Raw genomic sequence first — 55272 nt, forward strand, 5'->3', positions numbered from 1 at the left:
CCGCCCCTGGAGGTTCTCAACGAGGCCCTTTCAACCCAAACGGCCGCATAGGCTGCGCTCATAACATGGCTGTCTGGAATCACCGTGGCCCCTCAAACCGCACCATCAGCACGGTATCCGCTCGGAAATACGGTTTCGTAATGTGAGCTGGACTTTGCTGCATGATCAGGGCAGCGAGTGCGACCATCGCGAGGTGTGCCGCTCGAATATCAAGTTTCGTGGGCTGAGCTGCGATTAAGCGGCGTGGTGGTCTTCGCTCATCACGCCTGCGACGACGAGCCTTCGGCGGATGGATCGCAGGCCATTGAGTTCGGTCACGTCGCGGGCGGACTGCGTTGCAGTGTCCGGCGGCCGTTGGCGCTGGGGACTGGTGCGGCCGGTGCCCGTTGTAGTGGTTCAGAGACTCGCGGAGCACGAGGGCCAGATGGCGTTCGCTGAGGATCAGCATCCGGTCCGGGAGTTCGCGGCGCAGGGCGCCGATGGCCCGGTCGCAAATGGCGTTCATCCTCGCCGTCTGCGGCAGTGTGGTGATGGTCCGCAGCCCATTGGCTGTGAAACCTCCCGAAGGGCGACGGTGAAGAGCGGGGCCCGATCGTGGATCAAGAATCGTAGCCTGGCGATGCGCTCCCCAGATCCATGACCAAGTTGCGGGCCTGCTGCACCGTCCACGCCCCAGTCGGATGCGCGGTCACCCTACCCTGAAGGGTGTCAATACTCCGTTCAGGAACCGTGAGCTGCGGGTTTGTCTCGGTTTCCAGGTCGGAGCAGTAGCCTGGGTCGGGCATGCGCTCGAGCTCGTGGCGCTCCGTCTCTTCTATCTGATCTTCTGCCGCATCGTGGGCCGGCCAACGCTGCTGACTCGTAGCGACGCGACCAAGAACACGGAGATCCTCGTGCTGCGGCACGAGGTCGCCGTGTTACGCCGTCAACTTGGCCGTCCGAGGCTGTTGTGGGCAGATCGAGCGGTGCTGTCCGCGCTGGCCCGCAGACTGCCGGAGATGATGCGGGCACAGCGGATCTCCTCATCGGTGAACACACGGGTTGCCAACGCGCCTCACGCGCCCAGGTCAGCCCCCGAAGCAACGCAGCGCGGGCTTACGCCGGGGATCTCGCCTCCTCCTCCCGTGGTCGACCAGTAGTGGGGCTGCAGACGGGCCGCCGATACGCAGGGCCGCCCTCGCCTAAGCGAACCGTCCCCAGGTCGTGACGAGCGGACGGTAGCCCTGGCGGGACCAGAAGGGGACGGACAGCGGATTCGGGGCCGCGTAGTGCACCAGCATGGTCTCGACGCCTGCCGCTGCGGCCTCGGCATGGGCGTGGGCGACCAGCGCGGCGCCGATGCCGCGGCCCCTGCTGACCGGCCGCGCGTACAAGGAGCCCACGTACGCCACGGGCGGAGGCTTCTGCACAGCGGGCGCGATCCAGCCCGAATGGTCGGGGTGATGGACTGCGAGCATGCCGGCGACTTCACCGTCCGATTCGGCCAGCCAGCACCAGCCGTCGTCACGGGCGAGCTTCTCCTCGAGCTCGGCCCGAGCGGCGGAGGGCGTCGAGGGCAGCACCGAGAACCAGCCGAACTGGGCCTCGTAATCGACCAGCTCCACGTACAGCCGGCACATGGCATCCAGATCGTCCGCCGTGGCCCGCCGTATACCTGGAGACGAGTGGCCGCCCGCTGAAGCGGGGCCGACGCGGACGCCGAGCACGGAGCGTGGCGCGAACCCCCGCCTGACCAGGGCCGCCACGGGCGCGGCATCCCGGCTCGGCCAGTTCACCACGAGCCCGGAACCCGGCTCGGCGTCGAGGGTCGAGATCCACCGGTCGAGGAGGCCGCCGAGGGCGTACGCGGGGTTGTCGTCGGCGACTCTGGCGTGGAGGGAGTAGGTGGTCAGCGGGCCCCAGCGCACTGACGGGGCGCCGGGGTCGGCTCTGGTCACCGAGGGGGCGCCGACAGCGTTCACGGTCTCGATCAGGTCTTCGCCGAGATCCGCAACGGCGACGAGAGGGTCGGCGGCGCGCACACGCTCACGGTGACAATCGATCACATCACTCACGGTTTGCACACTAATCCGCCGTGGCGACATTTCAGCTTCCGCAACGGCTGCGTGCTCGTTTCCGCCCCCACATAGCCATCGAGGCCCGAAGATCGTTGGGGGGGGTCCGAGACGCCCCGCCTGGGATCATGGTGGCGTTGAGGCGTGAGCAGGCATCCGATCGGCCGGTGGCTTTGGCGATCCAAGGCGGGCCGGGGGTTACCGCCATCCAGGGGCAGACCAAGTACGAAAGAAAGGGATGGTCATGTCGCTGACCAGGGCGATCACACGGCCCGCCTAGCGTGCCGCAGGGCCGCGATGGGTGTGCTCTGGAGCTGACGATGTTCACGCAGGTGCGGCGGAGGCGGCGGTTGTGGTGGCCCACCACTGGCGCAAGGGGGCGGCGCCACGTCCTTTGGCGAGGGAGCCGTCGGGGGGGCTCAGCCGTTGGCGGGTGATCGGGTCGATCGCGCCGACCGGACACCACAACCGGCCGGTGAGGGGAAGGGCCGCTGCTTCGTCGATGAGCAGCGACGGATCAGGGAGGGGCCTGGTGAGTGCCGGTCAGGTTGGTCCCGCCGCGAAGGGGTCGCGGGAACCACGGGTTCGGCGTGATCCGGTCCGTGCCCTGCGTGGAACCTTCGTCCGGGATCCGCCTTGGCCGCCCGGCAAACGACACTCTCCTCGACCGGCACCTCGGGGTCCGGGCGGTGCAGGTAGTACAGGTCGACATGGTCCACGCCCAGCCGCCGGAGCGAGGCGTCGACGGCCGCGCGCAGATGCTCGGGCCTTCCGTCCGGCGCAGGCAGGGCGGGGGCGCCGTTCTCGGTGGTCCGCGCGACGTTGCCGCCCTTGGTGGCGAGTACGACCTCCTCCCGCCGTCCGGCGATGGCCCTGCCGACGGTCTCCTCGTTGGTGAAGGGTCCGTACACGTCGGCGGTGTCGAGGAAGTTCACGCCCAGGTCCAGCGCTCGCCCGATGACGGTACGGGGGTCCTCGGCGTCCGGGGAGTCGCCGTACGCCCACGTCATCCCCATGCAGTCGAGCCCGACCGCGCCCACCTCCGCTCCGCCGGGCCACAACCGCCGGGTTTCTCCTCTTCATCGGATCAGACCATGCGGTCTGCCAAGGAGCGGAGTGAGGAATCGCCGGTCAGCGGAGGCGTCGGAGATGGATTCGGCGCCGTCGTGGGCGGTGTGCCCGCCGTCCATGGGGATCTCTCTCCGCGCCGCTGATGCAGGACGACTCGTCGGAGATCAGGAAGGCCGGTGAAGCGGCTCAGGCGCCGTCGCCAGGGTTCGCCGGGCCGTCGCGGAGTACGCCGCGTACCGTGTCGAGCCGTACACCCGGGTCGAACTCCGTCAGCCACCAGGTCGCGCCGGCGGCGGCGTACGGCAGCGGGTCGACGCCGGCGGGCAGGCTGACGGCGATGTCGTACGAAGCCATGTCGCCGTTTCGCAGCTCGGTGAGGGTGCCGGCGACCTCGGCGAGCTGGTCCGGGTGTTCCAGGTTGATCGGAAAGAAGCCGTCGAGCCGGGCGGCGCGGCGGATCGGCTTGACGTTGCCGGGGAATCCGGCGGCCCATACCGGCACGCCTGGCCACTGAACCGGCTGCGGCAGGAACGTGATGTCATCGACGGTGTAATGCTCGCCGCGGTGGCGCACCGGCTCCCCGGACCACGCGGCGGCCAGGATGGCCAAGGACTCGTCGAGCATCCGCCCCCGCTGCCGGTCGTCGAGCTGCTCGCCGGTCCTGGACAGCTCGCCGCCGAACCGATCACTGCCGAGTCCGACGCCCAGGGTGAGGCGGCCGTCGCTCAGCTGGTCCAGTGTCGCGGTTTCCCGCGCCACCTTGGCCGGACGCCGGCGGGCGAGCGTCGCCACCATCGGACCGAGCCGCAGCCGCTTGGTGGCGGTCGCGACCGCCGCGAGCGTGATCCACGAGTCGGCGACCTGCTGGACCGGCGCCCGCCAGGACAGGTGATCCCACACGAAGCAGCCGTCCCACCCGGCCTCCTCCGCGTCGGCGGCCAGGTTCGCCACCGCCCGCGGGTCGGCGAGCTCGTCGAAGAGCGGCAGCCAGAGTGCCGATCGCAGCCGGCTCACGGGCGCTCTCCGCTGGAGACCGAAAGGATCTCTGCGATCGCGATGTCCCAGAGCTCCGGTGGCGGCATCTGGTGCCCCATGCCCTCGAGCGGGACCAGCCGGGCTCCCGGGATCTCCCGTGCCAGCGCCTCGCCGTGCCCGTACGGGAGCAGCGGGTCCGCGGTGCCGTGCAACACCAGCGTGGGCGTCGCGATGGCACCAAGACGGGCGCGGACGGGCTCGCCGCCGTCGAGCTGCCAGTGGTTCTGCGCCGAGGCAGGGGACGGGCTGCGGTCCCAGACGCGGCCGGCGATGCGGCGCATCCGCTCCTCGTCGACGGGAATGGTGCCCGCGAAGGTGCGCTCGCCGTCGGTGTAGTACGCGATGACGGCCTCGCGGTCGGACCAGTCGGGCGTCTGGTCGCCGTCCTCGGCGAACCGCTTCGCCAGTTCGGGGCTCATCGGCGGCAGGTCATGGCGGTCGGGGCCGCCGGGTCCGCCCGGGCTGGTGGCGATGAGCGTCAGGGAGGCGACCCGGCCGGGGTGGCGCACGGCCAGGCGCTGGGCGATTCCGCCGCCCATGGAGACGCCGACGATGTGGGCGGCCGCGATGCCGAGTTCGTCGAGCAGGCCGACGGCGTCGTCGAACAGGGCGTCGTTTCCGTACGGCGGCGCGCCGGGCGGGAAGGTCGTGGAGCGGCCGGTGTCCCGGGTGTCGTACCGGATGACGTGCCGGCCGCCGGCGGCGAGGCGCTCGCAGAAGTCGTCGTCCCACCAGTCCATCGACGCCTCGGCGCCGCCGATGAGCAGCAGGGCGGGCGCGGCCGGGTCGCCGAACGTCTGGACGCAGAGCTTTATGCCGTTGATGTCGAGGAGCCGCTCGGGGTGATCTTGGTTGGCGTTCATGTCCGGCACGCTAAGCCTGGCCGCCCCATCGCGAAAAGCTATGATTTTCGATCGAGTCGATCGCCTACAGCGATATACCGTGTTCCATCTGGCCGGCCAGCTCAGCGGCGGCCGCGACGGCGAGATCGATGGCCAGGGCCGCCAGCGGCGACCGGATGCGCCCGGCCGGCCGACACAGGTACCACGTGCAGGTGGGCGGCGGTTCCAGCCGATGGATACGGAGCCGGTCGTCGGACCAGACGTCCGACCCCAGGAGGGCGAGCCAGGGCAACACCGCCGAGCCCAGGCCCACCCGCACCATCGAGACGACGGTTTCGTGGCCGGCCGTGCGGAACACGATCCGCGGCCGGGCACCCGCGCCGGCGAGCTCCCGTTCCAGCCATCTTTGGTGGACGGTGGGCGGCCAGGCGACCATGGGAGTGTCGTCGAGCAGCTCGACCGGTACCGGACCGTCGGGGAACGCGCCCGCGGCGGCCACCAGGAGGTGAGGCTCGTCCAGCAGCTCGACGTGTTCGACGTCGCCGTCGATGCGGTCGTAGTGGAACAACAGGTCGAGATCTCCGATGTTCGGGTTCTCCGGTTCCACCTCCGACAGCCTGACGTCGCAGCCGGGGTGCTCGCCCAGCAACCCGCGCACCACTGCGGGCAGGATCAACCGGGTCGCGCCCTGGAAGGTGCCGATGTCGATCCGGCCGTGCCCCGCCTTGAACCGATCGACGGCGTCGGTCAGCGCCTCCGACCTCGCGAGCAGATCACGCCCGTGGGCCAGGACCAGCTCGCCGAGAGGAGTGGCGCGTACCGGCCTTGGACCTCCCGGCCGGTCGAAGACGGCCCCGCCGACGGCCTTCTCCAGCGCGGCGATCTGCTGGCTCACCGACGACTGGGTGTAGCCGAGGCGAACCGCCGCCCGGCCGAACGTCCCCTCCTCGGCGATGGCGGCCATCGTCCTCAGGTGGCGCAGCTCCACGTCAGCCATGACAGCCAGAGTATCGCCAAGAGCGATTGATTCGAGCGAGGTAATCACATTTATCGATGAATGCGTGCTACTCCCCGTGCCCCTGCGCGACCGGCTGGGCCGCAGCCCTCATGCTCCCGCCGTCGGCTGCCTCCACACCACCCGGCCCCGGCGCGCTCAACCCTCTGAGAAGAGGGTGACCAGTTCCTTCCTCATGACGTCGTCCAGGGTGTGGCCGAAGGCCCGGGACAGTTTGTCGACGAGGGTGTGGCCACGCGTCTCGCGTTGCCGGAGCACGGCGCCGACGTCTGCGAGAGGCGGCCCTGGGACCTCCGTCGTCTCGTCCGCCGGGACGGTCTAGTAGGAGTTGGCGATTCCGAGGGGGAACCAGAACAGCTGGATGATCGAGCTGTCGCCGGCCGGTTCCTCGCCCTCGGAGCTGCCGAATGTGACGGCGGCGCCGTCGTACCACCAGTCGGTGTTGGCGGGAATGGGCACGGTCATCACGTTCGAGGTGGTGAGGGTGTTCCCGCCTCCCGGAGGGGCGACGATGACACCGCCCTCCACGACGAACCCTCGCGGCCCCCACCACGACGGCCACCCACGTGCGGCCGCCACCGACGGTCACGACGGGGCCGAGCATGGTGACCTGCCCGCCCACCGCGTCGAGACCGCCGGTCAGTGTGGCCACGCCGCTGACGGTGAGCGGCCCGCTGACGTTCGCCGCGCTCATGCCCGCCCCGGCCAGCACCGTCTGCCCACAGGACGCCGAGCGCGCAGGCGGAGGTGAGGCTGCTCGCCGTGACGTCGCCGGCGAGGAGCGTGCCGGTGGTCGTCGTACCGGCGAGGGCGGCCGCCCCGGTGATCTTCGCGCTCCCTGCCGTGAGGGACGTGGCGACGAGATCGGGATCCTGTACGGCGACCGTCGTCGACATCGCCGCCGTCAGGGGCGCCCCGGTCGGCCCGACCACGTCGACGACGACCGTGAAGACCGTGTCGCAGAACAGCCGGCGCGAGGTCCAACCGCTGTTCCGCAGCTCCACTACGCTCCCCTGGCCCGCCGCGCTGGAGTAGTAGACGGTGAACGCCTTCTCCGTGTCGACGACCGAACAGTTCCAGATGAGGGTCACCGAGTCGACGTAGCCGACCTGCGACACCGGCACCAGCGAGACTGGACCCGGATGATGCGGGCTGCCGGGCGCGCTCTCTGCTTCGAGACCGCCCAGACCGGGATGACCCGCCGTGCCTTCGCCGAACACGTCAAGGTGTCGTTCGCCGAGGTCGCCGAGTACCAGCGGCGCGGCCTGATCCACTTCCACGCCATCATGCCTCGACGGCCCCGCCGGACCGCACCAGCCGCCACCCGACTGGGCCGACCACCACCTGCTCACCCAGGCCATCCCACCCGCCGCGTAACAGGTCACCGTCACCACGCCACCCAGCGATCTCGGCCGATGGACCCTCACCTGGGGCGAACAGCTCGACCTCCGCCCCATCCTGTTCGACCCACGCGCCGACGGGCTCAGCGAACGCGCCGTCGCCTCCTACATCGCCAAGTACGCCACCAAAGGTGCCGAAGCCTCCGGCACCGTCGACCACCGCCTGTCCTGCCGGGCCTGCGCCGGACGCGGACGACTGACCGCGATGACTCCCTGCGGACACTGCCACGGCACCGGCCTCAAGCCCGGCCTCACCCTCGATGCTCTACCCGTCACCGACCACGCCCGCCGCATGATCCGCACCTGCTGGGAGCTGGGCGCACGCCCCGAATACCGGGCACTGCGGCTCCGCCCCTGGGCGCACATGCTCGGCTTCCGCGGCCACTTCTCCAGCAAGAGCCGCGCCTACTCACTCAACCTCACCGACCTGCGCAACGCCCGCGCCGCCCACCGCGCCGCCGAAGCCCGCGAACGCCACGGCCTGCCCGCCCTGGATGACGCCACCACCCTCGTCCTGGGCCACTGGCGCTTCGCCGGAATCGGCTACACCTCCGGCGAAGCCATCATGGCCGAACACATCCGCCAGCGCGTCCAGACCGCCCGCCACATCGCGGCCGCGCAGGCGGATGAATGACCCCACCCCTCCCCGCCCACGACCCGCGGCTCTACCGCGTCACCGACGCCATGCACCTGCTCAGCCTCAGCCGCAGCGTGATCTACGAACTCCTGCGCTCCGGCCGGCTCCGCTCCGTCACCCAGGGCGGACCCGGCTCAGCCCCGCCTCAGCCATAGAGGACTACATCTCCCTGCTCGAACAGGAGGCTCCATGACCGAACGACGCAGCCGAGGAGACGGCGGCCTGCACTGGGACGAGAACCGGCAACGCTGGATCGCCTCAGTCACGGTCGGCTACACCCCGGCGGGCAAGCGCACCGTCAAGAAGGCCAGCGGCAAGACCAAGACCGAAGCCAAGGCCAAGCTCAAAGAGATCATCCGCGACCACGACGACGGGCTTGCCAGCGGCCCGGCGAACTACACCGTCTCGGACGCCGTGACGAGCTGGCTCGTCTACGGCCTGCACGGCCGCAACCAGACCACGGTCACCAACTACCAGACCCTGTGCCCCAAGCACATCCTCCCCGACCTGGGCGCCCGGAAGCTGCGCGAGCTGAGCGCCGAGGACGTGGATCGGTGGCTCGTCGGCAAGGCCAAGGTCTTGGCCGCTCGCACGGTCCGACTGCTCCACTCCTGCCTGAACCGCGCCGTTAAGTTCGCTCAGGCCCGTGACAAGGGGAAGCGCAACGTCGTGGGCCTCTGCGAGATCCCCGAGGGCAGGGAAGGCCGCCCGTCCAAGTCCCTCACCCTCGACCAGGCCACCGCCCTCCTCGACGCGGCGGAAGGCACGCGCCTGTACGCCTACATCGTCCTGTCGCTGCTGATCGGTGCCCGCACGGAGGAACTGCGGGCGCTCACCTGGAAGGAGGACGATCTCCTCGGAGATCCGGACAAGGACGTTCCGCCGTGGATCGCCGTGTGGCGCTCGGTACGCGAAGGAGGCGACACCAAGACCAAGCGCTCACGGAGGTCACTGGCGCTGCCCAAGCGCTGCGTGGAAGCGCTCAAGACGCACCGCGAACAGCAACGGAAGGACAGGAAGGCGGCGGGCGAGAAATGGCAGGATCACGGACTCGTCTTCGCCTCGCTCGTCGGCACACCGCTCGACGCCCACAACGTCAGACGAGCATTCCGGAAGATCGTCAAGGATGCCGGAATGCCCGCGTACTACTGGACGCCCCGAGAGATGCGGCACAGTTTCGTCTCGCTGCTCTCCGACTCCGGGGTTCCTCTGGAGGACATCGCCCGGCTCGTCGGCCACAGCGGGACGGCGGTCACCGAAGCCGTCTATCGGAAGCAGATCCGGCCCGTACTCCTGCAAGGAGCTGCGGCGATGGACACGATCTTCGCTCGGTAGTCACTCACCAATGCGAAAGGGTGCCACCCTTCGAGTGACACCCTTACCGACCAGCTAAAACCTGGTCGGGACGACAGGATTTGAACCTGCGACCCCTTGACCCCCAGAACAGGGTGTCAAGTGTTTCCGCACGTCAAGCGCGCACAGCGCAGAACCGCGGCAGGACATTGCGTTCCCCGACTTGCGGTTCGTTCCACCGCGTGCGCTACGTGTGGTCCCCAGTGGGTCCCCAGACGATCTGGCTCGCTTCGTCAGGTGTCCGAGCTCGGTCAGAGCTTCGGCGAGATCACGACGGGAGCTGACCCCGATCTTGCCGAAGGCCTTGCGTAGATGCCACTCGACGGTCCTGGCGCTGAGGAAGAGCTGGGCTCCGATGGTCGCGTTGGTGTGACCCTCGGCGGCCAGCCGGACGATCAGGGCCTCCTGGTTGGTGAGGGCGGCCAGCGCCGTGGCGGGTTCGCCACGTCTGCGGACGCGGACGCCCAGCTCGGCGAGTTCGGTGCGGGCGCGTTCCGCGAAGGCGCGGACGTCCAGCCCCGACAGGGTCTCGTAGGCTGTCTGCGGCCGGTTACGGGCCTCGGTCTCCCGGCCCTCCCTGCGCAGCCACTCGCCGAACAGGAGATGCGCGCGGCCCAGCTCGGGACGGAGCGGGGTGCGCTCCAGCCGGTCGATTCCTTCGTGGTAGAGCCGCTCGGCCTCGTCGCCCTCGCACAACAGCGCGCGCCCGAGCCTGGATACCGAGCCCGAAGTCCGCGCCGCCCGCGTTCGTCGCCTCCGCCAGCAGTTCCATTGCCTCGTGCGCGAGTCCTGGCCTTCCCGCTCGCACGGCGGCCTCGACCCGCTCGGGAAGCGTCCACATGCCGACGAGCAGTCCGGGGGTCACCAGCCGGACCTGCTCGGCCGCCCGCAGCGCCTGCTCATGGCGGCCGAACCCGTTGTGGAGGATGGCTGCGCTCCAGTGGGCGTAGGCCGCGGCGATCGACTGCCCGCGTGCGGCGGCCGCCGCGATGCTGCCCTCGATCATCGGGAGAGCCGCGTCCTCGTCGCCGCGCAGGCAGAGCAGGTGGAGCTCGACGAACGGGGCCGCGGGGGCGCCGGTGGCTTCACAGACGGCGTTGTACTCGGTGATCAGCGCGTGCGCCGCGGCGAAGTCGCCCGCCCAGACCGCGACGGTGCCGAGGTTGCCCAGGACGTTCGAGAGCCGACCGAGCACTCCCGCCGCCCTGACCACTTCGAGATGGCGCTCCAGTACGGTGACCCACGCGTCGTGGTCCCAGAGCGCGCTGCACGCCCCCTGGGCGAAGAAGCCCCACGTCAGCTCGTCTTTCAGGGTCAGCCTCTCGCCGGTGATCAGCTTCCTGAGCTCTCTCAAAGCCGGCCCTGCGGCAGCCGGGCCGTCGGTCGCCAGCAGTGTCAGGGCGTCCAGGATCAGATCTCGGGTGCCCAGCGGGCGCTCGGCGGGCAGGACGGCACGCGCCGCCCGGCAGATCTCCGCGCTGGTGGCCCTGGCAGCCGGGCCGCCGGTGTGCATCGAGGAGATCCAGGCGTGCAGATACGTCTCGCGCGACAGGTCGGCGTCGAGTGGTTCCATCCGCCGGGCCGCGCTCAGCAGTTCGGCGGGGCTGTCGGCGCTGAGTCCCGTGAAGAAGGTCATCTGCGCGCGCATCAACTGCGCGCGGGCGCCACGCCACTCGTCCGGCGGGCCCGCGTCGACGGCTGCCAGCAGGCCGAGCGTCTTGCCCTGTGCCCCGGCGTACATGCTGGCCTGGGCCGCGGCCAGCTGCCGTTCGGCCCGGTGCGCGGGTTCCCCGGTGCGCGGGTTCCCCAGTGAGCGCGGCCGCCTTCTCCAGGAAGGCCGCGGCCGCGGTGAAGCCGCCGCGCGACTGGGCGCGTTCGGCCGAACGCTCCAGGTCGGCTGCGACCTCGTCGTCATGGCCGACCGTCGCCTGTGCCCGGTGCCACGCGCGCCGGTCGGGGTCCTTCTCCTGTTCGGTCGCCTCGGCGAGCGCCAGGCGATGGTCGGCACGCGCCTCCGGCGACGCCGACCAGTAGAACGCCGACCGGCCAGGGGATGGCGGAAGCGCACGCGCGCACCGAACTCCGCCAGCCCCGACGACCGCACGAACACGACCGCCTGGTGCGGGATGCCGAGCTGTCCAACGGCCCGCCACACCAGTGCCGCGTCGCCCGAGGGGTCGGCGGCGACGAGCTGGAGCAGCCTGCGCGAGTCGTCGGGCAGGTCGGCCAGGTCGCGCAGGAAGCTCTCCTCGATCCGGTTCGACAGCGGCACCAGGGCGGGCAGACCGAACCCGCCGGCCATCTGTTCGCTGGTCAGCCCCTTCGGCAGCTCCAGCAGCGCCAGGGGGTTCCCACGGGTCTCCGCGACGATCTGGTCCTTGATCCGGTCGTCGAGCGGGGTGGTGAGGACAGAGTTGAGCAGGGCGAGCGCGTCGGGCTCGGCAAGCCCGCCCACCTCCATCTCGGGAAGTCCGGCGAGCTCGTCCGTGGCGGTTCTCGTGCCGAACACCAGCGCGACGGGATCGGCCGCGAGCCGCCGCGCCACGAATCCGAGTGCCTGCGCCGACGCCTGGTCGAGCCAGTGGACGTCGTCGATGACGCACACCACCGGACGTTCCTCCGCCGCGTCGGCGAGCAGGCTCAGCAGCGCGAGCCCGACCAGGAACCGGTCGGGCGGAATTCCGTCGACAAGCCCGAAGGCGGTTTGTAGCGCCTTCCGCTGTGGCCCGGGCAGCCGCTCCAGCCCGGTCAGCATCGGGACGCAGAGCTGGTGGAGTCCGGCGAAGGCCAGCTCCATCTCCGACTGGACTCCGGCCACCCGCAGAATCCGGCACCCGGCGGCCACTCCGGCGAGGTGCTCGATCAGCGCGGTCTTACCCACGCCCGGATCGCCGCGCAGGACCAGGACCCGGCTCTCGCCCGTCTTGACCGCGTTGACGACCTGCACGAGGACGTCGCGCTCCTCGCGTCTGCCGTACAACTCGGTCATTCAACGCGTCCTGCGGGGCGGGTGGAGCGGCGCGTCGCGGAGTTCCCTGCGCGAGGTGATGCCGAGCTTGCCGAAGACCTTGCGTAGGTGCCATTCGACGGTGCGGGCGCTGATGTACAGCTCGGCACCGATCTCGGCATTGGTGCGCCCGTCTCTGGCCATCCGAGCGACCTGCTCCTCTTGCGGGGTGAGGTCGTCGGCGGTGTCGGCGGTACGCTTGCGCACTTTCTCGCCGGTGGCCAGCAGCTCGTGCCTGGCCCGTTCGGCGAAGCCGTCGGCGCCCATCGCGATGAACTCTTCGTAGGCCTGCTTGAGTTGCTGACGGGCGGCCACCCGGCTGCGCTCGCGGCGCAGCCACTCGCCGTACACCAGGCGGGTCCTGGCCAGCTCGAACCTCAGCCGGGTCCGGCTGAGCCGCTCAACGGCCTCGGCGTAGGACCGGTCGGCCTCGTCGCCGTGGCTGACGAGAGCGCGAGCGCGGGCCTGTAGGCCGAGCCCCCACTCCAGGTCCGAACCTGCGGTGTACGTCCCGAGCCGGACCAGGGCCCTCTCCGCGAGTGCGGTCGCGCCGCTGCGCACCGCGGCCTCGACCAGGTCGGGCAGCGCCTGTGCGGTGAACGGGCCGAGGTCGCCACTCGCGGCCCGTTCGGCGGCGGCCGTCGCCTCGGCGTAGTGCCCGAGGCCCAGGTGGAGCAGTGCGGTGGCTCGCTCGGTGAAGTACAGGCCGAGCCCTTCGCCGCGCGCGCTCGCCTCGGCGGCGGCTTCCGTGAGCAGCGGCAGCGCCTGCGCCGCGCGGCCTTGATAGGCGAGGAGGAAGAAGTCGCCGTATGAGGCCCGGCGAGTGCCTGTGGCCTCCTTGACCGTCGACTCCTCCAGACCCAGCTCATGGGCGTACATCACGTCGCCGCGCCACAGCGCGATGACCCGGCGGACGTTCAGCGCGTTGATGAGCGGCACGAGAGCGCCGCTGGCGCGAGCCAGGTCGGCGTGCCGGGCATTGGCGGCCTCCCAGCCCTCGTAGTCCCACAGCGACAGCGCGGCGTTCGCGACCAGCACGCCGTACCGCAGCCACAGGTCGGCCGGGACGCCGTCGGCGAGGAACTCGGTGACCGCCTCGCGCAGCGAGGGCCGTCCCGCCCCGGTGCCGGTGGTGATGAGGGCGGCCAGGCCGTCGAGCAGATGATCGGCGGCGGTCGGAGCGTCGTTCAAGGGTGGCGTCGCGGCGGAGACGGCGGACAGGTCGCCCCCGGGAACGGCGAGACGACCGGCGACGAGGGCCGCGCTCCAGGCGTCGAGCAGCGTGTGCCTGGCGAGCCTGCTGTCCAGGGGTTCGAGCCGCCGGGCTGCGCGCAGCAGCGCCGCCGGAGCCTCGCGCCCGGAGTGGGCGGCGCGGTCGGTGAGCCCCCGGATCAGGTAGATCCGGGCGCTCTGCAGATCGTCGACCGGGAGGGCTTCGGCGCGGGCGAGCATGGCGAGCACGGATGCGAAGTCGCCCGCGTCGAGCGCGGCACGGGACGCGGCGAGCGTGCGCTCGATCTTGAGCCCGGGGTCGATGGTGAGCTCGGAGGAGCGCCGCAGCAGCGCCGCGGCGGCCGCGAACCCGCCTCGGGACTCCACCCCTTCCGCGACGGCGGCGAGTTCGGCCGCGAGCCGCTCGTCAGGGCCTGTCGCCGCCGCGGCCAGGTGCCAGACCCGGCGCCGTCGATCGCCGCCGCCCTCCGACGCGCCGGCCAGCGCACGGTGTACGGCCCGCCGCGCCTCGGCGTCGCCGGCGGCGTAGGCGGCGGAACGCACCAGCGGATGCCGGAACCTGACGTTCCCGCCGATCTCGACGAGCTGCGCCTCCTGCGCCGGGACCGCCTGCTCGGCTTCGAGGCCGAGGGCCTGCGAGGCGCGCCAGAACAGGGCAGCGTCACCGGTGGGGTCGGCCGCCGCCAGCAGGAGCAGCAGCCGGGTGGGTTCCGGAAGCGCGCGGATGCGGTTCTCGTACCGCTCCTGGAGCGCGCCGGTCCCGATGGCAGGAAGCGCGAAGCCGCCGAGCAGTTCGGCCCGGCCGCTGTGTGACAGCTCCAGCAGGGCCAGGGGGTTGCCGCGGGTCTCGGCCACGATACGGTCGGCGACCTTGGCGTCGAGGAGGCCAGGAGTGGTCACGGTCAGGAGCGCCCTGGCGTCCTCCTCGGCCAGTCCGTCGACGGTCAGCTCGGGCAGTCCGGCCAGGAGGGTGTCCTGGCTGGGCTCCCTGACCGCGAAGACCAGCAGAACCGATTCGGCGTGCAGCCGCCTGGCGACGAAGCCGAGCACCTGTCGGGTGGCCACATCGAGCCACTGGGCGTCGTCCACGAGGCAGACGAGCGGCCGTTCCTCGGCCGCTTCCGCCAGGAGGCTCAGCACCGCCAGCCCGAGTACGAGCCTGCCGGGGGCCGGTCCTGTGGCGTTGCCGAACGCCACGTCGATCGCCTGCCGCTGCGGCTCGGGGAGCGTCGCGGCCGAGGCGAGCAGGGGGGCGCAGAGCTGGTGGAGCGCGGCGAACGGCAGGTCGAGCTCGGACTCGACGCCGGTGATCCTGGCGATCCGGCAACCGGAAGCCCGCTCCTCCAGATGGCGCAGGAGCGTGGTCTTGCCCGCGCCCGCCTCGCCGCGCAGGACGAGGACGGCGCTCTCGCCGTCCTCGACGCGAAGCAGCGCCTGATCCAGCCGCTCACGTTCGTGCCGGCGGCCTTGGAGGATCGGCGCTGCTGCCACGCGTCGATTCTAGTGATCACCCTCGGGCCGGGACCAGATCGTTGAGGAACTCCTCGACGAGCTCCGCGAACTGGCGCGGGTACTGGAACAGGAACCCGTGCCCGGCGTCGGAGAAGATCCGCAGCCTGGCGTTCGGCAGATGGTGGGCGAGCACCTGCGAGTTGATCGTCGGGATCATCGGGTCGTTGTCGCCCGCGGCGACCAGCGTGGGCTGGGTGATCCCGGCCAGGCGGGCGAGCCGGCTCGGATCCGGGATGCCCCACTCGACGATCGCGTCGTACTGGGCGCGGGCCACGTCGGGGCCGTTGGCCTTGTCGGGGTTCTCGGTCCTGCTGTAGACCCGCTGGGCGTACTGCACGCCGAGGGCGCGACTGCTCTCGGTGACGCCGAAGAAGATGTGCAACAGATCGTCGAGCTCAGCCTCGTTCTTGTTCGCGGCGCGCTCGATGTCGAGCGTCCAGCCGTGCATCTGGCGTCCGCCTCTGGGGCCGGTTCCCGCCAGCACGATCCGCCTGACGCCGCGCGGCCTGAGCAGGGCGATCTCCTGGGCGACCATGCCGCCGAGCGAGAAGCCGAGCAGGTCGACCCTGGCGAGGCCGAGCGCGTCGAGGAAGGCGATGGCGTCCCTGGCCATCTGCGTCACCGTGGCGGGCACCTCGCCGCTGGAGCTTCCGACCCCGGCGTTGTCGAGCAGGATGACCTCTCGTCCGGCGGCGAGGGTGTCGACGAGGATCGGATCCCAGTTGTCGAGGGTGCCGCGGAAGTGCTGGAGGAAGACCAGCGGCGGAGCGCCCGAGCCGATGAGGCCGAAGCGGCGGTAGGCGTACGTCACGCCGTTGGCGGCGGTGACGTCGAGGATGGGCGCGGTGAGCTGCGTAGGTGTGGTCATGATGAGTCCGTCCTTACCGGGGAAGTCCGTCGCCGTGCTGCTCCGCGACCATGTAGGTCGCGTACCATTCCGGCCAGTTCTCGTCGTGGGCGCCGCCGTTGCGCGTCTCGTGCTCGCCGTGTGCCGCCGCCGCCCGCTTGAGCGCCTCGACCAGGTCACCCCGCGAGAGGTACGAGGTGGCGGCGGTGTCGACGCGGCCGGGGAGGCGGACCGTCACTTCCTGGAGCAGGAAGGTGTTGCCGTCCGGGTCGCGGAAGGTCGCGAAGGATCCGTAGCTGGCGCGGTCGGCGGCGGGACCGTCGGCCTGGCCGTCCGCGATCTGGCTGAACTGGGCTCCGGGAGCCTGCGGGTGGAAGATCTCGCCGACCTCGGCGCCGAGGGCCACGAGCTGGTCGCGGGCGGCGGCGAGGTCAGAGACCACCAGGTAGACGCCTTCGGCGGTGCCGGGCTTCTGACCGGTGATCAGCTTGCCGAACTGGATGGACGCCGGCGAGCCGGGAGGCGTCACCTGGACGACCCGGAAGCCGTTGTCGAAGGCGAGATCGGCGTCGAGCCGCCAGCCGAGCGCCTGGTAGAACCGCTTCGAGCGGTCGACGTCGGCGACCGGGATGACGACGGCTTCGAGCTTGAGGTCCGGTGTGCTGTTCATGGTTGTCACCTTTCGGGGTGGGCGCGGTTGAGGTCCCACCACTCAAGGACCAGGGAGGCGTAGGTTTTCGGGGCTTCTTCCCAGATGAAGTGGCCCGCGTCGACGACGGCGAGGCTGCTGTGGGGCAGCCGGGCGGCGAGGAACTCGGCGTGCGCGGGCGGGACGACCTGGTCCCGCTCGGGGGCGATGATCCGCACCGCGGTCGGGATGGACGGCAGCAGCTGCTCCAGGGCTCTGAGCTCTTCGGGGTAGGCGCGGACGTACCGCATCGACTCGGCGAAGCGGCGCCCGCCGTAGGAGGTGAGGTAGTCCTCGCGTACGTGGTCGGGGAGAGGCGTCGCCGGGAAGATGTTGTCCAGGGTCGCGGCCATGACGGCGTCGGCGTTCTGCTCGTACCAGGTGAGGTCGGGGTCCTTCACCCAGCCCGCGAGCGGCTCACCGAGTTCGAGGTCGGCGGAGGCGCCGCCGCTGCCGATGACGACGCTGTGGAAACGGTCGGGCCGCAGGGCCGCCGCGAACAGCGAAGCGCTGGTGCCGATGTCGGGGCCGACGACGTGCACCTTGTCCAGTCCGAGCGCGTCCAGGATCCGGTGCACGAACGCGCCCGCCGCACGAGGAACGAGCACGTCGGGACGGCCCTGCGACTGCCCGAACCCGGGCAGGTCCACGGCCACCAGGTGCGTGTCGGCCGCCAGGTCCGTCCAGGTCGGCTCGAAGGCGTACACGCTCTCGGGCCAGGGGCTGAGCAGCAGCGCGTGCGTGTCGCGCGGCTCGCTCTCCGCGTACCGGACGGTGAGCCCGTCCACGGTGACGGTCTTGGTCTTGATCGGTTTCATGCCCGCTCCTTCTCGGTCGTGCTGCAGTGCTGTCAGCCTCGTCCGGCGGCGGTGGCGTCGCACCAGGGACGACCCCTGGTCCGGGCCCGTGGGTGCCACGGGTGCGAATGCCCGGGATATCCGAGATGGTCGGAGCAGACGGACGACACGAGCGGAAGGTGAGAGACCATGGAATGCGATGTCGTGGTGATCGGCCTGGGACCCGGCGGCGAACACGCGGCCACGAGCCTGGCCAAGGCCGGACTGTCAGTGGTCGGCGTGGACGAACGCCTCGTCGGCGGCGAATGCCCCTACTACGGGTGCATCCCCACCAAGATGATGATCGCCGCCGCCGACCGCATCCGAACGGCACGCCACGCCGGCACGGCAGACGTCCGCCCCGACTGGAAGCCCGTCGCCGACCGCATCCGCGACGAGGCCACCGACGACTGGAACGACCAGGTCGCCGTCGACCGGCTCGTCGCCGCGGGCGCCCACTTCGCCCGAGGCCGAGGCCGGATCACCGCTCCCGGCACGGTCACCGTCACCGCCCCCGACGGCACGGCCACGTCCTACACGGCCCGGCGCGGCATCGTGCTCAACACCGGTACCACCCCGTCCGCCCCGCCCATCGCCGGCCTGGCCGACACCCCGTACTGGACCAACCGGGATGTGGTCCGGCTGACCGAGCTCCCCGCTTCTCTGGCGGTCATTGGCGGTGGCGCGATCGGCAGCGAGATCGCCCAAGCCCTCGCCGCCTTCGGCGTGAAGGTGACCGTCATCGAGACCGCCGACCGGATCCTCGCCGTCGAGGAGCCCGAGGCGTCGGCGGCCGTGGCGCAGGCCTTCGCCGAGGACGGCATCACCGTGCTCACCTCCGCACGCGCCGAACGGGTCGAGCACGACGACGACGGCTTCCGCGTTCACCTGGCCGATCGGGTGGTCACCACAGACCGGCTGCTGGTCGCGGCGGGACGCCGCAACAACCTCACCGGTCTGGGCCTGGAACACGTCGGCCTGGACCCGCAGGCCCGCGTGCTGGAGCCCGACGAGCGGATGCGGGTCGCCGACGGTGTGTGGGCCATCGGCGACATCACCGGCAAGGGCGCCTTCACCCACATGTCGATGTACCAGGCCGACCTCGTCATCCGCGATCTCACCGGCGCGGACGGCCCCTGGGCGGACTACCGCGCCGTCGGCCGCGTCACCTTCACCGCCCCCGAAGTCGGCTCCGTCGGACTGACCGAGGCCGCCGCCCGCGCCTGTGGCCTCGACGTCAAGACAGCCACCGGCGACCTCGGCACCCGAGGCTGGATCGCCGGCGAGTCAGGTCCCGTCAAGCTGGTCGCCGCGCAGGGCGTGCTGGTCGGCGGCACCGTCGTCGGCAGCACGGGCGGTGAGGTGCTCTCCGCGCTGGTGACCGCGATCCATGCCCGGGTCCCGCTCACCACTCTGGCCGACATGCACTTCGCCTACCCCACCTTCCACCGCGCCCTCCAACCCGTCCTGCGCGCCCTGCTCTGAGCTACGGCCACAGGCCGTCCATGATGAGGTCCAAAAGCCGCCCGGCCGGGTCGCGCTGTTCCGGTTCGCCGGAGGCCGGCGCGATCCCGGTGAGTGCGGCGAGCATGCCGGCCGCGCTGATGTCCACCCGGATGCCCCGGATCGGGCCTGGTCACCGAGTACGGCTCCTGGCGTGGACCGAGTTGGTCAGGGTCCCGATCGCCGGCGGCCATCCTCCTTCTCGCCCGCTCCCGCGTCGGCGAGACCCTGCGCTGGCGCCGTTCGACGGTGCGGGCGCTGAGGTACGGCTCGGCGCCGATCTCCGCGTCGATGCGGCCGGCCTGTCCCTGCTCCTGGCTCATCCGACTCGGACGTGGGTACACCTGCCGTGGAATCACGGTACGCGAGTCAGTGACACCCATATGCCCGTGCGATCGCACCTTCGCGGAGATGGTCGCCTACCAGAAAGAGATCGACCGATGGCCGTCAGCAACCTTGTTCTCATCGCCGGGGCCGGCGATGTCGGCCGCACGGTCCTGGACCATCTGCGCACGCAGGACGTGCCGGTGCGCGCAATGGTTCACCGGGACAATGACCGTGCTGCGGACCTGCGTGCGCGGGGCGCGGAGGTGGTCGTCGGCGATCTGACCCGGCCGGAGAGCGTCGCCGCCGCGCTGGAAGGAGCCGGGCGGATGTACTTCGCGATGCCCGTCTCGCCGGACCACCTGCTGGCGGCGACCGTGGTGGCCACCGTGGCCAAGGAGTACGGCGAGCTGGTGGGCCTGGTCGACATGTCGCAGATGACGGTGTCGCAGATGACTGCCACCAGCACTGCCGAGTCGCACCAGCAGCGGCTGCACTGGCTGGCGGAACAGGTGTTCGACTGGTCCGGCCTGCCGGTGGTGCACATCCGGCCGACGTCGTTCCTGGACAATCCGCTGTTCACCACACTGGCGGCCCGATCGATCCGGGAGAACGGAACGATCGCGCTGCCGTTCGGCACCGGGCGCACGTCGCCGATCGCCGTGGACGACGTCGCCCGGGTGGTCGCCACCATACTGCGCGACCCCGTTCCGCACGTGGGGCGCGTCTACGAGCTGACCGGGCCGCGCACCGTCGACATGACGGAGATGGCCGAGGCGTTCTCGCGCGCCTTGGGACGTACCGTGTCCTACCTCGACGTGCCCCTGGACCGATGGCGGGCCGAGGTCCTTGCCAAGGCGGGCCTGCCGCCGCACACCGAGGAGCACATCGCCACCATGGCCCGGCTGCACCGCGAGAACCGCTACGACCGCGCCTCCGACGACGTCGAGCGGGTGACCGGCGCGAAGGCCGGGACGATCGAGGCGTTCGTGGCCGCTCGCCGGGACTTCTACCTGGGCTGAACCGCTCCGGCCGGCGGCCCGCCGACCCGGCCGCGGCGGCTGGCCGCCTCCAGGCCGTTCTTGGTCTTGCGGACGATGTCGCCTGGCGCAGCAGGTCCTCGTAAGTCGCCGCAGCCCAGTCCGGTGTCTCGTTCATGGCTCTCACATCGCCACCCACTGCTTCGCCACGCTGATCAAATCTTGTCGTCCTCGGCTGGCATCAGGCAGACGAGCGCGATCGGCAAGGCGCTGGCGCGCGGGGTCGGGCTGCGCCGCCAGCGCTGCGAGGACCTGGTCGGCCTGAAGGTGGTGCTCACCGTCGGCGAGCTGGAACTGCGGCATCCCTGCGCGCCCGCGCTACCGGCCGGGCCTTGGAGACCTCGGTGATGCGGCTGATGACGATCAGTAACGATCGCATGGCAGAGATACACCCGTTCTGCCTGGACACTTCTACGGTCCTGCACGCCCTACGCCCAAACGACGGACGTCTAGGCCTTCGAGAGGCTGAGGGCAGAAATTGGCGGTAGCGACCTGCTGCTTCTTCGCCTGTCAGTGATCCGCGATGGCCCGGACTCCACAGCTCCGGCCAGCCGCCACTCAGTTGGTCAATGGGTACGGCGGCGGGGTGCTAGGACCTCGGTGACCTTGGCGATGGCTTCGGCGCCGGGTTGGAGTTCCGTCGTACTGGTGGCACCCGTAGATGCGATCACCCTCTAGCTTACCTAGCGCTCGGTAAGTAAGCTCGCGGACATCTTTCCGAAGGGATGCCGATGTCTGATCAACTCCAGGGCCGTACGGCGGTCGTCACCGGCGGGGCCAGCGGCATCGGGGCCGCTCTCTGCGCGGAACTCGCATCACGCGGCATGGCGGTCGTCGTGGCCGACATCGACGGCACGGGCGCGAGACGCGTCGCCGCCGAACTGGGCGGGCCCGCGCTCGGCGTACGCGCCGACGTCACCGACCCCGAGTCGGCCGAAGCTCTCGCGCGGGCCGCCTACGCCGAGTTCGGCTCGGTCGAACTGCTGTGCAACAACGCGGGCGTGCTGTTGTTCGGCACGATCGCCGACTCCTCGGTCGGCGACTGGCGATGGCTGTCCTCGGTCAACGTCGAGGGCCTGCTCAACTGCCTGCACGCCTTCCTGCCGAGGATGCGGGGCCAGGGCGGGTGGCGGCACGTGATGAACACCGCCTCCACCCACGCCTTCCTGCCCGACCCGGGCTTCACCGGCCTCTACAGCGCCACCAAGCACGCCATCGTCGGGCTGTCCCACGGCCTGCGGGCCGAGCTGGAGCCCGACGGCATCGGCGTCACCGTCTTATGCCCCGGCCAGGTCGACACCCGCATCCTCGACTCCCAGCGCAACCGCCCGGATGCCTTCGGCCGGCGGGCGGCCGAGCCGTTCGGCACCGGTCCCGTTCCGATGGCCATCGAACCGACACAGGTCGCCCGCGAGGCTGTCGAGGGCGTCCTGCGCGGCGCCCCGCTGGTCTTCTCCCTCCCTCCGCACGGCCGCGACGCCTTCCACTCCCAGGTGGGAGAGCTGTGGCAGCTCACGGACGACGCGCTGCGGCACGATGCCCCGCGCTAGGGAAATACTGCCCTCCTCGCTGAGACGGCTCTTTCTCACCGTGCCCTTCGTCGCCGCCGCCGCGCCCCTGGCCTACGCCACCTCCGGTTACTTCCTGCCGATCCAGGTCCAAGCCATGGGCAATGAGGCCAAGGTCGGGAACCTGGCGCTCATCAACACCCTGAGCGCCTGCGCGGCGATGGTCGCCCAGCCCGTCATCGGTCTGCTGTCCGACCGGACCCGCACCCGCTTCGGCGCCCGGGCGCCGTGGATGGTCACAGGCGCGGCCCTCGGCTCCGCCGCGCTGCTGCTGGCGGGCCAGGCGAGAACCGTGGCCCTGCTGATCGCAGCGATGATGCTGGTCCAGTTCGGCTTCAACGCCTTTCAGGGCCCGCTGGCGGCGATCATGCCGGATCGGGTGCCCACCCGGCTGCGCGGCCGCTACTCCACGCTGATCGGGCTCGGCCAGGTTCTCGGGGCGACCCTCGGGCCGGTCCTCGCCTCCCTGTTCCTCAGTCGCATCCCTATCGGCTACGCCACCTTCGCAGTCGTCGTCCTGGTGGTCATCCTGCTGTTCGTCGTACTGAACCGCGACCCCGGCAACCGGGAGCAGGTCCGGCCGACCTTCTCCGCGACGGCCTTGCTCAAGGCGTTCTGGGTCGACCCCGTACGCCACCCCGACTTCTTCTGGGCGTTCCTGGGCCGCATCCTCATCTTCGGCGGCTACTACATGACCCTCACCTACAGCTTCTACATCGCCCAGGACTACCTCGGCCTCGATGCCGAGGAGGCCGCCAGGCTGACGCCTCTGCTCGGCCTGGCGGGCGTGCCCGGCTTCCTGGTCGCGATCGCCGTGTCCGGACCGCTGTCGGACCGCATGGGCAGGCGTAAGCCGCTCACCCTGGCCGGCGGGCTGGTCATCTCCCTGTCGGCGATCGTCCCGCTGCTGATGCCGACCGTGACCGGCATGCTCGTCTCGGCCGTCGTGGCGACCATCGGTTTCGGCGTCTTCGTCTCCGTCGACCAGGCCCTGGTCTCGGAGGTGCTGCCCAGCCGTGACGATTTCGCCAAGGACCTGGGTGTGCTCAACCTGGCCGCGACCCTGCCCAACACGGTGGCACCCGCCGCCGCCGGCGCCGTCGTGTCGGCGTTCGGCGGGTACGGCCCGCTGTACGGAGCGGTGGCGATCATCACGCTACTGGGCGCGCTGGCGGTCCTGGCGATCAAGGGGGTGAGTTAGGGTCGGCGAATGGCCAGGACACGTGGCGCCGAGCGCGCCGGGGCAGCCCGGCGCGTCAAGATTTTGAACGTCGCCCTCGAACTCTTCGCGGCCCGCGGCTACCGGGGCACCTCGATCGCGGCCGTCGCCGAGGCGGCCGGGATCACCCAGCCCGGCCTGCTGCACCACTTCCCCAGTAAGGAGGCGCTGCTCGCCGAGGTGCTGGCCGAGCGCGACCGGCAGGTCCTGCTGGCCGCCGGCAGCGACCGCGCGGCAGAGGGGCCCAACCTGGTGCGCGCCCTGGAGATCGTGCGCGACATGCTCGTCCAGGCCCGCCGTAGCCGCGGGCTCACCCGGCTGGGGCACCTCGGGGCGTCCGGCTCCGACGAGGTGCCCGAGCTGGCGTGGGAGTGGGCCAGGCGGCGTGTCCACACCTATCGCACGGACCTGGCCGCGGTGATCGCGCAGGACATCGCCGCCGGTCGGGTGCGCGCCGACGCCGACCCTCCGGCGATCGCGTCGCTCATCATCGCCGCGATCACCGGGCTGGAGGAGCAGTGGCTGCTGGATGAGTCCTTCGACATGCCTGCGGCGATGGACGCCTTCACCCGGATACTCTGCCGCGATCTCCTGCTCGACGGCTGATCGCGTGGGCGAGCGCGAGATCGGCCGGAGGCGCCGGCCCTCGTAGGAGGTCGGGCCGTACCGTCTGGACGTCTGCGAGGGCCGTGCGGTCGGCATGCCCGCCATCCAGCGGCCGCCCTACGCATGCGCCCACGCCAGCCGCCTCTGTGGCGACCGCCACAAAACTGTCCGATCGGTCAGCCCCTGACCGATCGGTCAGGTACGGTTGCACATATGGCACGCAACAGTTCCGGCTTCCGCAGGGAGATCCTCGAAACGGCCTCCCGGCTCTTCGCCGCGACCAGCTTCAAGGCCACCTCCCTGCAGGACATCGCCCGCGAGGTCGGCTGCTCCAAGGCGGCCTTGCTCTACCACTTCGACGGCAAGGACGCGATCCTCACCGAGATGCTGACCCCCGCGGTGGAGGCGCTCGCCGAGCTCGACACGCGGCTGGCCGGCCTGGCAGGCGACGACGCCGTTCTCCCGGCCGTCGAGGGGTTCGTGGACCTCATGCTCCGATTCCGATCCGCCGTCAAGATCATCTATGACGACATCCCGGAGATGCTCCGCCACCCGGCACTGGCCGGGGTGCCGGACAAGACGGACCGGCTGATCGACGCGTTCGCCGGACGCTCCGCCGATCCCGAGGCTCGGGTGGCCGCGCTGATGGTGCTCGGGTCCGTACCCGTGGTCGGCGCGAGCCCGGTCCCGCTGCCGGACGAGGAGCTGCGTGCCGTACTCGTCCGGTGCGCGCTGCGCACCCTTGACCGCGATCCCACCCGCTCCTGAGAAGGATTCCTCTCCCATGGCCACACTGCTCTACCGGCTCGGCCGCGCGTCCTTCCGCCACCGGCGGATCGTGCTCGCCCTGTGGATCGCCGTACTGGCGGCCCTCGGCGCGTCGGCCGCGGCGTTCAACGGGCCGACCACCGGTGACTTCACCATGCCGGGAACCGAGTCCCAGCGCGCCCTCGACGCGCTGGCCAAGCAGTTCCCGCAGGCCGTGGGCGCCACCGGCACGATCGTGGTCGCCGCCCCCGAGGGGCAGGCGCTCGCCTCGACCGGCAACCGGGCCACCGTGCAGGCACTCACCAAGGAGGCTGCCGCGCTGCCGGGCGTGGTGGCGGCCCTCGACCCCTTCCAGACCGGCGCCGTCTCCCAGGACGGCCGCTACGCCCTGGTGCAGGTGCAGTTCGCCGAGCCCCGTGACAAGCTGACCGACGCGCAGCGCACCGCGTACGAGAACAGCGGGAAGAGCGCGCGGGCGGCCGGGCTGCGGGTGGAACACGGCGGCGAGGTGACGGGACCGGGATCCGAGATCGGCGGAACCGAGGGCCTGGGCGTCGCCGTGGCAGCCGTGGTTCTCATCATCACCTTCGGCTCACTCGTGGCGGCCGGGATGACCCTGCTCACCGCGCTCATCGGCGTCGGCGCGGGAATGGCAGGGCTCTTCGCCCTGAGCAGCGCCGTCGAGTTGACCAGCACCGCCCCGGTCCTCGCCCTCATGCTCGGCCTGGCCGTCGGCATCGACTACTCACTGTTCATCACCTCACGTCACCGGCAGAACCTCCGCGACGGACTCGCCCCGCAGGACGCCGCCGCCCGAGCCGTCGGCACCGCCGGCTCCGCCGTCGTCTTCGCGGGAGCCACGGTGGTGATCGCCCTCGCCGGCCTGACCGTGGTCGGCATCCCGTTCCTCAGCGTGATGGGCCTGGCCGCGTCGGCCACCGTGGCCGTCGCCGTTCTCGTCGCCATCACCCTCCAGCCCGCCCTGCTCGGCTTCGCCGGCCTCCGGCTGCTGCCCCGCAAGCAACGCGGGACCGGGCACGACCCCGCCGCGACGCGCCCCGGTCTCGGGTTCCGCTGGGCGTACGTCGTGACACGCCGGCGGGTGCCCTTCATCGTGGCGGGGGTGCTTCTCCTGGGCGGCCTTGCCGTTCCGGCCGCGCAGATGCGCCTGGCCCTGCCCGACTCCGGCACAGCGGCGGAGGGCACGCCGGGCCGCCGGGCCTACGACCTCATCAGCGAGGGCTTCGGCCCCGGCTTCAACGGCCGCCTGGCCGCCGTCGTCACCGGCGACTCCACGGAGGACACGACGAGCGCCGCGAAGCGGGCCGCCACCGCGATCCAGGCCACCAAGGGTGTCCTCGCCGTCACCCCGCCGCAGCTCAACGCGTCGGGCACGACCGCCCTGCTGGCCGTCATCCCCGCCACGGGTCCCACCGACGAGGCCACCGAGACGCTCGTCCACGACATCCGCGCCAAGGTCGGGAAGATCGGCAACGTCGCACTGACCGGCCAGACCGCGATCGGCATCGACGTCTCCGCGAAGCTGGCCGACGCGCTGCCCGTCTACCTGCTGCTCGTCGTCGGCCTGTCGGTGTTGCTGCTGATGCTGGTCTTCCGTTCCGTCCTGGTCCCGGTCAAGGCCGCACTCGGATTCCTGCTCACCGTGGGCGCCACATTCGGCATCACCGTCGCGGTGTTCCAGCAGGGCCGACTGAGCGATCTCTTCGGCATCGACACTCCAGGACCCCTGGTCAGCTTCCTGCCCATTCTGCTGATCGGCATCCTGTTCGGCCTCGCCATGGACTATCAGGTGTTCCTGGTCTCCCGGATGCGCGAAGACTTCGTGCACGGCGACACCGCACGCCAGGCGACGATCTCCGGAATGGGACACGGGTCCCGCGTCGTCACCGCCGCCGCCCTGATCATGATCTCGGTCTTCGGCGGCTTCGTGTTCATGAATGACCCGATCATCAAATCGATCGGCTTCGCCCTGGCGCTCGGCGTGGCCGTCGACGCTTTCGTGGTCCGGATGACGATCGTCCCGGCCGTGATGTCGCTGCTGGACGCGTACGCCTGGTGGATGCCCCGCCGGCTGGCGCGTTTCCTGCCCAACGTCGACATCGAAGGCGAACGACTGCGCGAACACCTCGCCGACCACAGCGGATCCGCGCCAACCCTGCCCGCCCCGCACACGGCACCATGAAGCAAAGAGCGGAGAGCCGGCTTGCCGTAATTCATCTCGACGACGGATTGAAAACGAGGTCATGATTGTTTGAGTAAACCGAAATGTGGGTTCGTGGCTCCTCGGCGCGTTTTCGCTGCACGAAACACGGTCGATCTGCGGTGGTCGGCTGTTTCTCCCAGCACGGAAGGTGCGGCCGCTTGTCGGTCACGACGGTGCCGATGGAGGCGTCGATCCCAGCCGCGAGTAGATGCGTGGTGAACCGGAAAGACGTGTATCACGCTGATCCCGCTGGTCGCGTCCACGCCGCTTCGCGTGGACCCGCGCGACGACGGCCTCGGCGAGCCCCCATCCCCGGCCACCGTTCCGAACGCCAGGTGCCATCGGCGGCGACCCCCACGGGCTGACCGGCCACTCATCGGCAGCCCTGTCCACCGCCCACGGCGTGTCCCGCTCGAAAACACGGTTTCGTGCTGTGAGCTGGGGTTTTGCTGCGCAACCAGGGCCGTGGCTGTAACCATCGCAAGGTGTTGTTAACCCTTGTCTACCGGTTGGTGAGATGCCTGTTCGGCCTGCTGGCAGAGCTGGTCCGTTCTGATCTGTCCAAGGACGCTGAGCTGCTGGTGCTCCGTCACGAGAACCAGGTGCTCCGTCGTCAGCTCGGCGGCCGGTCGCAGTGGGGGGTCACGCCGACCGGCTCTGGCTGGCGGCGTTGTCGCGGCTGATCCCCCGCCGCCGGTGGGCGGAGGTGTTCCCGGTCACCCCGGCGACGATCCTGCGTTGGCACCGTAGCCTCGTGGCGCGTAAGTGGACCTTCACCGACAGGCGGCGCCCGGGACGGCCCGGCACCCGCCAGCCGGTCAAGGCACTGATTACTCGGATGGCGCGGGAGAACCCGACCTGGGGACATCGGAGAATTCAAGGCGAATTGGCTCGGCTGGGCTACCGGATCGCGGCCTCCACGGTGTGGGAGATCCTCCACGCCGCAGGTATCGATCCGGCGCCCCGCCGGGCCGGGCCGACCTGGCGGCAATTCCTGACCGCCCAAGCCCACGCGATCATCGCCTGCGACTTCCTGGTTGTCGAGACGATGCTGCTCAAGCGGCTGTATGTGCTGGTCTTCATCGAGCACGGCACCCGGAAAGTGCACCTGGCCGGAGTAACCGCGCACCCGACCGGAGCATGGACGATGCAGCAAGCCCGCAACCTGGCGATGGAGCTGGGCAATCGCATCGCTGAACTCCGGTTTTTGATCCACGATCGCGATCCGCTCTTCACCGCCGCCTTCAGCGCGGTCTTCACAGCTGAAGGACTGCAGGTCATCACCACGCTGCCCAGGACTCCTCGGATGAACGCCGTCTGCGACCGGGTCATCGGCACCCTGCGCCGCGAACTCCTGGACCGCATCTTGATCCTCGATGAACGCCCCCTGGCTCTCGTGCTCCAGGAGTATCTGATCCATTACAACGGGCACCGGCCGCACCAGTCACGGCAACAGCGTCCCCCGGACATCGCAACGCAGCCCTCCCCCAACGTGATTGACCTCAACGACCTTCGATCCATCCGCCGAAAACCCGTCGCCACAGGCACGATCAACGAATACCACCGCGCCGCGTAACCGCAGCTCAAGCCACGAAACTCAATATTCGAGCGGCACAGGATCAGGCGACGCGACAGCGCCTGTCCAAGTCCGAGGCGATCAGCACGCAAGAGGCTGCTGAGGGCTGGATCCAGTCCATTGAGCGGCTGGCCAAGAGCGGTATCGATCCCAAAGCGGCCACTTCCACCCTCCAGGAGTACGGCGAGGGGGTGATGCCCCTGGCGGTGCGCGGCCTGGAGCCCAAGACTCTCGCTCCGTACATGTCCGGATGGCGCAAGCGCGTGGTCCCCGCTCTCGGACACCTGGGCGTACGGATGATCACCAACGGCCTTGTCGACCGGGTCGTGCACGGATGGATCGCGGACGAATGCAGCCGATCCACGGTGAAGAACAGCCTGGCCATCCTGGTCCGCGTCATGGAGCAGGCCGTCCGGGACGGCATCATCGACCGCAACCCTGCTCGCGTGACGGGCTGGCAGCACGAGTACAAGCGGGCCGAGGACGAGCTGGACGACCCGCGAACGCTGGCGCTGCCCAACCGGGCGGCACTGGAACGGCTGGCACAGGGACTTGTGGAACGCTCCAGAGACAAGTACCAGGGCTGGGGAGACATCGTCATCTTCGCGGCATACACGGCCGCACGCATCGGCGAGGTCTCCGGTGTCCGGTGTCCGGTGTCCGGGTCGGCGACATCGACACCCGAACCTGGACCTGGACGGTGCGCCGGCAGACCACCCCGAGTCCGGGCGGGCTGGCCGACAAGGGAACCAAGGGCAAACGGGCCCGCAAAGTGCCGATCATCGCCGAGATTCGCGGCCTGGTCGCCAACCGGCTCGCAGCCGTCGACACTGACGATCCTGAGGCTCGGCTGTTCACCGGGCCACGGGGTGGTCGCATCAGCACCGCGGTCCTCCGCGACGCGACGCACTGGGACGAGGTCGTCACCCAGCTCGGCTACGAACACCTTCGCCGTCACGATCTCCGCCATACGGGACTGACGTGGATGGCCGACGCCGGGGTTCCCGTCCATGTCCTTCGGAAGATTGCCGGCCACGGATCTCTGACGACTACACAGCGCTATCTCCACCCAGATCTCAGCGCCATCGCCGAGGCCGGAAATGCGCTCAGCGCGCACATGGCGGGGACGTGGTCCCCAAGTGGTCCACAGCTGCGAGTTGCCTAGGAGATCACCGGTCAAGATCGAGACATGAGAAAAGGCCGATTGACCTGGGCTTATGCCCAAGTCGATCGGCCTTTCGCAACCGTCGGGACGACAGGATTTGAACCTGCGACCCCTTGACCCCCAGTCAAGTGCGCTACCAAGCTGCGCTACGTCCCGGTTGTGTCGGCCGCCCCCTGCGGGGCGGGACGTCATAACCTTAGCGCACATCGGAGGTAGGCGCGTACACGGAAAGCGGGAGCGGAGGGCGTGGTGGGGCGGAGGCCGAGCGTTGATCGGGCGGAGCTGGCGCGGCTGGTGGCCGGCGGGATGAGCGTGCAGGAGCTGGCCGCTCATTTCGGGGTGTCCGAGTCGGGGGTGCTCCAGGCCAAGCGGGCCGCCGGGCTGGCCAAGCCGATGCTCGACCACAGTGCCGCCGTACCGTGGAAGCTGGCGCGCGTGCACGCGCAGTCAGGGCCGGCCACCAATCTGCGGAACCTGTCGGCGGCGGCGCAGGGGAAGCCGCCGGCGGCGGAGCGGTTGAACACGGCGCTGCGGTGGGCGCAGCGGCTCGTGGACGCGGGGCTCGACGTCCGGTACGACGCGGCTGAGGGGTTCAGTGAGGTTCCGGCGTCACCTGCGGGCTCGCACGTCGCGACGGTGCTGGAGGCCGCCAGGAAAGGGCTTGCAGCTCACTGAGTACGCGAGTTTCGACGCCCTTGATCGTGGGCAGTCGCAGGTCTCATTACAGAGACCGGAGGCGAACATCAATGACCACCTTGATCTGGGTGGCCGTCGTCGTGGTCGCGGTGGTGGCGCTCGCCGCAGTGGGCTATGTCGTGCTACAGCAGCAACGCCGCAGCCGTCTCCGCGAACGTTTCGGCCCTGAGTACGAGCGTACGGTGGCCGAGAGTGACAACCGGCGTGAGGCCGAGCGGGAGCTCATCGCCCGCGAGCAGCGCCATTCCGAGCTCGACATCCGGCCGCTGCCGGAGGAGACGCGCGACGCGTACGCCAACCGGTGGACCGAGGTCCAGGAGCGATTCGTCGACGCCCCCGGGTTCGCGGTGACCGAGGCGGACCAGCTCGTCACCTCGGTGATGGCGGACCGCGGCTACCCCACGGACGACTTCGAGCAGCGGCTGTCCGATCTGTCGGTCGGGCACGCGGCAACTCTCGACCACTACAGGAAGGCCCACGAGATCAGCGGGCGGGCGGCCAGGAAGGAAGCCTCGACCGAGGAGCTCCGGCAGGCCATGGTTCATTACCGCGCGTTGTTCGAGGAACTGCTGCACGAGACCACGCGAGGGCGGTGAACGTAGATGAGCAGCAGCAGGAGAAGTGAGGACGAGCTCAAGGTGCCGTCGCAGCGGTCGGACGAGGCCGCCAGGGACGACGAGCACAGGGATCTCACCGACGGGACCGGCGGCCGTTACGACGACACCACCGGGCGGCACGACGGCGGCTACCCGGACGACGCCGGTCACACCCCGGCGAGCCACGGGTACGCCTCAGCGGTCCCCGACCGGGACCATGACGACGAGTCGTCCTACAAGGACCCCTACGCGAGCACCGGCGACCTGCCGGCCGAGCCGCACCGCGAGACCCCTCTGGAGCGCGCTGCCGACCACCGCTCCCCCGACCCCGACCCGGCTCACGCCGGCCTCCCCGCCGACGTCCGGACCGACGTCCCCACCGGCGAGACGTCCGGACACGACACCTCCCCGGACGTGCTGTCCGGACCCGGGGCACGCCACGGCGACCGGTCCGACGACGTGCTGGTGCACAGCGACCGGCCCGACGATGTGCTGGTCCACGACGGCCGTTCCCAGGACGAACTGGCCCAGGACGAACTGGCCCAGGACGAACTGGCCCAGGACGGGCGAGCCCAGGACGGGCGAGCCCAGGACGACGTCCTGGTTCACGGCGAGCGGGATGACGACGACCTGACCCCTGCTGGAGCGGCCCGCGACGGGCTGACGACTGACGGGGATCTCAACGACGGCGAGCTCGGCGAGGGCAGGCGGCCGGTCGAGGGGGCTCCTCTTGACGGGGCGCCCGTCCAGGGAACGCCCGTCGAGGGCGCTCCGGTCGATGACGTTCCCTCGCACGCGGCCCCTCAGGAGGTCGCCCTGTTCGACCAGGACCCGGCCGAGGTGCAGGCCCGCTGGCGGGACGTCCAGGCGTCCTTCGTGGACGACCCCGCCGAGGCGATCCAGCGCGCGGACGGCCTGGTCGGCGAGGTGGTGGAGTCGCTGACCAACTCCCTCACCAGCCGTACCGGCGCTCTGCGCGAACGCTGGAAGGACGTCGACTCCCCCGACACCGAGGACCTGCGTCAGGCGTTCCGCGACTACCGCAACGTCCTGGAGCGGCTGCTCGCGCTGTCCACGCACAATCTGTCCGCTGAGACGAGGAGGTGATCGGCATGCTCGCAGTCGTCGCAGCGATCATCTTCGGGTTGGGCTTCCTGCTCGACCTCGTGGGCGTGAAGATCGGCGGGATCTCCGGCATGACGTTCGTCCTGCTGGGGCTGACCTTGCTGGCCCTGCATCAGGCAGGCGTCGGCACGGCGAGCATCCGCGGCGGCTCCGGCCACTGGCGCGGCCGCACCCGCCGCTGAGCAGCCGCTGAGCAGCCGCTGAGCGCGCGGTCAGGGTGGGAGGCCGACCGGCCTCCCACCCGAAACACCCCAAAGAACTAAATAGTGCTAAATATCCAGAAAAACCGAGGCGCGCCCGCGGCCAGGACGAGGCGAAGAAGAGTCGAGGCGAAGAAGAGTCGACGTCGAGATCGACGAAGAACGGGCCCAGCGCACCCGGGGCGGCCGCCGAAGCCGCAGGCTTCCCCAAGGGTCACCCCTTACCGGGGAACCTCATGATCACGGTGCTCCCCCCGCTCCCCACCCGCAACGTGAAATCAGAGGACAACAGCCGCGCCACCCACAACCCCATCCCCCCCACCGCCCCCGGCAGCGGCCCCGGCTTCCAGAAGCCCTCGTCGTGCACCTCGACCACCAGGTCCCCGCTGATCACCCAGGTCCTCATGGCCGCCCGGTCGGCCCCGTGCGTGACCGCGTTCGTCGCCACCTCGTTGACCGCGATGACGAAGTCGCCGACCGCCTCCTCGGGCATCCCCACAGCGCGGGCCTCGTCCTCGGCGAACTGCCGGACCTCCGGCAGGTCCGGCAGGCGGAAGCGCAGTTCCTTCACGGGCACGCCGGGTGGCGGGCTCGTGTAGCCCGACTGAGGCTCGACGTCCTCGTTCACCCGGCGACTCGCCTTTCTCTCAGCAGCCGGCCAGCGGCTAACCGACCAGCAGCTCACTGCGGAGCTGGTCGAGTACCTTACGGAGAATCCGTGAGACGTGCATCTGCGAGATGCCGAACTCGGCGGCGATCTCGGCCTGCGTCATGTTGCCGAAGAAGCGCAGCAGCAGGATGTGCTTCTCGCGGCTGGGCAGCGCGTCGATGAGCGGCTTGACGGCCTCGCGGTCGACCATGGTGCTCAGCGTGTCGTCGTCCTCGGGGATGACGTCGCCGAGCGAGGCCGCGTCGTCGTCGGTGCCGAGCGGCGCGTCGAGCGACAGCGTGCTGTACGCGGCCGAGGCGTCGAGGGTGAGCAGGACGTCCTCCTCCGAGATGTTCATCTTCGCGGCCAGCTCGGCCACGGTCGGGGACCTGCCGAGGTCCTGGCTGAGGTCGGCGACGAGCCGGTTGAGCTCGGACCGTCGCTCCTGGTAGAGCCGCGGGACCCGGATGGCCCAGGTGCGGTCGCGGAAGTGCCGCTTGACCTCACCGGTCATCGTGACGACCGCGTAGCCCCTGAAGGCGTGGCCGAGGGTCGGGTCGAAGCCGTTGACGGCCTTCATCAGGCCGACGTACGCGGCCTGGAGGAGGTCCTCCAGAGGTTCGCCCCGGTAACGGTAACGCCTGGCGATTTCCATGGCCAGCGGCCGGTGCATCTCCACGATGCGCTCGCGCAGCCGTTCCCTGTGGCTGTCGGGTGTGTCTTCCCTGACCATCTCAGCCAGGAGTTCTTCCGCGGTCATCTCCTCGAGGACGTACTCCTGCACAGCCATCGCTGCTCCTCATATGGGTCGCAGGGCGGCCTCCGCCAGCAGAAAAAGCCCAGGCAGAGGCACGCCTCGCTCTACTCTCGAGACGGAAGCCCTCTGCTGGACTTCGGTCCCAGTCTCCCCCCTGCCGCGGGAAGTATTCCTCGGTCGCGTGGTGACAGTAGGGTTGCTTCGTGACAATGCCCGAAAACGGCGAGGGGCCCGTGGCCGCCCTGAGCCTGACGTCATCGCCCGTCGGCGGGATCACCGTCGTCAAGGTCGACGGTGTGCTCGACGCCACGACGCGTGAGCAGTTCGCCGACTACCTGTCGCTGGCCGGAGCCGACCTGATACTCGATCTGGCCGGGGTGACGTTCATGGATTCGCGGGCACTCGGGCTGATCGTCCATCACTGGCAGACGAGCCTTGCCTCAAGTGCGAAGTTCGCGCTGGTCGGCGTGGAGTACTCCAAGTCGAAGGTGATGTGGATCACCGGGCTGGCCCAGCGCCTGCCCCTGTACGACACGCTCGACGACGCCCTGGCCGCCATCGGCTGAGGTCCTATGAGCGACGCGTCGACTTGCGCTGGTGCTCCTCCACCAGGAGCCTGGCCAGATCGGCCACCTTGACCTGATGGTGCTGCGAGATCCTGCGCAGCTCCTCGAAGGCGGCCTCGGCCGTGCATCCGCTGGTCTGCATGATGATGCCCTTGGCCTGGTCGATGACCGACCGGCCGGCCAGGGCCTCCTGGAGCTGGGCGGCATCGGTGCGCACCTCCTCGAACTCCCACATGTTCGCCATGGCCACCCCGACCTGCTCGGTCAGCATGTCGGCCAGCGAGTGGGCGGCCTGCGGGGAGAAGGCACCCGGGCGCACGGAGTAGAGTCCGACGATGAGCTGCGCCGGCGCCACCTCGATGGGCACGATCAGTACCGAACGCACCCCCCAGCGGGTCGCCAGTGCGTTGTAGCGGGGCCAGCGGCTGTCGCTCAGCACGTCGCTCACGCTCGCGCGGGCGCCGCTCTGGCGGGCCTCCAGGGACGGTCCCTCGCCGAGTTCGCGTTCGCCCTCGACCAGCATGATCAGCTCGCTGTGCGAGCCGGAGACCAGCACCCGCTGGTCGCGCCAGTGTTCGGCCGAGCCGCCCGAGCACCCGGGCACACCGGCCGCCAGCGCCGTGGTCAGGCCGCGCAACACGCTCTCCGTGGAGGTGTCCTCACCCAGTCGCCCCAGCGCCGCCAGGTCTCGGGCGAGCCCGGGAGTGATCATCGCGGTCGATTCCATAGCAAGAAGCCCCTACCCCTTATGGCTACCGTTATCCCCGGTGGCGTAGCGTCAAAGGATGACCATGCCGGACCTCGAACACGCTCTGGACGCGCTGGCGGGACGCGTGTCGTCCTTGCGTGAGGCGAGGACCGCCTACCCTACCGACCTCGCGCCCACGCTCGACGCGGCCCTGGCCGAACTGGACACCGCCGCCGAGCTGCTCGCCGAGGCGCGCGAGGCGCTGCGCAAGGCGCCCAAGCGCGCCGCGAGCAAGAAGGACGGCACCCAGCGGGAGCTGAAGCTGCTGCGCCAGGTGTTCCGGGCCTTCCCGGTGCCGGTGATCGTGCTCGACGGCGGCGGGGTGGTCCGGCGGATCAACCCGGAGACCTCGCGGGTGCTCGGCAGCCCCGACGGCTACCTGGTCGGGCGGTCGTTCCCGCTGCTGGTCGACGTCTCCAGGCGGGCGGCGTTCCGCTCGCACCTGAACTCGGTGCTGCAGACCGGGCAGCCGTCGGCGTTCGAGACGCGGCTGGCGCACCAGGGGCGGACGCACACCGTGCAGCTCGCGCTGACGCGGGTGACGATGCCGGGCGAGCCGCAGCAGATGGTGGCGGCCGTGGCGCTGCCCACCGAGGTGCAGCTGCCCGAGCCCGGGGCGCGGCGGCCCGAGCAGTCCGACGGGGCGCTGCTGCTGGCCGCGTCCAAACGACAGGACCTGCTGGCCAGGGTCGGCGGGCTGCTGCTGGACGAGGAGGCGCTGCTGCGCCCGGTGGCGCTGCCGCGGACCACGCGCCTGCTGGCGGCCGAGTGGGCCGACTGGGTGATCGCGGACCTGGTGCGCGACGGGCTGCCGCGGCGTTCGGTGGTGGTGGCGCCGAAGAACCATCCGCTGGGCGACCTGGTGCGGCTGGTGGAGTCGGCCGACCCGGCCGGCAGCCAGGTGGTGATGCAGGTGCTGGAGCGCGGCTCGGGCGTGGTGCACGAGATGGTCGACGACGAGTCGCTGCTCGGCTTCACCGCCGACGGGCCGCTGCTGACCGCGATGGGCGCCGGCTCGCTGCTGTCGGTGCCGATCGGGCAGTCCGACGGGGTGCTGACGCTGGTGCGCACGCACGACCGGCCGCCGTTCTCGCTGGCCGACCTCGGTGTGCTGCAGGACGTGGGGATGCAGCTCGGCCTGGCCGTCCGCGCCCAGTCGAGCTTCCAGAGCCGTTCGCGGGCCGCCGACGCGCTGTCGGCCAGCGTGGCCCCGCGCAACCTGCCCGACGTGCCCGGCTACGAGGCGTCGGCGGTCTACCATCCGGGCGCGTCGGTGGGTGCGGAGTTCTACGACGTGTTCCCGGTCGCGGGCGGCTGGGGGTTCGCCCTGGGGGGCGCGGCGGGCAAGGGCGAGGAGGCGGCCTCGGTCAGCGCCATGGTGCGCGGCGGGCTGCGGGTGCTCAGCACCTGGGAGTCCCATCCCGACCTGGTGATGCGCAAGGTCAACGAGGCTCTGGTGGCGCAGGGCACGGGCATGTTCGTGATGGCCGTGGTGGGGTTCGTCAAGGGCCGGACGATCCAGCTCTCCTCGGCCGGTCACCATCCGGCGGCGCTGCTGCAGCCCGACGGCAACGTGCGCTTCGCGGCGGGCGGCGGCGTGCCGATGGGCATCTCCCCCGAGGCCGAGACGGGCGTGCAGGAGCTGACCGTCTCCGTCGGGGAGACGCTGGTGCTCTACTCCGAGGGCCTGATCTCCTCCAGGAACGACGCCGGCGAGCCGTACGGCGAGGAGCGGCTGGCCGACGTGCTGGGCCGTTGCGCGGGCCAGTCTCCGGCCACCGTGGTCAAGGCCGTGGAGGCCGACCGGCACGCCTTCTCAGGCGGCCAGGTGTGGGACGAGATCGTCGTCCTGGCCCTCAAGGGTGTCTGATCTGCGGGGGTTTGCGATCCGGCTAAACATGGGTATTGTCTTTCCGTAGAACAACGTGCCTAAGACGCAGGCACACCTTGAAGGCTTTTCCACGCTGAGGTGTGCCATGAATATTGCGATCGTCGCGTCCGCCAAGGGAAACCAGCGCCACCGTATCCTCTCCGTAGCGCGCGAGCTGGGCCGCGAACACCACGTCACCATCTACTCCCGCCGTGACGACGCCGAGGGCAAGCCCAAGACGCGGGTGGCCCCGGGAGTCACTCTGGAGCAGATCGACGTGGGCCCGGCCAAGGACCTCACGCCCGAGGACGTCGTGCCGTACCTGAACGACGTGGGCGAGCACCTCATGAAGCGCTGGAACCAGGAGCGCCCGGACGTGATCCACGCCCACTCGTGGACCGGGGGGCTCGCCGCCGTGGCGGGCGCCAAGGGGTTGGACGTGCCGGTCATGCAGACCTTCCACACCGTGGACGCCGCGCACCAGAAGCTGGAGCGGGCGCTCGGACGCCGGGCCAAGGCGGTCATCGCCGGCTCGGGCGACGAGGAGTCGGCGTTGATCAGGCTGGGCGTGCCGCGCGGGAACATCGCGATCGTGCCGCACGGGGTGGACACCGAGCGTTTCCAGCGGCGCGGGGCGATCGCCACCAAGGGCGCCCGCAAGCGGCTGCTGCACGTCGGCCCGCTGTCCCCCGAGCGCGGGGCGTACACGGCGGTGCGGGCGTTGCAGGGGCTGACGGACGTCGAGCTGGTCATCGCCGGCGGCCCCGAGCCCGAGGAACTGGACGACGACAGGGACGCGCGCCGGTTGCGCGCCCTGGCCGAGCAGCTCGGCGTCGCCGACCGGGTGACGCTGCTGGGGCAGGTCAAGCGGGCCTCGGTGCCGAAGCTGATGCGCAGCGCGGACGCCGTGGTGTCGGTGCCGCGCGAGGCCGCGACGGGCGTCGTCGCGCTGGAGGCCATGGCCTGCGGCGTGCCGGTGATCGCCTCGGCCGTGGGCGCCCACCTCGACTCCGTGATCGACGGCGTGACCGGCCTGCTGGTCCCGCCGGACCGGCCGGCGCGCACCGCGCGGCTGGCCCGCGAGATCCTGTGCGACCCGACGCTGCGCACCGCGCTCGGGTACGCCGGCGCCGACCGGGCGCGCTCGCGCTACTCCTGGGAGCGCGTGAGCCAGGAACTGGTCCGCGTCTACGAGTCGGCCTGCGCCTGACGGAATCCGCGCGGGAGGCGGGCGGCGGAAGCCGTCCGCCTCCCGCCGTTCCCAGGCATGACCGCCTCGTTCTTCAAGGAGCTGCTGCGCAGGGCCGGCCGTGCTGGAGGCGCTGCGCTCGGGTGGCGGGGCCGAGACGCTGAGCCGGGAGCACCTGTCGGCGGCGCTGGAGGAGATGATGCGCGGCCGGGAGGAGCTGACCAGGGCGATGCTGGGCGGCGCCCAACCTGTCCGGAAGGGGCCCTTGTTACCAGAGTGAGATCTTTGCTTCGATGGTCCGCATGGCTACTCGCGGTTCGAAGCGGGCGGCGGTGGCGGCGCTGATCACGGCCCTCGCCCTGCCCCAGAGCGCACAGGCGGAGACGTCGAGGTGGGGCGCGCCCGTCCTCGTCGAGAACTTCGACGGCTCCACGGTCGACACGGGCAGGTGGATGGTCTACCACTCGCCGGACGCGGCCCGTAACCCCCGTACCGGCCGGGCCGCCACGGTCGCGGACGGGATGCTGCGCCTGAAGGGCGGCCGCTACGGCGGCAAGGACCTGTCCGGCGGCGTGGCCACCCGGCTCACCCAGCGCTACGGCAGGTGGGAGGTGCGGTTCAGGGCCGAGGCGGGCAACGGCTACACGCCGGTCGCGCTGCTGTGGCCCACCGCCCAGAGCGAGGGCGACGGTTACGCCGAGGTCGACTTCGCCGAGATCGTGGACCCGCGCCGGCAGGGCGGCGGCATCTTCGTGCACGGCGGGCGCGGCCGGGCGCAACGGCAGCTGCGGGCCGACTTCACCCGCTGGCACACCGCCGCCGTGGACTGGCTGCCCGGCCGGCTGACGTTCTGGCTGGACGGCAGGAAGGTGTGGGACTACCGCGGCCCGTACGTGCCCGACGGCGACCGCATGGGCCTGGCGCTGCAGAACGACGTGGTGTGCGAGCCGCGCTGCCGTGACTCCTCCACCCCCGCGACGGTGTCGATGTACGTGGACTGGGTGAAGGTCTACCGGCCGTCCTGAGGCAGCAGCCTGGCCGCCTTCAGCCCGAGGTGCACGGTCAGCCGGTCGTCGCCGTCGGACAGGTCCCGGTGCAGGAGGCGTTCGGCCTTGCCCAGGCGGTAGTAGAGGGTCTGGCGGTGGACGCCCAGCTCGGCGGCCGTCTTCTGGGCGTGGCCGCCGAGATCGAGGTAGACCTCCAGCGTCTGGGCCAGCTCGGCGTCGAGGGCGGCGGTCTCGGCGGCCAGCTCGCGCAGGTCGGCGCGGCCGAGGCGGGCCAGCAGGCGGTGCACGCCCAGGTCCTGCCAGCGGGCGATGGGGGCGTGCCGGGGGAAGTGCTCGGCGATGCGCAGCGCCTGGCGGGCCTCGCGCCAGCTCTGCCACGCCTCGGCCGGGTCGTTCCTGGGGGCGCCGATGCCGGCGGCGGTGCCGTACGCGCTCTGCAGGGTCTGGGCGACCTCTCCGGCCAGGTGGGCGGGGGCCAGCAGGGCGACGGGCGAGCCGGTGCGGGCCAGCACGCCGCGCGGGAGCGTCCAGAGGGCGGCCACGCGCTCGCTGGACTCGCGCACGGCGACCGCGGTGACCGGGCCGGGGACCTCGATGGAGGCCGCGGCGCGTTCCTCGGGGTCGGCGGAGAGCAGGGCGAGCAGGCCGCGGCCGAGGTCCTGGCGGCTCCTGGCCTCCTGGGCGAGCGCTGCGGCGGCCCTGGCGACCAGCGGCGCGACGCGGCGCAGCGCCTCGTCGGCGAGGCTGCCGGAGTCCAGCAGCCACAGGTAGCCGTAGGTGACCTCGCCGTGGCGCAGCGGCCAGCAGACCCGGGCCAGCACCTTGAGCTCGGCGTCGGCCGGGATCCTGACCGGGCCGCCGGCCCTGGCGATGCCGTAGCGTTCGAAGTAGTCGCGCACCTCGCCGGTGGCGCGCCGGCGCAGGATCGACTCCTGGCGGACCGTGTCGATGTCGCCGTGCTGGGCGCCGTAGGCGAGCAGCCGGAACGAGCGGTCCTCCAGCGTCGCGGACGCCCCGAGCGTGGCGGCGATCTCGTCGACGATTTCCTGAAGGTCGGACGTGTTGTGCATTTGTATGACAGCCTGCCACATCGATCGTTACGCGCGTTCATGGCCCCCTCTGACCTGGGTTTTCTAGACTTGAGACATGTTGGGTCAACTGCTCCTTGCCGCCTCCGGGAGCGGCGTCGTGCGCCGTTCCGTGTCAGGCTTTCCGCTCACCCGCAAGGTGGTGGACCGGTTCGTCGCGGGCGAGAGCGTCCAGGAGGCCCGGAACGCCATCGAACGGCTGCGTGACGCCAACCTGGCCGTGACCGTCGACCACCTCGGCGAGGAGACGCGCGACGCGCGCGCCGCCGAGACCGTGGCGCAGGCGTACGTGACGCTGCTGGAGGCGCTGAAGCCGCTGCAGCTCGGCACCCGGGGCGAGGTGTCGGTCAAGTTGTCGGCGGTCGGGCAGCGGCTCGACGACGGCATGGCCCTGGAGCACGCCCGCGAGATCTGCGCCGCCGCCGCAGCCAACGGCTCGACCGTGACGCTCGACATGGAGGACCACACCACCGTCGACTCGACGCTGGGCATCCTGCGCAAGCTGCGCGAGGACTACCCCTCGACCGGCGTGGCGATCCAGGCCTACCTGTTCCGCAGCGAGGACGACTGCCGCGACCTGGCCCACGAGGGCTCGCGCGTCCGGCTGGTCAAGGGCGCCTACCGCGAGCCCGCCTCGGTCGCGCACCAGGACAAGCAGGCCGTGGACAAGGCGTACGTGCGATGCCTGCGCATCCTCATGGCGGGGAAGGGTTACCCCATGGTGGCCACGCACGACGACCGGCTGATCTCCATCACCGAGCTGCTCGCCGACCGCTTCGGCCGCACGCTCGGCGACCACGAGTTCCAGATGCTCTACGGGATCCGGACCGACCGGCAGGAGGCCCTGGCCGGGGCCGGCCACACGGTCCGCGTGTACGTCCCCTACGGCGACGACTGGTACGGCTACTTCATGCGCCGGCTGGCCGAGCGCCCCGCCAACGTCGCCTTCTTCCTTCGTGCCCTTGGGGGTAAGTAAATGGATGCCATCAGCAACGTCCCCGTCCCCGTGAACGAGCCCGTGCTCGGCTACGCGCCGGGCAGCGCCGAGCGTTCGGCACTGGAGGACCGCATCAAGGAGCTGGCCGGCTCCCCCGTCGACCTGACCATGACCATCGACGGCGAGCAGCGGCTCGGCGGCGGCGCGCCCATCGACGTGGTGCAGCCGCACAACCATGCCTCCGTCCTGGGCCGTACCAACGACGCTACGGCTCAGGACGTGCAGGACGCCATCGACAGCGCCCTGCGGGCGGCGCCCGCCTGGCGGGCGCTGTCCTTCGACGAGCGGGCCGCGGTCTTCCTCAAGGCCGCCGACCTGCTGGCCGGTCCGTGGCGCCAGACGCTGAACGCGGCCACCGTGCTCGGCCAGTCGAAGTCGGCGCAGCAGGCGGAGATCGACTCGGCCTGCGAGCTGATCGACTTCCTGCGCTTCAACGTGGCCTACGCCCGTCAGCTCTACTCCGACCAGCCGATCTCGTCGCCCGGCGTGTGGAACCGGATGGAGTACCGGCCCCTTGAGGGGTTCGTGCTGGCGATCACGCCGTTCAACTTCACCGCCATCGCCGGAAATTTGCCGACTTCTGCCGCTTTGATGGGGAATGTCGTCGTCTGGAAGCCGTCGCCGACGCAGCAGCTCGCCGCGCACCACACGATGCGCCTGCTGGAGGCGGCCGGGCTGCCGCCGGGCGTGATCAACATGGTCACCGGCAACGGGCAGGCCGTCTCCGAGGTCGCGATGACGCACCCGGCCCTGGCCGGCGTGCACTTCACCGGCTCGACCCCCACCTTCCAGCACCTGTGGGGCACGATCGGCGCCAACATCGCCTCCTACCACGGCTACCCGCGCCTGGTGGGCGAGACCGGCGGCAAGGACTTCGTGCTGGCCCACCCGTCGGCCGACCCCGCGGTGCTCTCCACCGCGCTGGTCAGGGGCGCCTTCGAGTACCAGGGCCAGAAGTGCTCGGCGGCCTCGCGGGCGTACGTGCCGCGCTCGGTGTGGAACCGCATGCGTGACGACTTCGTGGGCGTGGCCGAGTCGCTGACCGTGGGCGACGTGGCGGCCGACCTGTCGACGTTCATGGGCGCGGTCATCGACGAGCGGGCCTTCGCCAAGCACAAGGACGCCATCGACCGGGCGCGGGCCGCCTCGAACATCGAGGTGCTCACCGGCTCCTACGACTCCGGCGTCGGCTACTTCGTCAAGCCGACCATCCTGGAGTGCGCCGACCCGACGGACGAGATCTTCGTCAAGGAGTACTTCGGGCCGATCCTCGGCGTGCACGTCTACGAGGACCGCGACTTCGACACGGTGCTCGACCAGATGGAGGGCATCGCCCCGTACGCGCTGACCGGCTCGATCATCGCCCAGGACCGGTACGCCATCGCCGCGGCCTCGGAGCGCCTGCGCTTCGCGGCGGGCAACTTCTACGTCAACGACAAGCCGACGGGCGCGGTCGTGGGCCAGCAGCCGTTCGGCGGCGCGCGCGCCTCGGGCACCAACGACAAGGCCGGCTCGATCTTCAACCTGATCCGCTGGGTGAACGCCCGCACGATCAAGGAGACCTTCGTCCCGCCGACCGACCACCGCTACCCGCACATGGGCTGACGCCCCCAAGAGCCACGGCCGGCACCCCTGCAGGGGTGCCGGCCGTCTCCAATTCCGTCACAAACCACCCTCTGCGATCGTCAGCAGACTCCTCGCGCCTCTGGCGAAGCTGGGAACCCCGGCCCTGTCCAGCGCGGCAAGGACGTCATGGGTGGTCATGGGCGGACGGCGCTTACCCGCCGCCATCCGGGCCAGCACGCCCAGCACCTCACGCGAACTGCGGCTCATCAGCGAGCACGGTACGCATCGGGAGTGCTGACGCTCACCCCGTGGCGGCCGAGGAACGACGCCGGGAAGTCCGTGACGTTCCAGGTGACCAGGGTCCGGGCGCGACCCGCTACCGCGGCAGCCATGTGATGGCGGTCGTCGAGGTCAGGGCCCTCCATCTGATCGATCAGGTGCTTGTAGTCGTCCTCGGAGACCCGGCTGTCGGCGAAGAACTCACGGATCACCGCCCCGATACGCGCCGCCGAATGGGCGGAGCGGTGCTGCTCGCGCACGATGACACGTTCCCATTCCGACAGCAGGTGATCGCTCCAGACCCACGTGTGCACGGCGTCCTCGGTCAGCGCGAGAACGAGGTCCATCAGCGAGAACGGGAACAGCACGTTGGTGTCGACGAAGACGCGCGCCATCAGCCGATATCCCTCGGGAGATCAGTAGGGTAGTTCCGCCTCCTCGGCGACCGCCATGATCCTGCGACGGGCTTCGGCGCGACGCTCCCGGCGATCCTGGAACTCCAGGACATCTTCCAGGCGAACGACACGATGGCGACTGCCTGGGAGACGTTGTGCGGGGATCTCGCCCTCGTCCAGCAGTCGCACGACGAAGGGACGCGACAGGCCAAGCAGCTCCGCGACCTCGTTGGGGCTCAACAGGGCTTCGGCAGGCAGGGTCCAGACGGCATGCCCCTTGCCGAGGTCGTGCGCCGCGGCGACCAGGAGCCTGACCAACGAGCGCGGCAGCACGAGGTCGGTGCCGTCCGGCCCGCGCAGCACCAGCGACGCGTTCCCTGCGGCAGCCGTCGCCTCCAGATGTTCGAGCAGCTTGCGGTCACCGCTGTCGGCTTCGACGCGCGTCGCGCCGGCCAGGACGCCGCTGCGGGGCATGAGCACCTCCGACCCTCGATATCTGCAATAAGTGTAACCCGCCTGCGCCTGGAAGCAGGAGCCGGTGGCGTAATGTGCAAGGTTTGTGTCATTGACGCCAATGCAGGGCCGCGACCAGCATGAAGGCATGCAGCGACGGATCGTGATCGTCGTCTTCCCGGGCTTCCAGTTGCTGGACATGGCCGGGCCGGCGGACGTGTTCGCGACCGCCGACCTGATCGCCCGGGGGCGGGGTTACCGGGTCGAGGTGGCCGGTGTGACGGCGGGGGCGGTGAGCGCGTCGAACGGGGTCACCGTCATGGCGGGGGCACTCGGCGAGGTGTCGGGGCCGATCGACACGCTCATGGTCGCCGGCGGGCTGTCGGTGCCCCGGCAGCTGGAGAACCGCGCGCTGGTCGGGGCGGTCGCCGCCCTGGCCGCGCGGGCGGGACGGGTGGCCTCGGTCTGCAACGGGGCCTTCCTGCTGGCCGAGGCCGGGCTGCTCGACCGCCGCCGGGCCACCACCCACTGGCTGTCCGCCGACGACCTGCGCCACCGCTACGCCGACGTCGAGGTGGACCCCGATCCCCTCTACATCGAGGACGGCAACGTGTGGACCTCGGCGGGCGTGCTGTCCGGCGTGGACCTCGCGCTCGCGCTGGTGGCCAGGGACCACGGCCACGAGCTGGCCCGCGACGTCGCCCGCGGGCTCGTCGTCTACCTGCACCGGCCGGGCGGGCAGAGCCAGTTCAGCGCGCCGATGCGGGCCATGACGCCGCGCAGCCTCCCCCTGCGGGAGCTGCAGGGCTACATCGACGCCAACCCGGCCGCCGACCTGAGCGTGCCCGCGCTCGCCCGGCGCGTCGGGATGAGCGAACGGCACTTCTCCCGCGTCTTCACCGAGCAGACCGGCCTGCCGCCCGGCCGGTACGTCGAACGCAGCCGCGCCGACGCCGCCAGACGCCTCCTGGAGGTCACCGGGCATCCCCTGGAGACCGTGGCCAGGGAGGCGGGCCTGGGGACGCCGGAGACCCTCTACCGCGTCTTCCGCCGCCACTGGCGGGTGTCGCCGGGCGAGCACCGCCGCAGATTCCAGTCGAAGGAGAAATGACACCATGCATGTGGCAATCCCGCTTTATCCCCGTTTCACCGCTCTCGACGCGGTCGGCCCCTACACGGTGCTGGCGTTCGCGCCCGGCGTCACGGTGACGTTCGTGGCCGGGGAGGTGGGGCCGGTGACCGACGACCAGGGCACCCTGTCGATCGCCGCCACCGCCACCTACGCCGACCTGCCGCGTCCCGACGTGGTGATCGTGCCCGGCGGGCCCGGCACCCTGGAGGCGATGTCGGACGAGGCGCTGCTCGGCTGGCTGCGCGAGGCCCACGAGCACACGCGGTGGACGACGTCGGTGTGCAGCGGCTCGTACGTGCTGGGCGCGGCGGGGGTGCTCAAGGGCGTGCGCGCGACCACCCACTGGGCGGTGCTGGACGGCCTGGCGGGCGTCGGCGCCGAGCCGGTGGGCGAGCGCGTCGTCACCGAGGGCAAGATCGTGACGGCCGCCGGAGTGTCGGCCGGGATCGACATGGCCCTGACCCTGCTGGCCCAGGCCGACGGCGTCGAGACGGCCCAGGCGGTGCAGCTCGCGATCGAGTACGACCCGCAGCCGCCGTTCGACGCGGGCTCGCCCGCCAAGGCGCCCGAGGGCACCGTCGAGCGGGCGATGAGCCTGATCTCCTGACCGTCCGGCCGCGGCGCCCCCGTCCCTCCCGGGACGGGGGCGCCGCGCGTCGCAGGGGTCAGGGCCGGTCCTGCGCGGGCGAATCGCCCGTGGCCCCGAGCGGCAGGACGTCGAAGTGCACGACGACGTGGCCGCCGTCGTCGGGGGTGTCCCTGCCGTCCGACAGGCGGCGGAAGCGGTCCAGCACCTCCAGCACCCGGTCGCGCAGGTCGGCCGTCTCCTCCGGGGTGAGCCGCAGCGAGCGGCGGGCGAACACGCTGGCCCGCATCCATTCCTCCGGAGCCCGGGTCGCCCCGTCCCGCCAGCGGGTCAGCTCCGCGCCGCGCTGCCGGACCATGTCGTCCAGCAGGAACTCCAGGGCGTCGGCCTCCTCCGGGTGGTCCCTGGCCGGCCCGAAGCTGAAGCCGCCCGGCGTGATCCGCCAGTACTTCTCCTTGCCCCGGCCCAGCTCGGGCGCGATCTCGATCATGCCGTGGCGGGCCAGCTCGCGCAGGTGGTAGCTGGTGGCCCCGGTGTTCTGCCCGAGCAGGCCGGCCAGGCCGGTGGCGGTGGCCGGGCCGTGCTCGTCGAGCAGCTCGTAGATGCGCAGCCGCAGCGGGTGCGCGAACGACTTCAGCGCCTTCGCGTCGAGGGTGCGGGCGGAAAAGCCCTTGCCTTCTGTCACTGTGCAAGCCTATCTTTGCAAAGGAATCTATGCACACTTTTCCTTACACACTATCGGAGTGAGCCGTGAACCGTCTCGGGCGGGCCTTCTGGTTCCTGTGGTCGTCCACCGCGCTGTCGAACCTGGCCGACGGTGTGCTGCGGGTCGGCGCGCCGCTGCTGGCCGTGTCCATGACCCGCTCCCCCACGCTGGTGTCGCTGGCCGGGGCCGCCGCGACCGCGCCCTGGCTGCTGCTGGCGCTGCACGCGGGGGCGGTGGCCGACCGGCTCGACCGCCGCCGGATCATGACGCTGGCCAACGCCGCGCGTACGGCGGTGCTGGCGGTGGCGGCGCTGCTGGCGACGGCGGGCCTGCTGAACCTGTGGACGCTGCTCGCGGTGATCTTCGCGGCCGGGGTGAGCGAGGTCTTCGCCGACACCTCGGCGCAGTCCGTCCTGCCCATGACCGTCGCCAGGGACGACCTCACCAGGGCCAACGCCCGGATCGTCGGCGTCCAGACCGTCGGCAACGACTTCGTCGGCGCGCCGGTGGCCGGGCTGCTCGCCGGCCTGCTGCCCGCCGCCCTCTTCGGCGCCCCGGCCCTCCTGTACGCCGCCGCCGCCCTGCTGCTGACCGGCATGGCCGGCTCCTTCCGGGCCGCGCCGGCCGCGTCCGGGCCGCGCCGACCGCTGCGCGCCGACATCGCCGAGGCGCTGCGCTACCTGTGGGCCCACCGGCTGCTGCGCAGGCTGGCGATCTCCGCGGGCATGCTGAACATGGCCAACGCCGGATACTTCGCCGTCTTCGTCCTGTGGGCCGTCGGCGACGGCTCGCGCATCGGCCTCGACCCGAGCGGCTACGGCCTCATGATGACGGCGTTCGCGGCCGGCGCGGTGCTCGGCTCGCCGCTGACCGGGCCGGTCACGCGGCTGATCGGCGAGGCAGGCACGCTGGTCGGGGCGTGGCTGGTCAGCAGCCTGCTGCTGCTCGTCCCCATGCTCGTGCCGTCGCCGTGGGCGCTGTACCCGGTCGCGGTGGTGTGGGGCGTGACGGGGGCGGCGGCCAACGTGCTGGTCGTCTCGATCCGCCAGCGGCTGATCCCCGGCGAGATGCTGGGACGGGTGAACTCCGCCTACCGGCTGGTGGGCATGGGCGGCATGCCGGTGGGCGCGGCGCTCGGCGGCCTGGCGGGCGACCTGTTCGGGCTGGCCGCCGTCCTGGCCGGGGCCGCGGGGCTGTGCCTGGCGGCGGTGGGGCTCGTGTGGCGCGCCCTGCCTGGGCGAATTTCTGCGGCGCTGACCAGCGAACCTACACTTCCCGACATATCCAGATCACGTTAGGCACCCTATGCCGTGTGCGGAGATGACATGATTATCCCCGAGCTTGAGGGGATGGTATGCGGGAGATCGGCGGACGGTACCTCCTGAACGAGGAGGCCGGTCGTGGGGGTATGGGAGTCGTCTGGCGGGCGTTCGATCGGCTCCTCCACCGAGAGGTGGCGTTGAAGGAGCTGACTCTGGCCGGTGAGGCCGAGATGGTTCGCCGCCGGGTGCTGCGTGAGGCCCGGATGGCGGCCGGCCTGACGCACCCCAACATCGTCACGGTCCACGACCTGATGGAAGTGGGCGGCAAGCTCTGGATCGTGATGGAGTACCTGCACGGGCTCTCACTCCACCAGCTGCTCTCCCAGGTGGGCACGTTGCCCGCGCAGTCGGTGGTGGCGATCGGCCAGCACCTGCTCGCCGCGCTGCGCACCGCGCACAAGGCCGGCGTGCTCCATCGCGACGTCAAGCCCGCCAACGTGATGCTGACCGGCGACCGCGTGGTGCTGACCGACTTCGGCATCGCCACGGCCGAGGGCGACATCCGCATGACGACCTCGCGTCGGCTGCGCGGCACGCCCGCGTTCATGGCCCCGGAGCGGCTGCACGGCGGGCCGGCCAGCAAGGAGGCCGACATGTGGTCCTTCGGCGCGACGCTCTACAGCGCCGTCGAGGGCCAGCCGCCCTACCCCGGGCAGGACGCGGCCACGGTGCTCGGCATGGCCCGCAGCGGCCCGTACCCGCCGCCGCGGCGGGCCGGGGTGATGCGCCCGCTCATCGAGGGGCTGCTCCACCACGACCCGGTGCGCCGCTACACGCCGGAGCAGACGGCGGGCCTGCTGGCGGGCATGCGCGCCAGCGCCTACCAGGCCGCCATCTGACCGGCTGAGGCGGGCTCAGTCCCGCTGGGCGCGGGCCTCGGCCTCGGCGGCGTCCATGGCGGCCGCCTCCTCGGGGGTGGGCGCGGTGCCGCCCAGGTGCGCGGGCTGCCACCACACGCCCGGCGGCACCTCGGGATAGGTGCGCTGCGCCCGGTCGACCAGCTCCGACAGGCGCGTGTGCAGGTCGACGGTGTGCTGGTTGACGTCCTCCCCGCGCTTGGGGTGGAACGGCTCGCCCACCAGGATGGTGATCGGCACGTGCCGCTGGGTGAGCTGCTTGGGACGGCCCTTCGTCCACAACCGCTGGCTGCCCCAGAGAGCGACCGGGATGACCGGCACGTTGGTGGCCTGGGCCATGCGGATCGCGCCGTTCTTGATCTCCTTGACGGTGAAGGAACGGCTGATCGTGGCCTCGGCGAAGACGCCCACCACCTCGCCGGCCTTGAGCTTGCGCAGCGCGGTGGCGTACGAGCCGGCCCCGGCCCCGCGGTCGACCGGGATGTGGTGCATGCCGCGCATCAGCGGCCCGGAGACACGGTGGTCGAAGACGTCCTGCTTGGCCATGAAGCGCACCAGCCGCTTGGACGGCACCGCGGCGAACCCCGCGAAGATGAAGTCGAGATAGCTGATGTGATTGCTCACCAGCACCGCTCCCCCGGTCCGCGGCACGTGCTCCGTGCCCTCCATGTGGAAGCGGTAGTCGAGCACGCGAAAGAGGGTCCGCGCGGCGGCGATCACCGGCGGGTACACAATCTCAGCCATGAGCAGAAGGTAGCCTACTCACGCCGGTCGGCAGGCCACTCAGGAGACCCGTTCTCGCCCGGGAAAGATCGGCTCGGGTCACGAGATCGTAGGACATCGCCCCTGTTCACGCGGCGGCGCTTGCCCTCCCGTGCGAACGGGCAGATGTTCTGACCATGAAGAAGCTCATCAACACCGCCGACTCCGTGGTGGAGGACGCGCTGAACGGCATGGCCGCGGCCCATCCCGCGCTGAGGGTCCAGGACCGCGTGGTCTACCGGGCCGCGGGGCCGCGTCCCGGCAAGGTGGGGCTGGTGTCGGGCGGCGGCTCGGGCCACGAGCCCCTGCACGCCGGGTTCGTCGGCCACGGCATGCTGGACGCCGCCTGTCCCGGCGAGATCTTCACCTCGCCCGTGCCCGACCAGATCATCGAGGCCACCAAGGCCGTCGACGGCGGCGCCGGGGTGTTGCACATCGTCAAGAACTACACCGGCGACGTGCTCAACTTCGAGATGGCCGCCGAGCTGGCCGAGGACAACGACGTGGCCTCCGTGCTGGTCGACGACGACGTGGCCGTCCAGAACTCGCTCTACACGGCCGGGCGGCGCGGCACGGGCGCGACGCTGTTCGTGGAGAAGATCGCGGGCGCGCTGGCCGAGGAGGGCGCGCCGCTGACCGAGGTGGCCAGGGTGGCCGCCGAGGTGAACGAGCGCAGCCGGTCCTTCGGCATCGCGCTGACCTCGTGCACGACGCCGTCGGCGGGCAAGCCGACGTTCGACCTGCCCGAGACGGACGTGGAGCTGGGCATCGGCATCCACGGCGAGCCCGGCCGCACGCGGGTGCCGATGGCCTCGGCCCGCGAGCTGGCCGCCGTCGCGATGGAGGCCCTGCACAGCGACCTGCCGCTCCGCGGCGACCTGCTGGTCATGGTCAACGGCATGGGCGGCACCCCGCTCATGGAGCTGTACGTGCTGTTCGCCGAGGTCGCGGCGTTCGTGAAGGGCAAGGACGCGCGGGTGGCCCGCTCGCTCGTCGGCAACTACGTGACGAGCCTGGACATGCAGGGCTTCTCGGTCACCGTGTGCCGGGTCGACGACACGCTCACCCGGCTCTGGGACGCCCCCGTCGAGACACCGGCGCTGCGCTGGGGGCGTTGATGGACACCCGCTTCTTCGCGGACTGGCTGGAGGAGGCGGCCCGGCTGGTCCGCCGCGACCGCGAGCGGCTGACGGACCTCGATGCGGCCATCGGCGACGCCGACCACGGCGCGAACCTCGACCGCGGCTTCACCGAGGTCGCCAAGGCGCTGGCCGACCGGCCGCCGGGCTCCCCCGGGCAGGTGCTGGCCGACGCGGGCACGGCCCTCATCCGCCGCGTCGGCGGCGCCTCCGGCCCGCTGTACGGGTCGATGTTCCGCCAGATGGGCCGGACGCTGGAGTCCCCGGTGACGCTGGCCCGCTTCGAGGCGGCGTTCGAGGAGGGGGTGGTCGCGCTGGAACGGCTGGGCAAGGCGGCCGTGGGCGACAAGACCATGGTGGACGCGCTGGTCCCGGCCTCCCGGTCGCTGGCCCTGGCCGTACGGGACGGCATCGGGGCGCTGGAGGCGTTCGAACGGGCGGCGGACGCGGCGGCCGACGGCGCGCGGGAGACGATCCCCCTCCAGGCCCGCAAGGGCCGGGCCAGCTACCTGGGCGAACGCAGCATGGGGCACGAGGACCCGGGAGCCGCCTCGGCGGCCCTGATCATGCGCGCCCTGGCCACGGTCGCCCGGAACCGGGCAGAGGGCCGTGACCAGACGGAGGACCGGCCCCCGGCAGAGGGCCAGGGGCGGGCGGAGGGCTGATGGTCGGGGTGGTGCTGGTCTCGCACAGTGCCGGGCTGGCGGCCGAGACGGCGGCGCTGGCCCTGGGGATCGCCGCGGAGCCCGTGCCGGTGGCGGCGGCCGGCGGCACCGCGGACGGCGGCCTGGGCACCAGCTTCGACCTCGTCGAGCAGGCGGTGCGCAGCGTGGACCGGGGCGACGGTGTGCTGATCATCCCCGACCTCGGCAGCTCGGTGCTGACCGCCCGGCTGCTGGAGGAGGACGGGCGGGTGGTGATCGCGGACGTGCCGTTCGTGGAGGGGGCGGTGGCGGCGTGCGTGGCGGCGTGCACGGGCGGGTCGCTGGCGGAGGTGCTGGCCGCCGCCGAAGAGGCCCGCACCTACCGCAAACTCTGACCGCCCCCCGAATCCCGGCCCCTGCCCCGGCCCCGGACCCCGGACTCTGCCCCGGACCCCGGCCCCATGGCCCCGCTCAGTGGCCCTTGAAGGCCTCCTCCAGCCACCAGGAGCCGCGTTCGCCGGTGATCTTGGCGTGCACCAGCAGCGGGCGGTCCCTGGGCCCCTTGAGCCATTCGGCCACGCCCGCCAGCCCGGCGGCGTCCGTGACGGTCACCGCCGCGAACCCGTGGCCCCGGGCGATCGCGGCCAGGTCGGCGGGCGGGAAGCGGACCGTGCCGAGCGGATGCCCGTGCGGCCCGAAGTGGTGCACCTCCGCCCCGTACGCCTCGTCGTCGTAGACCACGACCACCATGGGCAGCCCCAGCCGGACGACGGTCTCCAGCTCGGCGATGCCCATGAACGCGCCGCCGTCGCCCAGGGCGGCCACCGGAAGCCGGTCCGGACGGGCCAGGGCGGCCCCGATCGCGGTCGCCAGGCCGAGCCCGACCGACTGGAACGCCTGGGTGAAGCAGAACCCGCCGGCGTCCGGCACGTCGAGGAACATCGAGGGATATCCCATGAAGTTGCCCGAGTCGACGGACACGACGCGCTCGCCCGGGAGCAGGTCGTCCAGGGCGATGGTGAGCGTTCTCGGGTCGATGCGGCCCGCGCCGCTCTCGTCCCGGTACGGCACCGCACGCCAGCGCCCCTCGTCCCTGATCCGCCGGGCCAGCTCGGCCGACCGGTAGCCCGGCGCGGCGCCGCCCGGCCCGGTGAGGGCCGCCGCCACGGCGCGGACGTCCCCGACCACGCCGAGGTCGGCCCGGACGTGCGCGCCGACGGCCGCCGGGTCGAGGTCGACCTGGGCCACCTTCGCCTCCGGCGCGATCAGCGTGCCGTGCCGGGTCGTCCACATGTTCAGGGCGCAGCCCCAGCCGACGATCAGGTCCGCGCCGCGGATCAGCTCGGCGGCCAGCGGGGTGGCGAAGCCGCCGCTCACGTCGAGGTCCCAGGGGCTGCCGCGGAACAGGCCCTTGGCGACGGCGGAGGTGGCCAGCAGGGCGCCGGTGCGGTCGGCCAGCGCCTCCAGCTCGCGGCGGGCGTGCCGGGCGCCGCGGCCCGCGACGAACACCGGCCGCCGCGCCCCGGCCAGCAGCCGCCCCAGCTCGGCCGTCGCGTCGTCCGCGGCTGCCAGGTCGAGCCCGGCCGCGCCCGTCACGACCGGTGCGGGCCCGAGGGGGCGCGAGGGGGCGGACTGCACGTCGAGCGGCAGGTTCAGCAGGACCGTGCGGCGTTCCCGCGAGGCCACGCGGAAGGCTTCGAGCGCCTGCTCCTCGGCCCGCGCGGCGTCCGTGAGCCGCATGGGGACCGCGCCCACCGCGGTGGCCAGGGCGTCCTGGTCGATGTGGAAGTTGGAGCGCGCGTCCGTCGCCTCACCCGCCAGGACGATCATCGGCGTACGGCTCTTGGCCGCCTCGGTGATCCCCGTCATCGCGTTGGTCAGCCCCGGCCCCTGGTGGACCGTGACGACGCCGACCTCGCCGCTCATCCGGGCGTAGGCGTCGGCCATGGTCGCCGCCCCGCCCTCGTGCCGCGCGGCGACGAACCGCACGCCGTGCTCGACCAGCGTGTTCGTGACGTGGAAGTTGCCGCTGCCGACCACCCCGAACGCCGTGCGGACGCCGCCGGCGGCCAGCGCCCGGCCGACCGCCGCGGCCGCCGTCTCCGGGACGCTCAACGTTCCACCAGGGCCAGGACGCGGACGGGGCTGCCGGAGCCGCCCACGATGGGCAGCGGCGGGGCGACCACGGCGGCCCCGGTCACCGGCAGGCGGTCGAGGTTGCGGAGCTGGGTCAGGCCGTACTTGCCCGCGCCGAGCAGGAAGGAGTGGCAGGGGAAGGGCGGGTCGAAGGAGTGGGCGGCCCCGGCGTCGGTGCCGACGGTCTCCACGCCGAGCCCGAGGATCGGGGTCTCGGCGGCCAGCCAGGACGCGCACTCGACCGAGATGCCCGGCGAGTGCGGGCCGGTCTCGTCGGCGTTGAGGAAGGCGGCCTGGTCGGCGGAGCGGGCGTCCCAGCCGGTGCGGTAGAGCAGCCAGCCGCCGTCGGGCAGCGGGCCGTTGGCGCGTTCCCATTCCTTGACGTGGTCGATCTGCAGCAGGAAGTCGGGGTCCTTGGCCGCCTCTTCGGCGAAGTCGAGCACGACCGCGGGCGCGATGAGGCTGCGTACGGGCACCTGGGAGACGTCCTGGCCGTCGCGCGCGGTGACCCAGTGGACGGGGGCGTCGAAGTGCGTGCCGGAGTGCTCGCCGGTGTGGATGTCGTTCCAGTACCAGGCGGGGCCGCGGTCGTCGTAACGGCTGATCTCCTCCAGCCGGAACGGGATGGTGTTGCCGAACGGCTCGGGCAACTGGAGGATCGGCGTCTCGGAGGACAGGGGCGCGGTGAGGTCGATCACCTCGATCGCACCGCCGCGCACGCTGTCCAGGAAGCTCTGCAACACCGACATGTCATCCTCCTTGTTGGGCTGAGCGCATCCTCCTCCAGCGGGACTCACCCGCGCAACGACGCGGGACGGCGGCCTTCACAGGTCGTCCCAGGTGGGCCGGGCGGCGGTGCCGCCTGCCGCGCGGGCTCGTCCCGCGCAGCCTGCCGAACCCGCCGGCCGCCGTCACGCCTTGGTCCACTGTGCGCAGCCGGCGGTCTGGAACGCCTTGTCGCCCGGCTCGATGGTGACGCTCGCCGGGCCGGTCGGCGCGCCCGCGTTGATCACCGAGCCGAGGTCGGGGGACGTGCTGTTCAGCCGGGCCCAGAAGCAGTTCGTGGAGCCCGCGACGGGACCGGTCGTGCGGTAGGTGCCGGGCTGCATGTCCACGCCCACGACGAACGTGCGCATCCCGGCCGTCGGCCCGGTCTGCGCGGTTCCGGGCTGCGTGGGTCCGGTCTGCGACGGTCCGGGCTGCGTGGGACCGGTCTGTATGGGACCGGTCTGCGCCGGTCCGGGTTGCGTGGGGCCGGGCTGCGTGGGACCGGTTTGAGCGGGGCCGGTCTGGAGGGGGTCCGGCTGGAGGGGGCCGGTCTGCGGGGCGTCCGTCGGGGCGGGCTGGGTGGCGGGGACGGAGGCCGAGGGCGGGCCGGTGCCCTCGACCGTCACCGTGACCCTGGGGGCCGGCGAGGCCGACGAGCCCTCCGCGCCGTACCCGACGAAGATGCCCAGGATGAAGGCCACCACGGCGGCCAGCCCGGACACGAGCAGGATGATCGGCGGACTGCTCGTCGCCCGAGGGGGCTCAGGGGGGCCGTACGTCACGGACCCAAGGGTGCCATCTCCATCGACGCCCCTGTCAACGCCCCGGTCAGCGGTGGAGGTAGTCGACGAGCGACGCCTTCTCCGTCTCCAGCTCCTCGATCGCGCTCTTGACCACGTCGCCGATGCTGACGATGCCCACCAGGCGGCCGTTCTCGACCACGGGCATGTGGCGGAACCGGTGGGTGGTCATCGTGCGGCGCAGCTCGTCGACGTTGTCGCCGGGCCCGGCCGTGCGCACCTCGGTCGTCATGATCGAGGAGACCGGCGCGTCGAGGATCTCGGGGCCCCGGTCGTGCAGCCGCCGCACCACGTCGCGCTCGGAGACGATCCCCTGGATCGTCGTGCCGTCGGTGGAGACGACGACCGCGCCGATGTTGTCGTCGGCGAGCCTGCCGAGCAGTTCCCGGACCGTCGCCGCCGGCGCCACCGTGGTGACAGCGCTTCCCTTGTTGCGCAGGATCGTCCCGATGAGCATGTGCACCACCTCTGCTCCCGTTGTCCCCGGCCGAGGGCCGGCTTATGCCCGGTCCTCACAGGCAAACAACCGAGTGGGGACCCCGTCAAGCGGTCACGTAGGCTGACTTGCCGCATCTCCGACGACGTGGAAGGCATCGATGACCGAGCAGCTCAACACCGGAAGCCACGACCTGCCCATCACCCCGGAGCTGGCCGCGTTCATGCGCACCGGCTGGGCCGACACCCGGCGCACCGGCGTGAGCGCGCTGCCGATCGCT

The 55272-nt window shown here is 71.2% G+C and carries 60 protein-coding genes, 1 tRNA gene and 1 pseudogene (1 of these 62 only partly in view); 33 read left to right on the forward strand and 29 right to left on the reverse strand.

Annotated elements, in window-relative coordinates:
- Positions 1 to 79: 79 nt before the first annotated feature.
- The 8 genes from ABT158_RS27370 to ABT158_RS27405 all read right to left on the reverse strand — a co-directional run bounded on the left by ABT158_RS27370 (position 80) and on the right by ABT158_RS27405 (position 7297).
- Entirely contained in the window at positions 80 to 682 is a 603-nt protein-coding gene (locus tag ABT158_RS27370; RefSeq protein WP_352358448.1) for an integrase core domain-containing protein, read from the reverse strand.
- A gap of 499 nt (positions 683 to 1181) precedes the next feature.
- Entirely contained in the window at positions 1182 to 2054 is an 873-nt protein-coding gene (locus ABT158_RS27375) for a GNAT family N-acetyltransferase (protein WP_352358056.1), read from the reverse strand.
- Positions 2055 to 2473: 419 nt separating this feature from the next.
- Positions 2474 to 3094 (reverse strand): aldo/keto reductase, encoded by a 621-nt coding sequence (locus tag ABT158_RS27380; protein WP_352358058.1) that lies wholly within the window; start codon positions 3092 to 3094, stop codon positions 2474 to 2476.
- Between the two features lie 217 nt (positions 3095 to 3311).
- On the reverse strand, positions 3312 to 4139 hold the full coding sequence (locus ABT158_RS27385; RefSeq protein WP_352358060.1) for an LLM class flavin-dependent oxidoreductase: 828 nt from the start codon (positions 4137 to 4139) through the stop codon (positions 3312 to 3314).
- Positions 4136 to 5023 carry an alpha/beta fold hydrolase gene (locus ABT158_RS27390; RefSeq protein WP_352358062.1) on the reverse strand — a complete coding sequence of 296 codons (888 nt, stop codon included), beginning with the start codon at positions 5021 to 5023 and terminating at the stop codon, positions 4136 to 4138. Before ABT158_RS27390 ends, ABT158_RS27385 begins: the two co-directional genes overlap by 4 nt.
- Positions 5024 to 5087: 64 nt before the next feature.
- On the reverse strand, positions 5088 to 5999 hold the full coding sequence (locus ABT158_RS27395; RefSeq protein WP_352358064.1) for a LysR family transcriptional regulator: 912 nt from the start codon (positions 5997 to 5999) through the stop codon (positions 5088 to 5090).
- A 336-nt stretch (positions 6000 to 6335) separates the two neighbouring features.
- Entirely contained in the window at positions 6336 to 6545 is a 210-nt protein-coding gene (locus ABT158_RS27400) for a hypothetical protein (RefSeq protein WP_352358066.1), read from the reverse strand.
- Entirely contained in the window at positions 6482 to 7297 is an 816-nt protein-coding gene (locus ABT158_RS27405; protein WP_352358464.1) for a hypothetical protein, read from the reverse strand. The genes ABT158_RS27400 and ABT158_RS27405 overlap by 64 nt, the downstream gene beginning before the upstream one ends.
- On the opposite strand from ABT158_RS27405, the pseudogene ABT158_RS27410 reads away from it, so the two are divergent.
- The 3 genes and pseudogenes from ABT158_RS27410 to ABT158_RS27420 all read left to right on the forward strand — a co-directional run bounded on the left by ABT158_RS27410 (position 7211) and on the right by ABT158_RS27420 (position 9389).
- A pseudogene (locus ABT158_RS27410) lies at positions 7211 to 8051 on the forward strand (replication initiator). The gene ABT158_RS27405 and the pseudogene ABT158_RS27410 sit on opposite strands and share 87 nt — an antisense overlap.
- Complete coding sequence (locus ABT158_RS27415; protein WP_352358068.1) at positions 8048 to 8209, forward strand: helix-turn-helix domain-containing protein; 162 nt, start codon at positions 8048 to 8050, stop codon at positions 8207 to 8209. The pseudogene ABT158_RS27410 and the gene ABT158_RS27415 overlap by 4 nt, the downstream one beginning before the upstream one ends.
- Before the next feature lie 34 nt (positions 8210 to 8243).
- Positions 8244 to 9389, forward strand: coding sequence for a tyrosine-type recombinase/integrase (locus ABT158_RS27420; protein WP_352358070.1), 1146 nt, complete (start codon positions 8244 to 8246; stop codon positions 9387 to 9389).
- Positions 9390 to 9443: 54 nt separating this feature from the next.
- Here the strand turns inward: ABT158_RS27420 and ABT158_RS27425 are convergent, their stop codons facing one another.
- From ABT158_RS27425 to ABT158_RS27450, 6 genes are read right to left on the reverse strand one after another with little or no spacing between them, the layout of a single operon-like run.
- Positions 9444 to 10061, reverse strand: a complete 618-nt coding sequence (locus tag ABT158_RS27425) for a response regulator transcription factor (protein WP_352358450.1) — start codon at positions 10059 to 10061, stop codon at positions 9444 to 9446.
- Positions 9958 to 12396 carry an AAA family ATPase gene (locus ABT158_RS27430; protein WP_352358072.1) on the reverse strand — a complete coding sequence of 813 codons (2439 nt, stop codon included), beginning with the start codon at positions 12394 to 12396 and terminating at the stop codon, positions 9958 to 9960. The genes ABT158_RS27425 and ABT158_RS27430 overlap by 104 nt, the downstream gene beginning before the upstream one ends.
- Positions 12397 to 15138 carry a BREX system ATP-binding domain-containing protein gene (locus ABT158_RS27435; RefSeq protein WP_352358074.1) on the reverse strand — a complete coding sequence of 914 codons (2742 nt, stop codon included), beginning with the start codon at positions 15136 to 15138 and terminating at the stop codon, positions 12397 to 12399.
- A 16-nt stretch (positions 15139 to 15154) separates the two neighbouring features.
- Positions 15155 to 16027 (reverse strand): alpha/beta fold hydrolase, encoded by an 873-nt coding sequence (locus tag ABT158_RS27440; protein ID WP_352358076.1) that lies wholly within the window; start codon positions 16025 to 16027, stop codon positions 15155 to 15157.
- Positions 16028 to 16040: 13 nt separating this feature from the next.
- Positions 16041 to 16676, reverse strand: a complete 636-nt coding sequence (locus ABT158_RS27445) for a VOC family protein (RefSeq protein ID WP_352358078.1) — start codon at positions 16674 to 16676, stop codon at positions 16041 to 16043.
- A 5-nt stretch (positions 16677 to 16681) separates the two neighbouring features.
- The gene (locus ABT158_RS27450) at positions 16682 to 17512 is read right to left on the reverse strand and encodes an alpha/beta fold hydrolase (RefSeq protein WP_352358080.1); all 831 of its coding nucleotides are present in this window, start codon (positions 17510 to 17512) and stop codon (positions 16682 to 16684) included.
- Between the two features lie 168 nt (positions 17513 to 17680).
- Between ABT158_RS27450 and ABT158_RS27455 the strand changes: the two genes are divergently transcribed.
- Positions 17681 to 19015 carry a dihydrolipoyl dehydrogenase family protein gene (locus ABT158_RS27455; protein ID WP_352358082.1) on the forward strand — a complete coding sequence of 445 codons (1335 nt, stop codon included), beginning with the start codon at positions 17681 to 17683 and terminating at the stop codon, positions 19013 to 19015.
- Position 19016: 1 nt separating this feature from the next.
- Here the strand turns inward: ABT158_RS27455 and ABT158_RS27460 are convergent, their stop codons facing one another.
- A complete protein-coding gene (locus ABT158_RS27460) occupies positions 19017 to 19142 on the reverse strand; it encodes a hypothetical protein (protein ID WP_352358084.1) in 126 nt (41 codons plus the stop codon).
- Positions 19143 to 19473: 331 nt separating this feature from the next.
- Between ABT158_RS27460 and ABT158_RS27465 the strand changes: the two genes are divergently transcribed.
- The 10 genes from ABT158_RS27465 (at position 19474) to ABT158_RS27510 (ending at position 29523) form a co-directional block, all read left to right on the forward strand.
- Entirely contained in the window at positions 19474 to 20379 is a 906-nt protein-coding gene (locus ABT158_RS27465; RefSeq protein ID WP_352358086.1) for an NmrA family NAD(P)-binding protein, read from the forward strand.
- 180 nt (positions 20380 to 20559) lie between these two features.
- On the forward strand, positions 20560 to 20745 hold the full coding sequence (locus ABT158_RS27470; protein ID WP_352358088.1) for a hypothetical protein: 186 nt from the start codon (positions 20560 to 20562) through the stop codon (positions 20743 to 20745).
- Positions 20746 to 21128: 383 nt separating this feature from the next.
- Positions 21129 to 21947 (forward strand): SDR family oxidoreductase, encoded by an 819-nt coding sequence (locus ABT158_RS27475; protein ID WP_352358090.1) that lies wholly within the window; start codon positions 21129 to 21131, stop codon positions 21945 to 21947.
- 40 nt (positions 21948 to 21987) lie between these two features.
- Entirely contained in the window at positions 21988 to 23166 is a 1179-nt protein-coding gene (locus ABT158_RS27480) for an MFS transporter (protein ID WP_352358092.1), read from the forward strand.
- A 9-nt stretch (positions 23167 to 23175) separates the two neighbouring features.
- Positions 23176 to 23790 (forward strand): TetR/AcrR family transcriptional regulator, encoded by a 615-nt coding sequence (locus ABT158_RS27485; protein WP_352358094.1) that lies wholly within the window; start codon positions 23176 to 23178, stop codon positions 23788 to 23790.
- Between the two features lie 213 nt (positions 23791 to 24003).
- Positions 24004 to 24558, forward strand: a complete 555-nt coding sequence (locus tag ABT158_RS27490; protein WP_352358096.1) for a TetR/AcrR family transcriptional regulator — start codon at positions 24004 to 24006, stop codon at positions 24556 to 24558.
- A gap of 16 nt (positions 24559 to 24574) precedes the next feature.
- On the forward strand, positions 24575 to 26761 hold the full coding sequence (locus ABT158_RS27495; protein ID WP_352358098.1) for an MMPL family transporter: 2187 nt from the start codon (positions 24575 to 24577) through the stop codon (positions 26759 to 26761).
- A gap of 506 nt (positions 26762 to 27267) precedes the next feature.
- The gene (locus ABT158_RS27500; protein ID WP_352358100.1) at positions 27268 to 27465 is read left to right on the forward strand and encodes a hypothetical protein; all 198 of its coding nucleotides are present in this window, start codon (positions 27268 to 27270) and stop codon (positions 27463 to 27465) included.
- A gap of 71 nt (positions 27466 to 27536) precedes the next feature.
- On the forward strand, positions 27537 to 28358 hold the full coding sequence (locus tag ABT158_RS27505; RefSeq protein ID WP_352358102.1) for an integrase core domain-containing protein: 822 nt from the start codon (positions 27537 to 27539) through the stop codon (positions 28356 to 28358).
- A gap of 649 nt (positions 28359 to 29007) precedes the next feature.
- Positions 29008 to 29523, forward strand: coding sequence for a tyrosine-type recombinase/integrase (locus ABT158_RS27510; protein ID WP_352358104.1), 516 nt, complete (start codon positions 29008 to 29010; stop codon positions 29521 to 29523).
- A gap of 82 nt (positions 29524 to 29605) precedes the next feature.
- On the opposite strand, the gene ABT158_RS27515 is transcribed toward ABT158_RS27510, so the two are convergent.
- Positions 29606 to 29679: transfer RNA gene (locus ABT158_RS27515), tRNA-Pro, on the reverse strand.
- A gap of 90 nt (positions 29680 to 29769) precedes the next feature.
- Here ABT158_RS27515 and ABT158_RS27520 point away from each other — a divergent pair.
- From ABT158_RS27520 to ABT158_RS27535, 4 genes are all read left to right on the forward strand, one after another.
- On the forward strand, positions 29770 to 30198 hold the full coding sequence (locus ABT158_RS27520; RefSeq protein ID WP_352358106.1) for a hypothetical protein: 429 nt from the start codon (positions 29770 to 29772) through the stop codon (positions 30196 to 30198).
- A gap of 71 nt (positions 30199 to 30269) precedes the next feature.
- Positions 30270 to 30815, forward strand: coding sequence for a hypothetical protein (locus tag ABT158_RS27525; RefSeq protein WP_352358108.1), 546 nt, complete (start codon positions 30270 to 30272; stop codon positions 30813 to 30815).
- Positions 30816 to 30821: 6 nt separating this feature from the next.
- Entirely contained in the window at positions 30822 to 31922 is a 1101-nt protein-coding gene (locus ABT158_RS27530) for a hypothetical protein (RefSeq protein ID WP_352358109.1), read from the forward strand.
- Between the two features lie 5 nt (positions 31923 to 31927).
- Positions 31928 to 32122, forward strand: coding sequence for a hypothetical protein (locus ABT158_RS27535; RefSeq protein ID WP_352358111.1), 195 nt, complete (start codon positions 31928 to 31930; stop codon positions 32120 to 32122).
- A gap of 232 nt (positions 32123 to 32354) precedes the next feature.
- On the opposite strand, the gene ABT158_RS27540 is transcribed toward ABT158_RS27535, so the two are convergent.
- Both ABT158_RS27540 and ABT158_RS27545 read right to left on the reverse strand, forming a co-directional pair.
- Positions 32355 to 32768, reverse strand: a complete 414-nt coding sequence (locus ABT158_RS27540; protein WP_352330973.1) for an ATP-binding protein — start codon at positions 32766 to 32768, stop codon at positions 32355 to 32357.
- Positions 32769 to 32805: 37 nt separating this feature from the next.
- Entirely contained in the window at positions 32806 to 33579 is a 774-nt protein-coding gene (locus ABT158_RS27545) for a SigB/SigF/SigG family RNA polymerase sigma factor (RefSeq protein ID WP_352330971.1), read from the reverse strand.
- A gap of 176 nt (positions 33580 to 33755) precedes the next feature.
- Between ABT158_RS27545 and ABT158_RS27550 the strand changes: the two genes are divergently transcribed.
- Positions 33756 to 34112 (forward strand): STAS domain-containing protein, encoded by a 357-nt coding sequence (locus ABT158_RS27550; RefSeq protein WP_352358452.1) that lies wholly within the window; start codon positions 33756 to 33758, stop codon positions 34110 to 34112.
- 4 nt (positions 34113 to 34116) lie between these two features.
- Here the strand turns inward: ABT158_RS27550 and ABT158_RS27555 are convergent, their stop codons facing one another.
- Complete coding sequence (locus ABT158_RS27555; protein WP_352358114.1) at positions 34117 to 34839, reverse strand: ANTAR domain-containing response regulator; 723 nt, start codon at positions 34837 to 34839, stop codon at positions 34117 to 34119.
- A gap of 58 nt (positions 34840 to 34897) precedes the next feature.
- Here ABT158_RS27555 and ABT158_RS27560 point away from each other — a divergent pair, with 58 nt between their 5' ends.
- The 4 genes from ABT158_RS27560 (at position 34898) to ABT158_RS27575 (ending at position 38944) form a co-directional block, all read left to right on the forward strand.
- Positions 34898 to 36730 (forward strand): SpoIIE family protein phosphatase, encoded by a 1833-nt coding sequence (locus ABT158_RS27560; RefSeq protein WP_352358116.1) that lies wholly within the window; start codon positions 34898 to 34900, stop codon positions 36728 to 36730.
- A 106-nt stretch (positions 36731 to 36836) separates the two neighbouring features.
- Positions 36837 to 37940 carry a glycosyltransferase gene (locus tag ABT158_RS27565; protein WP_352358118.1) on the forward strand — a complete coding sequence of 368 codons (1104 nt, stop codon included), beginning with the start codon at positions 36837 to 36839 and terminating at the stop codon, positions 37938 to 37940.
- A gap of 100 nt (positions 37941 to 38040) precedes the next feature.
- Complete coding sequence (locus tag ABT158_RS27570; RefSeq protein WP_352358120.1) at positions 38041 to 38199, forward strand: hypothetical protein; 159 nt, start codon at positions 38041 to 38043, stop codon at positions 38197 to 38199.
- A gap of 22 nt (positions 38200 to 38221) precedes the next feature.
- The gene (locus tag ABT158_RS27575) at positions 38222 to 38944 is read left to right on the forward strand and encodes a glycoside hydrolase family 16 protein (protein ID WP_352358122.1); all 723 of its coding nucleotides are present in this window, start codon (positions 38222 to 38224) and stop codon (positions 38942 to 38944) included.
- Here ABT158_RS27575 and ABT158_RS27580 read toward each other — a convergent pair.
- The gene (locus ABT158_RS27580; RefSeq protein WP_352358124.1) at positions 38929 to 39996 is read right to left on the reverse strand and encodes a PucR family transcriptional regulator; all 1068 of its coding nucleotides are present in this window, start codon (positions 39994 to 39996) and stop codon (positions 38929 to 38931) included. The two genes, ABT158_RS27575 and ABT158_RS27580, sit on opposite strands and share 16 nt — an antisense overlap.
- Before the next feature lie 76 nt (positions 39997 to 40072).
- Here ABT158_RS27580 and ABT158_RS27585 point away from each other — a divergent pair, with 76 nt between their 5' ends.
- A complete protein-coding gene (locus tag ABT158_RS27585; RefSeq protein WP_352358126.1) occupies positions 40073 to 40990 on the forward strand; it encodes a proline dehydrogenase family protein in 918 nt (305 codons plus the stop codon).
- Positions 40991 to 42616, forward strand: coding sequence for an L-glutamate gamma-semialdehyde dehydrogenase (pruA, locus tag ABT158_RS27590; protein WP_352358128.1), 1626 nt, complete (start codon positions 40991 to 40993; stop codon positions 42614 to 42616).
- A 57-nt stretch (positions 42617 to 42673) separates the two neighbouring features.
- Here pruA and ABT158_RS27595 read toward each other — a convergent pair whose 3' ends face one another.
- The 3 genes from ABT158_RS27595 to ABT158_RS27605 are packed head-to-tail and all read right to left on the reverse strand — an operon-like array spanning position 42674 to position 43725.
- Positions 42674 to 42844: a VapC50 family PIN domain-containing toxin gene (locus ABT158_RS27595; RefSeq protein WP_352358130.1), complete on the reverse strand. Its 171-nt coding sequence runs from the start codon at positions 42842 to 42844 to the stop codon at positions 42674 to 42676.
- Positions 42844 to 43251, reverse strand: coding sequence for a PIN domain-containing protein (locus ABT158_RS27600; RefSeq protein WP_352358132.1), 408 nt, complete (start codon positions 43249 to 43251; stop codon positions 42844 to 42846). The genes ABT158_RS27595 and ABT158_RS27600 overlap by 1 nt, the downstream gene beginning before the upstream one ends.
- A 21-nt stretch (positions 43252 to 43272) precedes the next feature.
- Positions 43273 to 43725: a helix-turn-helix domain-containing protein gene (locus tag ABT158_RS27605; RefSeq protein WP_352358134.1), complete on the reverse strand. Its 453-nt coding sequence runs from the start codon at positions 43723 to 43725 to the stop codon at positions 43273 to 43275.
- Between the two features lie 127 nt (positions 43726 to 43852).
- On the opposite strand from ABT158_RS27605, the gene ABT158_RS27610 reads away from it, so the two are divergent.
- Together ABT158_RS27610 and ABT158_RS27615 are read left to right on the forward strand one after the other, a co-directional pair.
- Complete coding sequence (locus ABT158_RS27610; protein WP_352358136.1) at positions 43853 to 44815, forward strand: GlxA family transcriptional regulator; 963 nt, start codon at positions 43853 to 43855, stop codon at positions 44813 to 44815.
- Between the two features lie 4 nt (positions 44816 to 44819).
- Entirely contained in the window at positions 44820 to 45443 is a 624-nt protein-coding gene (locus ABT158_RS27615) for a DJ-1/PfpI family protein (protein WP_352358138.1), read from the forward strand.
- A 58-nt stretch (positions 45444 to 45501) separates the two neighbouring features.
- Here ABT158_RS27615 and ABT158_RS27620 read toward each other — a convergent pair whose 3' ends face one another.
- Positions 45502 to 46107, reverse strand: coding sequence for a helix-turn-helix domain-containing protein (locus tag ABT158_RS27620; RefSeq protein ID WP_352358140.1), 606 nt, complete (start codon positions 46105 to 46107; stop codon positions 45502 to 45504).
- 65 nt (positions 46108 to 46172) lie between these two features.
- Here ABT158_RS27620 and ABT158_RS27625 point away from each other — a divergent pair, with 65 nt between their 5' ends.
- Together ABT158_RS27625 and ABT158_RS27630 are read left to right on the forward strand one after the other, a co-directional pair.
- Complete coding sequence (locus ABT158_RS27625; protein WP_352358142.1) at positions 46173 to 47426, forward strand: MFS transporter; 1254 nt, start codon at positions 46173 to 46175, stop codon at positions 47424 to 47426.
- Between the two features lie 56 nt (positions 47427 to 47482).
- Positions 47483 to 48289, forward strand: coding sequence for a serine/threonine-protein kinase (locus tag ABT158_RS27630; protein ID WP_352358144.1), 807 nt, complete (start codon positions 47483 to 47485; stop codon positions 48287 to 48289).
- Positions 48290 to 48304: 15 nt separating this feature from the next.
- Here ABT158_RS27630 and ABT158_RS27635 read toward each other — a convergent pair whose 3' ends face one another.
- On the reverse strand, positions 48305 to 49051 hold the full coding sequence (locus tag ABT158_RS27635; RefSeq protein WP_352358146.1) for a lysophospholipid acyltransferase family protein: 747 nt from the start codon (positions 49049 to 49051) through the stop codon (positions 48305 to 48307).
- A 155-nt stretch (positions 49052 to 49206) separates the two neighbouring features.
- Between ABT158_RS27635 and dhaK the strand changes: the two genes are divergently transcribed.
- The 3 genes from dhaK to dhaM are packed head-to-tail and all read left to right on the forward strand — an operon-like array spanning position 49207 to position 51247.
- On the forward strand, positions 49207 to 50187 hold the full coding sequence (dhaK, locus tag ABT158_RS27640) for a dihydroxyacetone kinase subunit DhaK (protein ID WP_352358148.1): 981 nt from the start codon (positions 49207 to 49209) through the stop codon (positions 50185 to 50187).
- Positions 50187 to 50873, forward strand: a complete 687-nt coding sequence (gene dhaL, locus ABT158_RS27645; RefSeq protein WP_352358150.1) for a dihydroxyacetone kinase subunit DhaL — start codon at positions 50187 to 50189, stop codon at positions 50871 to 50873. Before dhaK ends, dhaL begins: the two co-directional genes overlap by 1 nt.
- Positions 50873 to 51247, forward strand: coding sequence for a dihydroxyacetone kinase phosphoryl donor subunit DhaM (gene dhaM, locus ABT158_RS27650; protein WP_352358152.1), 375 nt, complete (start codon positions 50873 to 50875; stop codon positions 51245 to 51247). The genes dhaL and dhaM overlap by 1 nt, the downstream gene beginning before the upstream one ends.
- A gap of 76 nt (positions 51248 to 51323) precedes the next feature.
- Here the strand turns inward: dhaM and ABT158_RS27655 are convergent, their stop codons facing one another.
- The 4 genes from ABT158_RS27655 to ABT158_RS27670 form a co-directional block, all read right to left on the reverse strand.
- A complete protein-coding gene (locus ABT158_RS27655; RefSeq protein ID WP_352358153.1) occupies positions 51324 to 52967 on the reverse strand; it encodes a thiamine pyrophosphate-binding protein in 1644 nt (547 codons plus the stop codon).
- On the reverse strand, positions 52964 to 53737 hold the full coding sequence (locus tag ABT158_RS27660) for a cyclase family protein (RefSeq protein WP_352358155.1): 774 nt from the start codon (positions 53735 to 53737) through the stop codon (positions 52964 to 52966). The genes ABT158_RS27655 and ABT158_RS27660 overlap by 4 nt, the downstream gene beginning before the upstream one ends.
- Positions 53738 to 53899: 162 nt before the next feature.
- A complete protein-coding gene (locus ABT158_RS27665) occupies positions 53900 to 54538 on the reverse strand; it encodes an Rv1352/Rv1906c domain-containing protein (protein ID WP_352358157.1) in 639 nt (212 codons plus the stop codon).
- Between the two features lie 46 nt (positions 54539 to 54584).
- Positions 54585 to 55013, reverse strand: coding sequence for a CBS domain-containing protein (locus ABT158_RS27670; RefSeq protein WP_352358159.1), 429 nt, complete (start codon positions 55011 to 55013; stop codon positions 54585 to 54587).
- 139 nt (positions 55014 to 55152) lie between these two features.
- Between ABT158_RS27670 and ABT158_RS27675 the strand changes: the two genes are divergently transcribed.
- Positions 55153 to 55272, forward strand: the start of a protein-coding gene (locus tag ABT158_RS27675) for an aminopeptidase P family protein (RefSeq protein ID WP_352358161.1). It continues 1275 nt past the right edge of the window; only the first 120 of its 1395 coding nucleotides appear in the window; its start codon is at positions 55153 to 55155; the stop codon falls past the right edge of the window.

Origin of the sequence: Nonomuraea sp. NPDC001636, assembly GCF_040298265.1 — a bacterium.
Classification (GTDB): Bacteria; Actinomycetota; Actinomycetes; order Streptosporangiales; family Streptosporangiaceae; genus Nonomuraea.

Bases quoted from the DNA above. Each gene is read 5' to 3' on its own strand.
- ABT158_RS27550 (WP_352358452.1), top strand. From the start codon at position 33,756: ATGCCCGAAAACGGCGAGGGGCCCGTGGCCGCCCTGAGCCTGACGTCA.
- ABT158_RS27565 (WP_352358118.1), top strand. From the start codon at position 36,837: ATGAATATTGCGATCGTCGCGTCCGCCAAGGGAAACCAGCGCCACCGT.
- ABT158_RS27495 (WP_352358098.1), top strand. From the start codon at position 24,575: ATGGCCACACTGCTCTACCGGCTCGGCCGCGCGTCCTTCCGCCACCGG.
- ABT158_RS27595 (WP_352358130.1), bottom strand. From the start codon at position 42,844: ATGAGCCGCAGTTCGCGTGAGGTGCTGGGCGTGCTGGCCCGGATGGCG.
- ABT158_RS27605 (WP_352358134.1), bottom strand. From the start codon at position 43,725: ATGCCCCGCAGCGGCGTCCTGGCCGGCGCGACGCGCGTCGAAGCCGAC.
- ABT158_RS27450 (WP_352358080.1), bottom strand. From the start codon at position 17,512: ATGAAACCGATCAAGACCAAGACCGTCACCGTGGACGGGCTCACCGTC.
- ABT158_RS27475 (WP_352358090.1), top strand. From the start codon at position 21,129: ATGTCTGATCAACTCCAGGGCCGTACGGCGGTCGTCACCGGCGGGGCC.
- ABT158_RS27600 (WP_352358132.1), bottom strand. From the start codon at position 43,251: ATGGCGCGCGTCTTCGTCGACACCAACGTGCTGTTCCCGTTCTCGCTG.
- ABT158_RS27555 (WP_352358114.1), bottom strand. From the start codon at position 34,839: ATGGAATCGACCGCGATGATCACTCCCGGGCTCGCCCGAGACCTGGCG.
- ABT158_RS27430 (WP_352358072.1), bottom strand. From the start codon at position 12,396: ATGACCGAGTTGTACGGCAGACGCGAGGAGCGCGACGTCCTCGTGCAG.
- ABT158_RS27465 (WP_352358086.1), top strand. From the start codon at position 19,474: ATGGCCGTCAGCAACCTTGTTCTCATCGCCGGGGCCGGCGATGTCGGC.
- ABT158_RS27560 (WP_352358116.1), top strand. From the start codon at position 34,898: ATGACCATGCCGGACCTCGAACACGCTCTGGACGCGCTGGCGGGACGC.
- ABT158_RS27545 (WP_352330971.1), bottom strand. From the start codon at position 33,579: ATGGCTGTGCAGGAGTACGTCCTCGAGGAGATGACCGCGGAAGAACTC.
- ABT158_RS27490 (WP_352358096.1), top strand. From the start codon at position 24,004: ATGGCACGCAACAGTTCCGGCTTCCGCAGGGAGATCCTCGAAACGGCC.
- ABT158_RS27485 (WP_352358094.1), top strand. From the start codon at position 23,176: ATGGCCAGGACACGTGGCGCCGAGCGCGCCGGGGCAGCCCGGCGCGTC.
- ABT158_RS27420 (WP_352358070.1), top strand. From the start codon at position 8,244: ATGACCGAACGACGCAGCCGAGGAGACGGCGGCCTGCACTGGGACGAG.
- ABT158_RS27395 (WP_352358064.1), bottom strand. From the start codon at position 5,999: ATGGCTGACGTGGAGCTGCGCCACCTGAGGACGATGGCCGCCATCGCC.
- dhaL (WP_352358150.1), top strand. From the start codon at position 50,187: ATGGACACCCGCTTCTTCGCGGACTGGCTGGAGGAGGCGGCCCGGCTG.
- ABT158_RS27440 (WP_352358076.1), bottom strand. From the start codon at position 16,027: ATGACCACACCTACGCAGCTCACCGCGCCCATCCTCGACGTCACCGCC.
- ABT158_RS27445 (WP_352358078.1), bottom strand. From the start codon at position 16,676: ATGAACAGCACACCGGACCTCAAGCTCGAAGCCGTCGTCATCCCGGTC.
- ABT158_RS27610 (WP_352358136.1), top strand. From the start codon at position 43,853: ATGCAGCGACGGATCGTGATCGTCGTCTTCCCGGGCTTCCAGTTGCTG.
- ABT158_RS27660 (WP_352358155.1), bottom strand. From the start codon at position 53,737: ATGTCGGTGTTGCAGAGCTTCCTGGACAGCGTGCGCGGCGGTGCGATC.
- pruA (WP_352358128.1), top strand. From the start codon at position 40,991: ATGGATGCCATCAGCAACGTCCCCGTCCCCGTGAACGAGCCCGTGCTC.
- ABT158_RS27670 (WP_352358159.1), bottom strand. From the start codon at position 55,013: ATGCTCATCGGGACGATCCTGCGCAACAAGGGAAGCGCTGTCACCACG.
- dhaK (WP_352358148.1), top strand. From the start codon at position 49,207: ATGAAGAAGCTCATCAACACCGCCGACTCCGTGGTGGAGGACGCGCTG.
- ABT158_RS27630 (WP_352358144.1), top strand. From the start codon at position 47,483: ATGCGGGAGATCGGCGGACGGTACCTCCTGAACGAGGAGGCCGGTCGT.
- ABT158_RS27535 (WP_352358111.1), top strand. From the start codon at position 31,928: ATGCTCGCAGTCGTCGCAGCGATCATCTTCGGGTTGGGCTTCCTGCTC.
- ABT158_RS27615 (WP_352358138.1), top strand. From the start codon at position 44,820: ATGCATGTGGCAATCCCGCTTTATCCCCGTTTCACCGCTCTCGACGCG.
- ABT158_RS27455 (WP_352358082.1), top strand. From the start codon at position 17,681: ATGGAATGCGATGTCGTGGTGATCGGCCTGGGACCCGGCGGCGAACAC.
- ABT158_RS27580 (WP_352358124.1), bottom strand. From the start codon at position 39,996: ATGCACAACACGTCCGACCTTCAGGAAATCGTCGACGAGATCGCCGCC.
- dhaM (WP_352358152.1), top strand. From the start codon at position 50,873: ATGGTCGGGGTGGTGCTGGTCTCGCACAGTGCCGGGCTGGCGGCCGAG.
- ABT158_RS27525 (WP_352358108.1), top strand. From the start codon at position 30,270: ATGACCACCTTGATCTGGGTGGCCGTCGTCGTGGTCGCGGTGGTGGCG.
- ABT158_RS27530 (WP_352358109.1), top strand. From the start codon at position 30,822: ATGAGCAGCAGCAGGAGAAGTGAGGACGAGCTCAAGGTGCCGTCGCAG.
- ABT158_RS27415 (WP_352358068.1), top strand. From the start codon at position 8,048: ATGACCCCACCCCTCCCCGCCCACGACCCGCGGCTCTACCGCGTCACC.
- ABT158_RS27585 (WP_352358126.1), top strand. From the start codon at position 40,073: ATGTTGGGTCAACTGCTCCTTGCCGCCTCCGGGAGCGGCGTCGTGCGC.
- ABT158_RS27635 (WP_352358146.1), bottom strand. From the start codon at position 49,051: ATGGCTGAGATTGTGTACCCGCCGGTGATCGCCGCCGCGCGGACCCTC.
- ABT158_RS27575 (WP_352358122.1), top strand. From the start codon at position 38,222: ATGGCTACTCGCGGTTCGAAGCGGGCGGCGGTGGCGGCGCTGATCACG.
- ABT158_RS27390 (WP_352358062.1), bottom strand. From the start codon at position 5,023: ATGAACGCCAACCAAGATCACCCCGAGCGGCTCCTCGACATCAACGGC.